Here is a 55,331-nt window from a genome sequence, read left to right on the forward strand (position 1 = left end):
CGACCTGATCAAGCGCACCGCCAGCATCGGCCCGGATCAATGGCCGCCGGCCGTGCCCGAACCCCTGCCGATCGAAGCCGCGGCCCTGCTCAAGCGCCTCAAGGCCGTGGGCCAGGCCCAGGCCGAGCGCCTGGGGATCGCCCCGGAAGTGATGCTGCGCAAGAAAACCCTGGAGAGCCTGCTCAAGAGCGGCTACCCCAACGGGCCTTACCAATTGCCTGATTCGCTGCGTGGCTGGCGCCGCGAATTGATGGGCCAGGCGCTGCTGGACAGCCTGGCCACCGCCGGAGAACAGCCTTGAAACGTATCTGCTCCATCTACAAAAGCCCGCGCAAGAACGAGATGTACCTCTACGTGCTCAAAAGCGAGGCTCTGGAACGCGTGCCGGAAAACCTGCTGCTGGCCTTCGGCAAGCCGCAACATGCCTTCGACCTGGTGCTGAGCCCGGAGCGCAAGCTGTCCCGCGAGGACATCCACCAGGTGCTGGAAAACCTCGACAAGCAGGGCTATCACCTGCAGATGCCACCGGCAGAAGACGAGTACATCGAGCACTTGCCCGAAGAGCTGCTGCGTCGCAATGATCCGGTCTGACCTGTAGGCGCCCGGTCCCGGGCGTCCTTGTAAGTGCAACTGACTGACCTGGTAGCCGCCTTGATCGATGGAGCGATTCTCCGTCGGCGGCTGCCTGCACCGTTTTTTAAGGTTTGAGCCATGCGCGTTCTGATTGCCGAACACGATCACGCTGTTTACGCCCGCCTGTTGCGTCAGGCGGCCCCGGAGCTGGAAGTGCTGACCAGTGGCGACTCCGCCGAGCTGGCACGGTTGGCGGCGGATTGCCCGGTCTGGCTGGGGCAGCCGGACCTGCTGGCCACCCTGCTGCGCCAGGGGCACCAGCCCCAGTGGCTGCAATCCACCTGGGCCGGCATTACCCCGCTGCTGGCCGACGGCCTGCCGCGGCACTACCGCCTGACTCGGGCCGTGGGCATCTTCGGCCAGGTGATGGCCGAGTACGTGCTGACCTACATCTTGGGTCATGAGCGCGAAGTGCTGGCGCGCCTGGTGAGCCAGGTCGAGCGCAAGTGGGACAACCGCCTGGGCCAGAGCCTGGTGGGGCGCAAGGTGCTGATCGTCGGTACCGGCGACATCGGCCAGAGCGTGGCGCAATTTCTGTTGCCCTTTGGCGTGAAGCTGTACGGCATCGCCAGCCAGGCCCGGGAGCAGGCGCCCTTTGTCGAAGTGGCCGGCCTGCAAGACCTGGGGCGCCTGGTGGGGGAGGTGGACTACGTGGTCAACCTGCTGCCCAACACCCCGAGCACCCACGACCTGTACGACGCGGCGCTGTTCAAGCGGTTCAAGCCCACGGGGTTGTTCATCAATGTTGGCCGGGGCGTGGCGGTGGTCGATGCAGACCTGGTGCAGGCCCTCAAGGATGGGCATCTGGCGGGGGCGGTGATCGATGTCTGCCGCCAGGAGCCCTTGCCGCAACGGCATCCGTTCTGGACCGCCTGGGGCTTGCTGCTGACGGGCCACAGTTCGGCGCCGACCTCGCCGGAATTGATGGTGCAGCTGTTCGTCGACAACCTGCGGGCTTATCAGGCTGGGCAGGCCCTGCGCGGCGAAGTGGATTTCGCTCGCGGCTACTGAAACGTGCCTGCTCGCGAAAGCCGCGCTTGCCAGGCATGCGCGGCAGCCTTCAGGGCTTCGCGAGCAAGCTCGCTCCTACAGAGGCGATCGCGGCTTTAGAGGCTGAAATCGCCTTCGGCCACGGTTTCGCTCAGGGGGCGACGCGGGCTTGGCTCTTCCCGGGCCTGGAGGTAGTCGGCCAGGGTCGACTTGTCTCCCAGTTTGCCCACGGCCACGGCGGCGTGCACGGCATAGCCTTCGGGGATCTTCAGTTCCTTGCGGGTCAGTTCCTGGTCGAAACCGGCCATGCCGTGGGTGTGCCAGCCACTGAGGCTGGCCTGCAGCGCCAGGTGGCCCCAGGCCGAACCGGTGTCGAAGGTGTGCCACAGGGCCGGGGTTTCCTCGCTGGCGCCAGGCACGGTGAAGGTGGTCTTGGAAATCACGATCACCAGGGCCGAGGCGTGTTGCGCCCAGCCACGGTTGAATTCGTTGAGCAGGCCGAGGAAGCGTTCCCAGTTCGGCGTGTCGCGGCGGGCATAGAGGAAGCGCCAGGGCTGCGAGTTGTAGGCCGAAGGCGCCCAGCGTGCGGCTTCGAAGAAGCTCAGCAGGGTTTCTTCGGGGATGCTTTCGCCGGTGAAGGCCCGGGGCGACCAGCGCTGGGTGAACTGCGGGTGGATGGCGTAGTCGGCAACGCGAGTATTGGCGCTCATGGAAAAACTCCTGGCAGCATGTGAGATGAGTGGAATAAACCGGCAAGCGCAGATGAGCTGAGCGAAGGGGTATTCCTGACCCCGTGCGGTTTGCCGGGTGCAACGCGGTCAAGCGTTCATGGCACACGGACGCGGGTCGGTCCGAGGGGCAAAGCTACTGTGCCCATGGGCCGCTGACAAGTCCCGGCCTACCGACAGTCGCCAGCGCTTGGCCCGCCGGTTCTTCGGCACTAGACTGGCGGCCTTTTCACCCTCGGATATTGATGCTTGAGCCATGGCCGCCAAAGTCGAACCTTTCTGGATACGCAAAACCCTCGAACAACTCGACCAGGACGAATGGGAGTCGTTGTGCGATGGCTGCGGTCTGTGCTGCCTGCAAAAGCTTGAAGACGAGGACGACAACAGCGTCTATTACACGCGCATCGCCTGCAAGCTGTTGGACCTCAAGACCTGCCAGTGCAGCGATTACCCCAACCGCCGCGACTCGGTGCCCGACTGCATCCAGCTGACCCCGGGCAAGGCCGACGAATTCAAGTGGCTGCCCCCCACCTGCGGCTACCGCCTGGTGAGCGAGGGCAAGGACCTGCCCCTGTGGCACCACCTGGTGTGCGGCGACCGCGATGCGGTGCACCACGAACGTATTTCCCAGTCCGGCCGCATGCTCGCCGAAGGCAGCGTGGCGGAAGAGGATTGGGAGGATCATCTGATTTTCCGCGCGGGCTGAGGATTCGCCGCGCCGGCTTCAAGGTTTCAATAGCAAGGAGAGGGTATGAGGGTGGGGGCGAAGCTGGCGCTGGCCGCTGCGATGCTGGCATTGAGTGCATCGGCGTTTGCGGCGAAGAAAGTCGATCTGGATTATCACGTGCGTTTCCTGCCCCAGAGCGATCAGGCCGAAGTGCGCCTGACCCTGGCCGATGGCGCGGCGGTGCGCAGCCTGGATTTCGATCTGGGCTCGGCGGGCGACTACAGCGACTTCAAGGCCGACGGCCAATGGCAGGCCGCCCCCGCCGGTGCCGGCGGTCAGCGTGGCGTCTGGCGCCCGGCCAGCGGCAAGGCCAGCCTGAGCTACCGGGTACGCCTGAGCCACAGCATCAAGAAGGGCAGCTATGACAGCCGCAGCACTGCCAACTGGGCCTTGCTGCGCGGCGAATCCCTGGTGCCGCCGGCGCACCTGGACCAGCAGGACGGCATCGAGCTGGTGGCGCGCCTGGATTTCGAACTGCCCGCCGGCTGGAAGAGCATCGAGACCGCCTGGCCGCGGATCGGCAAGCACCGTTTTCGCATCGACAACCCCTCGCGGCTGTTCGACCGTCCCGCCGGCTGGATGCTCGCCGGCACCCTGGGCAGCCGCCGTACCCGCCTGGGGGACACCGACGTCAGTGTGGTTTCGCCACTGGGCCAGGGCATGCGGCGCATGGATGTGCTGACCCTGCTGACCTTTGTCTGGCCGCAGGTGCAGGCGGTGTTTCCCCGCCAGCCGAGCAAGCTGTTGATCGTCGGCGCGGCCGATCCGATGTGGCGCGGCAGCCTGGCCGGGCGCGACTCGCTGTTCCTTCACAGCCGCCTGCCGCTGATCAGCGAGAGCGGCGCCAGCCCCTTGCTGCGGGAGCTGGTGCAATCTCTGGCACGGATCAACGACAGCCAGCGCAGCGACTGGATCAGTGAAGGGCTGGCGCAGTACTACGCCATCGAGCTGCTGCGCCGTGCCGGGGGCATCAGCGAGGAACGTTACCAGGTGCTGGAGAAGCGCCTGGCCCGGGACGGCCACAAGGTCACCAGCCTGCGCGGCGAACAGGTGGACAGCGCCACAGTGGCCAAGGCGGTGTTGCTATTGCAGGAGCTGGATCGGGAGATTCGCCTCAAGACCCGCAACAAGCGCTCCCTGGATGATGTCCTGCAAGCGGCGATGCGCCTGGAAAGCGTCAGCACTGCTGAATTCATCCAGCTCAGTGAAAGCGTGCTGGGCGAGCCCTCCAGGGTGCTCGACACCAGCCTGCTGCGCTGACTTGGCACGGCTGGGCCCAGGCGTCCATGAGGACGCCCCGGCCTCAGGCCTTGGGCACCTTCACTTCATCATTGCTGGCGGCCTTGGCGTTGCGGCCGGCGGCTTCGGCATCGGCTTTCAGATTGCGCAGCTCTTCTGCAGCGCGTTCGATCTTGCTGCGCACGTTGTTCATGTCCTGGCGGCTTTTCTCCAGCAGGCTTTTCGCCGAGCTGTGCCCGGTGATGCCCCGGGCCAGGGCCACGCCGCCGATGGCTACCTGGATCAGGCCGAATACGCCGCCACGGCGCAGGCCCTTGCCCATCATCACCACGCCGCCGGCCAATGAGCCGATGCGCTCCCAGCCCTGGACATTCTGGGTGGGCTGGCTCTGGAACGGGGTCGATTCGATGGTTTGCAGCTGTTTGCGCTCGCTCATGATCTGTCTCCAAGGGCGGTAAGGGATACAAGGCTGACTGCACGAAGGCGTCACAGGTTCCCGGGCAATGACCGGCGTGTGTTCAGAACTTGGGGCCGGAGCGGGTGTTGTTGCCCTTGGCCAGGCGATCGTAGAGCACCACGTTGACGGTCGCTGCCAGGTTCATGCAACCGGTGGTGGGGATGTAGACCACGTCCTCGCACCAGTCGCGGATCTCCTTGTCGAGGGAGCCGTCTTCCGGGCCGAAGATGTACAGGGCGCGATCCGGGTGGGTGTATTCGGGCAGCGGGCGGGCACCCTCTACCAGTTCCACGGCCACCGGAATGCAACCCAGGGGGAGGATTTTCTTCAGGTCGTCGATGCCGATCAGCGGAATGTCCTGGTGGACCTTCTTGGTGTCGGTGACGAAGTCGCGGGCCCGCTCATAGCGCTTGCCGGTGTAGAACACCGAGGCGACGCCATAGCAGCCGGCGGCGCGCATCACCGAACCGACGTTCTCCGGTGACTTGGGGTTATACAAACCGATGCAACTGTACCTTTTGTTTGCCACGAACAAAGCGCCTTGGGGGAAAAGAGCGCGATTATACGGGGATTGCCCACGGCTCGGTGGCTTGTTGTGGCGTGGGGGGCTTGCTCGCGCTGGAGTGCGCAGCACGCCCGACAGTGGCCAATGTGCTGTAGCAGGCCGGCCGGGGACACAGGGTTTACGGCTGCCTTGGCGCCGAACGGGAGCACGCTCGCTCGCCACAATGTGCCCGGCCGCTGGTGCTTACTCCGGGTCTTTCTTCATCAACCCGGCCAGGGCGGCGAACGGGTTGTGGGTCGCCTTGGCGACTTTCGGCGTGCTCAGGGAGCCTTCGCCGAAGTACTGCTGGTCGGTGTAGCGCGAGTGCTCGTTGTCGTGGCAGTACAGGCACAAGAGTTCCCAGTTGGAACCGTCCTGGGGGTTGTTGTCGTGGTTGTGATCGCGGTGGTGCACGGTCAACTCGCTCAGGCGCTTGCCGGAGAACTCCCGGGCGCAGCGGCCGCAGACATGGGGGTACATTTTCAGTGCCTTGTCGCGGTAGCCCATTTCCCGGTCGCGCTGGGCGTCGGCAAGGATACGGTCCAGCTTGGCGGTGTTGGACGGGGGAGTGGACGAACTCATGGGTTCACCTTTGTAGAAGGACTAATGACGGTAATGAACAAAGTTTAGCTCAGGCCTTGAGCTTCTCGGCAATCCAGATGGTGTGCCGGGTGCCGCGATTGCCATGGGCGAAGACCTGTACTTCCTCGGCCTTGAAGCCGGCCTTGCGCAGGCGCTCGGAGAACTGCCGGTCGGCGCTGGCCGACCACACCGCAAGAATGCCCTTGGGCCGCAGGGCCCGGGCGCAGGCGGCCAGGCCGGCGCTGGAGTAGAGCCAGCTGTTGGCTTTCTGGGTCAGGCCTTCGGGGCCGTTGTCGACGTCGAGCATGATCGCGTCGAAGCCCTGGGGCTCGGCCTGCAGGACCTTGGCCACGTCTTCCAGGCGGATCACCGTGCGCGGGTCCAGCAGCGGCCGGCCGGACTTTTCGCCGAGCGGGCCACGGTTCCATTCCACCACCCCGGGCACCAGCTCGGCGACCACCACCTCGGCGTTCTTGCCCAGGTGCTTGAGAGCCGCGGCCAGGGTGAAGCCCATGCCCAGGCCGCCGATCAGCACCCGCGAGTTCGGGCGCCCGGCGACCTTGCTGCAGGGGATCTGCGCCAGGGCATCCTCGGAACCGTGCATGCGCGTGTTCATCAACTGGCCGCCGTCGCCGCCCTGGATCTTGATGACGAAATCCTCACCGTATTCGAACAGGCACAAGGCACCGCCGTTTTCAGGAATCGCAGTAGTGTCCAGCAGTACGAAACGTTTCATGGAGATCTCATTGAGGAAGGCAAAACGCCCCGGTTGGGAGTAGCCTGACGCCAGACAATAGCAATGGAGCCATTGATGAAGCGCACTATTCTAACGGTGATTGCCCAAGCGGCGCTCGCCCTCACCGCAGCCCTGGCGCTTGGTGCCGGCCCGGCTTTGGCCGATGAGCCGCAAAGCGCCCCGGTGGTGACCCCGGCGCCGACCCTCGGCACCCCAGGCACCGCGACCCCTACGCCTTATCCGCAAGTTACCCCGCCCAGCACGCCGAAAGCCGGCAGCAGTGGCAGTGCGCCCCTGCTGCCGCCGATCGACATGCCCAAGCCGCCCAAGGACCAGACCCTGCCGGGGCTGGAGCAGAACGACAACAAGGCCAAGGCGCAGGGTTGATGTAGCGGCGGGTGTGGCGAGGGCTCAGATCTGCTGCGCGAGCAACTGGCCGTCGGCCATGCGCAGCCGCCTGGACAGCGACACGGCCAGGGCGCGAATGATCTTGGCGGCGATCTTTGGCGCATCGTTGAGCATCTTCTCCAGGGAGTCCTTGCCCAGGTTGAGCAACTGGCAATGGCTGGCGGCCACGCAGGTAGCCGAACGTCGCTCGCCATCGAGCACCGCCATTTCGCCAAAGGCCCGGCCGCTGCGCAGGGTCGCGATGGTCAGGGGCTGGCCGTCGTGGTTGCGCTTTTGCACCGCCACCTGGCCGCTGTGGATGATGCACATGAAACTGCCGGCATCGCCCTCATGAAAGATCGCTTCGCCCTCGGCGATGCTGCTGATGCTGAAGTAGCCGGCCGCAGCATTGAAGTCGGCGGGCAACAACTGGTCGAACAGGCCGCAGTCCATCAGCCAGTCGCGGATCTCGTTGTTCAGTAAGGTGGGTTCGGACATGGGATCACGGTCTTTTTCTTGTGTCTGTTGCACGGGCGCAGGCCCGGTCCGGCGGTTGCCGGCGGCGTTCTGGGTTAAGACAGGAACGCCGCCGGGAGTTCCTCAGGCCAGGCCCAGAATGTTCAGGATAAAGGCGTATTCGAGGGCTACGTCACGTAATCCCTGGTAACGCCCGCTCATGCCGCCATGGCCGGCCCCCAGTTCGGTCTTGAGCAGCAGCGGGTTGCCGTCGGTCTTGGTGGCCCGCAACCTGGCCACCCATTTGGCCGCTTCCCAGTACTGCACGCGGCTGTCGTTGTAGCCAGCGATGACCAGGAGCGCAGGGTAGGCCTGGGCGCGCACGTTCTCGTAGGGCGCGTAGGCCTTGATCCGTGCGTAGACCTCGGGGTCTTCGGGATTGCCCCATTCGTCGTATTCGGTGACGGTCAGCGGCAGCTCCGGGTCGAGCATGGTGTTGAGCACATCGACGAAGGGCACTTCGGCGATAGCGACCTTGAACAGTTCGGGGCGCTGGTTGAGTACCGCGCCGATCAGCAGGCCGCCGGCGCTGCCGCCACTGATGGCCAACTGCTGGGCGCTGGTCAGGCCCTGGGCGATCAGGTGTTCGGCGCAGGCGATGAAGTCGCTGAAGGTGTTCTGCTTGTGTTCCTGCTTGCCGGCGCGGTACCAGGCCTCACCCAGCTCGCCGCCGCCACGCACGTGGGCAATGGCAAAGGCCACGCCGCGATCGAGCAGGCTCAGGCGGGCGTGGGAGAACCAGGGATCGAGGCTTTCGCCGTAGGCACCGTAGCCGTAGAGGTACAGCGGCGTGGGCTGGCCCAGGCAGTCGCGCCTGACCACCAGGCTGATGGGCACTTGGGTGCCGTCGGCGGCGGTGGCCCAGAGGCGCTGGCTGACGTAGGCATCGGGGTCGAACGGGCCCAGTACCGGGGTTTCCTTCAGCACCTGCTGCTGGCCGTCGGCCAGTTGCAACTGGCGCACCTGGGCCGGGCGGTTCAGGGCCTCGTAGCGCAGGCGGATGCGCTCGCTGGAAAACTCCAGGCTGTTCTGCACGTGCAGGCTGTAGGCCGCATCCGGCAGTTGCACGCGGTATACCGGCAGGTCCCGGGGGTGCACTTCGATGATCGGCAGGCCGCCTTCGCGCAGGCTCAGGGTCATGGCGCCGGCGTTGAGGGTCACGCCGTCGAGCATCACTTCGGGGTTGTGCGGCACCAGCAGTTGCCAGTCGTCCTGCTCGGGGATCGCGCCGTTGTCTTCTGCCTGGTAGAGGGCGAAGTTGATGCCGTCGCGGTTGCTGCGGATGAACCAGGTCCACTGGCCGTCCAGCAGGCCGTGGTCGACATCGTATTCATGGCCTTCGACCCGCGGCGCCAGGCAAGTGAACGGCAGATGTGGCTGCGTGGCGTCCAGGGCCCAGGTCTCGCCGGTGGTCTTGCTGCCCAGGGACAGCAGCAGTTGGCGTTCGGAGCTGGAACGGTAGCAATGCAGGAAGAAGCGTCCGTCCGGCTCGTGGAACACTTCTTCGGCGGCGGTGCCATCCAGCCGGTAGCGCAACAGCTTGTGTGGGCGGTGGGTATCGTCCAGCTCGCCGAAGAACAGGGTCAGGCTGTCGTTGGCCCAGGTCATGCTGCCGTCGCAGTTGTCGAAGGACAGCTCGCTGACTTTATCGCTGGCCAGTTCCTTGACGAACAGGGTGTAGATTTCCTCCCCAGTGGTGTCGAGGCTGTAGGCCAGGCGCTGGTGGTCGGGGCTGATGCTGAAGGCCCCGAGGGAGAAGAAGCCGCCATTGGCCAGGGCATTGGGGTCCAGCAGCAGTTGCTCGCGGCTTTCGTCCACCGTCAGGCTGTCGTCCGCCGGGCGTGGGCAGCGGTAGTGGCGGGCGTATTCGTCGCCGGCGGTGGTGCGGGTGTAGTACAGGTACGGGCCCCAGGGCGAGGGCAGGGACAGGTCGGTTTCGAGGATCCGCCCCTTGATCTCCTGGAACAGCATTTCACGCAGGGGCCCCTGATGCGCCAACTGGGCGTCCAGGTAGCTGTTTTCAGCCTTCAGGTAATCGAGCACCGCGTCGGTGTCGCGTTCCTGCAGCCAGGCATACGGGTCAGCGCCTTCGGCCTTGTGGGCAATCGGGGCGCTGCTGTCGTTGGCGGTTAAGGGCATGGGTGGCTCTCGGGCGATGACAAATGAGGGCTGGGCAGACGGCGGTGCAGCCTGACACGGCAAAAGTCGTTATCATAAGCGCCTCTTTGCCTGCCTTGCCATGGACACCATGACCGAGAACGACTATCTGATCGCCTGGGGGCTCTATGCCTTCGCCGCCTTGGGCTGCCTGCTGGTGTGGATGCGCCTGACCCGCTGGATGTGGCGCTGGTTGCGCGAGCCGCTGCGAGTGCTGGTGGCGGTGCTGCTGTTCAGCCCGACCATCATCGACCCGGTCAAGGAAAAATTTGCCCCGGCCGTGGCCATCACCGCCCTGGATATAGCCTTCAAGGTCGGCAACAACGCCTGGCGTGCGGTATCCGACCTGTTCATGTACGGCATGATCGCCTTTGGCGTCTACCTGCTGTTCGTGCTGATCCGCTGGCCGATCGAGCGCGCCGCCAGGGAGCGCCGCGAGCGTAGCGAAGCCGCGAAAGCCGCGGCCAAGGCCGCCGAATTGGAGGATGACCAGCCCTTTGGCGGTGCCGGCAACGACCGTTATGGTCGGCCTGGCGCGGGCACTCCCCTGAATACGCGGGTCGAGCCGCGTCTGTAACCTGGCCCCGGCATTGAAGCGAGAGTCCGAGCATGTGTGAGTTATTGGGCATGAGCGCCAATGTACCGACCGATATCGTCTTCAGCTTTACCGGGCTGATGCAGCGCGGCGGCCGCACCGGCCCCCATCGCGACGGCTGGGGCATCGCTTTCTATGAAGGCCGCGGCCTGCGCCTGTTCCAGGACCCGGCGGCCAGCAGCGAGTCGGAAGTGGCCAACCTGGTTCAGCGTTACCCGATCAAGAGCGAAGTGGTGATCGGCCATATCCGCCAGGCCAACGTCGGCAAGGTCTGCCTGGCCAATACTCATCCTTTTGTCCGTGAGCTGTGGGGCCGCAACTGGTGCTTTGCGCACAATGGCCAGTTGGCGGATTTCCAGCCTCAGGCCAGCTTCTACCGCCCAGTGGGCGATACCGACAGCGAAGCGGCTTTCTGTGACCTGCTGAACCGGGTGCGGGCCGCCTTTCCCGAGCCGGTGGAAATCGAGGAGCTGCTGCCGACCCTGATCCAGGCCTGCAGCGAATACCGCAGCAAGGGCGTGTTCAATGGCCTGCTCAGCGACGGTGACTGGCTGTTCTGCTATTGCTCGACCAAACTGGCGCAGATCACCCGGCGCGCCCCGTTCGGCCCGGCGCGGCTGAAGGATGTGGACGTGATCGTCGACTTCCAGGCCGAAACCACGCCCAACGACGTGGTCACGGTGATCGCCACTGAACCCTTGACCGAAAACGAAACCTGGACCCGCTACCAGCCGGGCCAGTGGAGCCTGTGGCGGCGCGGTGAATGCGTCAGCCATGGCCAGACCGAATAAGGACATCCCTATGTTGCTCAGTTATCTGCGGCTGGTGCTGTTCGCCGCCGGCCTGTTGATCGGTGTGCAAGTGCCGGGTTTCATCAGTGATTACGCCAAGCGCGTCGAGGCGCATCTGATCGAGTCGCAGCACAGCCTGCAAGGCTTCCAGGGCACCGCGCAGCAGTTCTTCAAGGGCGACATGAACGCCTTGGTGGCCCATTACCGGGCCAGCGACGACCCGGTGTTTCGCAGCGATGCCGAGAGCCTGAGCGGCTTGCTCAGCCGCCAGCTGGCCCTGGACAAGCAATACCAGGCGATGCAGGGGCCCTGGTACATCCGCCTGCTGCAAGTGGCCCTGGCCCCCGACCCGGAAATCCGCAAGGAAACCTGGGACGGCTACAGCTACCAGATCCTGCTGACCCCGGAAGCCATGATCTGGGGTATCAGCGGTGCCTTGCTGCTGTCCTTCGGCCTGGAATGCCTGTACCGGTTGATCGACTGGGTAGTGCTGGGCGGCAAGCGCCTGCGCCAGAGCCGCCCGATTGAAGAGCGCGACCTCAAAGGCCTCTGACCCCTGTAGGAGCCGGCTTGCCGGCGAAGAGGCCCGCGTGGCTTGTGCCTGGCTGAAGATCGCCTTCGCTGGCAAGCCAGCTCCTACGGGAGCCGTATTGATTTTCTTATCTGTGTAGGAGCCGGCTTGCCGGCGAAAGCGGCGTGCCTGACACACCGCAGTGCGGTTCGCTGGCAAGCCAGCTCCTACAAGGGATGGCGATGTTCACTGGGGTTCGATCAGCACCAGATAATCCGCGCCGACCTTCTGCCCATAGCGCTGCACCACGCGCTGGCACAGCTCGACTATGTCCTCCACCAATTCCACTCCCACCCGCCACGACACCACCACTTGCAGGTTTGGCGGGCGCTGTTCGATGGCCAGCAGGATCAGTTCGCCCCGGGCCAGTTCCTCGCGCACCAGCACCGGTGGCAGGGCGCCGATGCCGAAGCCGTCCCGCAGCAGGCGGGTGATGGCCGACACCGAGTTGACGCAGTTGAGCCGCGGCGCCAGCACGCCGTTGGCCTGCATCAGGCTCAGCACCTGCTGGTGGGGCAGGGAGTTCTTCGAGTAGGTGACGATCCGTTCCCGGGCCAGCTCGGCGACGCTGGCGTAGTCGCGGTTGTAGATCGAGTTGCTGGCGGCGATCCAGCCCATGGGATAGCTGGCCAGTTCCAGGCTGCGGATGCTTTCCTGGCGCAGCAGGTCGGTTTGCAGCACCAGGTCCAGAAAGCCCTTTTGCAACTGTTCGCACAGGTTCAGCGAGGTGTCGGCCACCAGCTCGATTTCCACCTGCGGGTAGTGGTCCATCATCTCCGCCACCAAGGGGCTGAGCCAGGTGTGGATCACTGTATCCATGACGCCGATGCGAACCCGCCCGACCTTGCTCGACGGTGCTTGGATGGACTGTTTCAGCACCTGCAGGGTGTCGAGCATCTGCTCGGCGTGCTCCAGCACCTTGACGCCTTCCGGGGTCAGGCTGACGCCCCGTGAGTCGCGCAGGAACAGCTTCACGCCCAGCTCGCCCTCCAGCACCGCGATGCGGCTGGAGATCGCCGCCTGGGTGGTAAAGAGTTTTTCCGCGGTGTGGCTGAAGCTCTTCAACCGTGCGACCCAGACGAAGGTTTCGAGGAACTTGAGGTTCATGGGATCAACTTTTCTTATGCATAAGGGCAGTTTTTATTAGTTGGACGCAGTTGGCGCTCGAGCCGAAGAATGCGCCAACCCACGATATGCGTCGTAGGGACCCAGAACAACACCAATAAATTACCCTGGAGATCGCCATGAGTGCGCCCGAAACACTGGCCGCCAAGGCCCCGCGCCGCGCCGGCCCGTTTGACTGGTACCGGGACATCAACCAGCAGGAGCGCCGGACATTCTGGAGCTGCAAGCTCGGTTATGGTCTGGATGGCATGGACACGCAGATGCTCAGTTTCGTGATCCCGACCCTGATCGCACTGTGGGGCATCACCTCCGCCGAAGCCGGGCTGATCCATACCAGTACCTTGCTGGCCTCCGCCCTGGGTGGCTGGATCGCCGGGATCCTCTCCGACCGCATTGGCCGGGTACGCACTTTGCAACTGACCGTGCTGTGGTTCGCATTCTTCACCTTTTTGTGTGGCCTGGCGCAGAACTACGAGCAATTGCTGATCGCCCGGACCCTGATGGGCTTCGGCTTCGGTGGCGAGTGGACCGCCGGGGCGGTGCTGATCGGCGAGGTGATCCGTGCCAAGAACCGTGGCAAGGCGGTGGGCATGGTGCAGTCCGGCTGGGCCCTGGGCTGGGGCATAACGGCGTTGCTATATGCGCTGCTGTTCTCCCTGCTGCCACCGGAAGACGCTTGGCGCGGGCTGTTCCTGCTGGGCATCCTGCCGGCGATCTTCGTGATTTTCGTCCGTCGCCTGGTCAAGGACCCTGAGGTCTATCGCCAAACCCGGGCCCGGGAAGAACCCAGCAACCCGGCCCGGTTCTACGAGATCTTCGCCCCGGGGATCCTCAGCACCACCCTGCGCGCATCGCTGTTGGCGGCGGGGGCCCAGGGCGGCTACTACGCCATCACTTTCTGGCTGCCGACCTTTCTCAAGACCGAGCGCGGCCTGAGCGTGCTAAGCACCGGCGGCTACCTGGCCATGGTGATCTTCGGCTCCTACATGGGCTATGTGATCAGCGCCTACCTGACCGATATTCTCGGGCGCAAGAAGAACTTCGTACTGTTCGCCGCCGGCTCTTTCAGCATCGTTTTGCTTTATACGCAAATGCCGGTGAGCAACGCGGTGATGCTCTGGCTGGGCTTTCCCCTGGGCTTTTTCGCCTCGGGCATCTTCAGCGGCATGGGAGCCTTCCTCACCGAACTGTTCCCCACCCGCATCCGCGGTTCTGGCCAGGGTTTCTGCTACAACAGCGGCCGGGCGCTGGCGGCGCTGTTCCCCCTGCTGATCGGCCTGCTCAGCCAGCATGTGCCGCTGGGCGTGGCCATCGGCACCTTTGCCGCGGTGTCCTACGGCGTGGTGGTGCTGGCAGCGCTGAGCCTGCCGGAAACCCGCGGCAAGGAACTTGAGGCACGCTAACTGATAATCTGCCGGGCATTGCCAGCGCTGCCCCGCAGCGGACCCCTTATAAAAAACACAGGAACACTGACCATGAGCCGCCTGTTATTGAATTGCGACATCGGCGAAAGCTTTGGCAACTGGACCCTGGGCCTGGATGCCGAAGTCATGCCCTTTATCGATTGCGCCAACATCGCCTGCGGTTTCCACGCCGGCGACCCGGGCATCATGCGCAAGACCGTGGCCCTGGCCCTGGCCAATGGCGTGCGCATCGGTGCGCACCCGGCCTACCAGGACCTGGCCGGCTTTGGCCGCCGCTCCATGAGCTACTCGCCCGAGGAGATCCAGGACCTGCTGCACTACCAGGTCGGTGCACTGGATGGCATCTGCCGGGCCCAGGGCACGCGGGTCAGCTACGTCAAACCCCATGGCGCGATGTACAACGACATGATGGCCAAGCCTGCGCAACTGCGGGCGGTAATCCAGGCCGTGGCAGCCTACGACCCGCAACTGCCGCTGATGCTCATGGCCACCCGCGACAACAGCGCGGCCCAGGCCCTGGGCGATGAGTACGGCGTGACCCTGTGGTTCGAAGCCTTTGCCGACCGCGCCTACGACAACGCCGGGCATCTGGTGTCGCGGCAGTTGCCGGGGGCGGTGCACCATGACGCGCAAACCATCCTCCAGCAGGCCCTGACCATCGCCCGCGGCGAGCCCCTGGTCGCCAGCGACGGCAGCGCCTTGCTGCTGCACGCCAACACCCTGTGCGTGCATGGAGACAACGCCAGTTCGGTGGCGGCGGTGCAGCGCATTCGCGAGGCCCTGAACCAGCAGTCCGGCCTATGAAGCCACAGGTTGAAGTAGTTGCCATCGACTGTCTGATGGTGCGGCTGTTCGAGGTGATCGCCGAGGACAACATGCCCTGGATGCTGGCCGCCGCCCAAGGGCTGCGGCGGGCCTTCGGCGAGTCTCTGGTCGATCTGGTGCCGTCCTATACCACGCTGATGGTGCATTACGATTTGCTGGCCCTGAGCCCGTCCGAGGCCCGGCAGCGGATCGAGGCCGCCTTGACCGACCTGGCGCCCGGCACCACCCAGGCCGGGCGCGAGCACGTGCTGCCGGTGTGGTACGACCTCAGTGTCGGGCCGGAACTGATGCTGTTGTCCCGGCGCAGCGGGCTGTCGGTGGCCGAGGTGATCGAGCGTCACAGCCAGCGTGAATATCAAGTGTTTGCCCTGGGCTTCGCTCCCGGGTTTGCCTTCATGGGGCTGGTGGAAGAGGCACTCGCGGCGCCGCGGCTGAACACCCCGCGCAAGCGGGTGGCGGCGGGCAGTGTGGGGATCGCCGAACGGCAGACCGCGGCCTACCCGGTGGTATCGCCGGGGGGCTGGAACCTGATCGGCCGCACCCCGAGCCGGCTGTTCGACCGCGAGCGCGATGGCTACAGCCTGATGCAACCGGGGGACCGGGTGCGCTTTGCCCCGGTGGAGCGGGCCGAGTTCCTGCGCCTGGGGGGCGATGACACGCCACTGGAGGTGCCGGCATGAGCCGACTGACGATCGAGGCCAGCACCCCGCTGTGCCTGCTGCAGGATGCCGGGCGCTTTGGCGTGCGCCACCTGGGGGTGACCCAGGGCGGGGCGCTGGACTGGGTGTCGATGTCCTGGGCCAACTGGCTGCTGGGCAATGCCCTGGATGCGCCGGTGGTGGAAATCACCCTGGGCGGTTTTACCCTCCAGGCCGAGGACTATTGCCTGCTGGCGTTGGCCGGCGCTGATCTTGGGGCCTATGTGGATGAGCGGCCTTTGACCCCGGGGCGCAGTTTCATCCTGCAAAAGGGCCAGCGGCTGCGCTTCACCCAGCCATTTTTTGGGGCCCGGGCCTATCTGGCCGCCCCTGGCGGTTTCGACGCGCCCAAGGTGTTGGGCAGTTGCGCCAGTGTGTTGCGTGAAGCCCTGGGTGGCCCCGATGGTTATGGCCGCGCCCTGAGCGAGGGTGGGGTGTTGAGTTATTCGGGAGCTGGCGGTGCGCTCAAGAGCCTGTCGGCGGAGCAGCTGCCGGATTGGCAATCCGCTGCACCGCTGGAGGTGATCCTGGGGGCGCAGATCGGCCAGTTCAGCGGTTTGAGCCTGTTCGATGCCTTCAATAGCAGTTGGAGCCTGGACAGCCGGGCCGACCGCATGGGCGCGCGCTTGCTCGGGCCGGTCTTGCAGTACCAGGGCCGGCCGATGATTTCCGAGGGCATTCCCCTGGGGGCGATCCAGGTGCCGCCGGACGGCCAGCCGATCATCCTGCTCAATGATCGGCAGACCATTGGCGGCTATCCACGGCTGGGGGCGTTGACCCCGCTGTCCCTGGCGCGGTTGGCCCAGTGCCTGCCGGGCAGCGAAGTGCGCCTGGCGCCGGTGGTGCAGGAGACGGCGCATCGGCAGCAGGTGGCGTTCCTGCGCCGGTTCGGGTGAGGGGCTGAAAGCTTCGCCGGCAAGCCGGCTCCTACATCGCCCTGTAGGAACCAGCTTGCTGGCGAACGGGTTTATTTGGACAGGAAGCGCATGCCTTCTTCCAGGCCACGCAGGGTCAGTGGGTACATCTGGTCTTCGATCAACTCGCGAACGATATTGGTCGAAGCGGTGTAGCCCCAGGTGTCCTTGGGATAGGGGTTGATCCAGATGAGCTTTTTGTACTTCTCCATGAAGCGCTGCATCCACACGTAGCCGGCTTCTTCGTTCCAGTGCTCCACGCTGCCGCCGGCCTGGGTGATTTCATAGGGCGCCATGGCGGCATCCCCGACGAAGATCACTTTGTAGTCGGCGCCGTACTTGTGCAGCAGGTCCTGGGTCGAGGTGCGCTCGGAGCCGCGGCGCATGTTGTTCTTCCACACCGACTCATAGATGAAGTTGTGGAAGTAGTAGTACTCCAGGTGCTTGAACTCGGTCTTGCAGGCCGAGAACAGTTCCTCGCAGATCTTCACGTGGGCATCCATGGAACCGCCGATGTCGAACAGCAACAGCAACTTGATGCTGTTGCGCCGTTCCGGGCGCATCTGGATGTTCAGCAGCCCGGCATCCCGGGCGGTGTGGTCGATGGTGCCGTCGATGTCCAGCTCCTCCGCCGCACCCTGGCGTGCGAACTTGCGCAGCCGGCGCAGGGCCACCTTGATGTTGCGGGTGCCTAGTTCCACCGAGTCGTCGAGATTCTTGTACTCGCGCTGGTCCCAGACTTTCACCGCCTTGCCCTGGCGCTTGCCGGCATCGCCGACGCGGATGCCTTCCGGGTTGAAGCCGCCGGAGCCGAATGGGCTGGTGCCGCCGGTGCCGATCCACTTGTTGCCGCCGGCATGGCGTTCCTTCTGTTCTTCCAGGCGTTTCTTGAACTCTTCGATGAGCTTGTCCAGGCCGCCCAGGGACTGGATCTGCGCCCGCTCTTCATCCGTCAGCGAGCGCTCGAACTCCTTGCGCAGCCAGTCCTCGGGGATCAGCGCCTGCAGATGGTCGTCGAGTTTTTCCAGGCCGTTGAAGTAGGCGCCGAAGGCCCGGTCGAACTTGTCGAAATGCCGTTCGTCCTTCACCAGGATCGCCCGGGCAAGGTAGTAGAACTCGTCCATGTCGGCGAAGGTCACGCGCTGCTTGAGCGCGTTGATCAGGTCCAGCAGCTCGCGCACCGACACTGGCACCTTGGCCGCGCGCATTTCATTGAACAGGTTGAGCAACATGGCATCAGCCTCTTAACGACTACCACGACGGCTCATGAAGGCCAGGCGTTCGAGCAATTGCACATCCTGCTCGTTCTTCACCAGGGCGCCGGCCAGGGGCGGGATGGCCTTGGTCGGATCGCGCTCGCGCAGCACCGCTTCGCCGATGTTGTCGGCCATCAGCAGCTTGAGCCAGTCCACCAGTTCCGAGGTCGAGGGCTTTTTCTTCAGGCCTGGCACTTTACGCACATCGAAGAACACATCCAGGGCTTCGCTGACCAGGTCCTTCTTGATGTCCGGGTAGTGCACATCGACGATCTTCTGCAGGGTGGCGCGGTCGGGGAAGGCGATGTAGTGGAAGAAGCAGCGACGCAGGAAGGCGTCCGGCAGCTCTTTCTCGTTGTTGGAGGTAATGATGATGATCGGCCGCTGCTTGGCCTTGATGGTTTCGTCGATCTCGTAGACGTAGAACTCCATCTTGTCGAGTTCCTGCAGCAGGTCGTTGGGGAACTCGATATCGGCCTTGTCGATCTCGTCGATCAGCAGGATCACCCGCTCCTCGGATTCGAAGGCTTCCCACAGCTTGCCCTTCTTCAGGTAGTTGCGGATGTCGTGCACCTTGTCCACGCCCAGTTGCGAATCGCGCAGGCGGCTGACCGCGTCGTACTCGTAGAGGCCCTGGTGGGCCTTGGTGGTGGACTTGATGTGCCAGGTGATCAGCTTGGCGCCGAAGGATTCGGCCAGTTGTTCGGCAAGCATGGTCTTGCCGGTGCCGGGTTCGCCCTTGACCAGCAGCGGACGCTCCAGGGTGATGGCGGCATTGACTGCCAGCTTCAGGTCATCGGTGGCGACATATGCGCTGGTGCCTTCGAACTTCATCTGCAATTCCTCGAACGGTGACGGCGAGCTGCCCGGGGCAGGTCGATTGAATGGGGAGTGATGGCGCGACTATAACGCGCTGCCCGGTCGACTGTGAACGTGGACGCCCCATTCAGTCTCTGAATGGAGCGTCACGGGGTGACTCAGTCAGTCGAGGGCTTGGGCTGTTCATAGCGGGCATTGAAGGCCTGGATGAAACCGTTGCGCAAGATCTGCAAAAACGCCTGGAACGCGCTGATATCTTGCTGGTGCACGCTGCCACTGAGCTCGACCCGAGTGGCGAACTGGTTCTTGCGCTGGTTCTTCAGCAGGGTTTCGCTGGCGCCCACCAGGGCCTCCCACACCGAGCGGAAAATGCTCTTGTTGCGGTTCTCCACGTCCTGCTGCCAGTTGAAGACTTCCACGTCCCGCAACAGCGGCTTGATATAGCCCTGCAACTGGCCCTTCTCGGCCTGGGCTTCGATCACCACGTCACCGTGCCCGGCATTGAAGTCGAACTTGCCGTAGGCCGAGGCGAAGTCGTTGAAGCGCTTGAGCTCGATATCCCGGGCCCGCAGGCGGAACTCGAAGTCCTCGAAGTTGCTCAAGGGGTCGAAGGTGGCGGTGCTTTCCATGGGCGCCTGGCCCTGGAGCAGGGCCTTGCCGTCGAAGCGCGCATCGCGCTTGCCCTGGGTGTCCACCACGTTGGTCAGGTTGTAGAAGCTGGCATTGACCTGGGTCGCGCCGATGTTCACTGGCGGCTTGGAGCTGAAGTTGCGAAAGTGGATCTTGCCGTCCTCGATCCGTACTTCGTCGAGGGTGATGGGCAGCAGCTTGCCCAGTTGGGCCCGCCAGTCGGTGCCCTCACCGGTCTGCGATGCCTGCTTGTCGGCCCCGCCGTCGACGAAGTTCAGCTCCGGCTGGACAAACAACGCCTTGGCTACCACCGCGTGGTCGTACCACAGCGAATGCCAGCTCACCGAGAGGTCGATCAGCGGAGCCTTGACGAAGGGCACCGGCACCTTGCCGCTGACCTTGACGATCTCCAGGCCGTTGATGCGGTAGGCGCCGCGCCACAGGGCCAGGTCGATGTCGCTGATGCGTCCGCGGTAGTCGCCCATGTCCGCCAGCTTGTCGTTCAAGTAGTCGCGCACCAGGTAGGGCAGGGCGACGTGCAGGGCTACCAGCAGAACCACCAGGCTTGCCAGGATCCACAGGGGCCAACGGTAACGAGCTTTCATGATCAGCAGCCTCCAGCCGTATACAGGCATTGACTGCGTCCGTTGGCAGACGTTCGAGTCAATGTTCCTGGGGCGCCGGTTCAGGGAAAGCAGGAGCCGGGCCATGAGCTCGGCGTCGCTGATCTGTCTCCTGCCCAGGCGCGACCGGCCGGGCTGGCCCTGCTGTTGCGCGACTGGACGCTCAAGGGCGCCAGGCATACCCTTGAGGACTTCTTCACTGCTGCATAAGGACCCAGCCATGAGCCGAATTTTTGCTGATAACGCCCATTCCATCGGCAATACGCCCTTGGTGCAGATCAACCGCATCGCCCCGCGCGGGGTGACCATCCTGGCCAAGATCGAAGGGCGCAACCCGGGCTATTCGGTGAAGTGCCGGATCGGCGCGAACATGATCTGGGACGCCGAAAGCAGCGGCAAGCTCAAGCCGGGCATGACCATCGTCGAGCCCACGTCGGGCAACACCGGGATCGGTCTGGCCTTCGTCGCCGCCGCCCGTGGCTACAAGCTGATGCTGACCATGCCGGCGTCCATGAGCATCGAGCGGCGCAAGGTGCTCAAGGCCCTGGGCGCCGAGCTGGTGCTCACCGAGCCGGCCAAGGGCATGAAGGGGGCGATCGAAAAGGCGGCGGAAATCGTTGCCAGCGACCCGGCCAGGTACTTCATGCCGCAGCAGTTCGACAACCCGGCCAACCCGGCGATCCACGAAAAGACCACCGGTCCGGAAATCTGGAACGACACCGACGGCGCGGTGGACGTGCTAGTGGCCGGGGTTGGCACTGGGGGCACCATCAGCGGTGTGTCGCGCTACATCAAGAAGACCCAGGGCAAGCCGATCCTCTCGGTGGCGGTGGAGCCGGTGACTTCGCCGGTGATCACCCAGAAACTCGCCGGTCAAGAGATCAAGCCCAGCCCCCACAAGATCCAGGGCATCGGCGCCGGTTTCGTGCCCAAGAACCTGGACCTGGCGATGGTCGACCGAGTGGAACTGGTGACCGATGAAGAGTCCAAGGCCATGGCCCTGCGGCTGATGCAGGAAGAGGGCATCCTCTGCGGCATCTCCTGCGGCGCGGCGATGGCGGTGGCGGTACGCCTGGCGGAAACCCCGGAAATGCAGGGCAAGACCATCGTGGTGATCCTGCCGGACTCTGGTGAGCGCTACCTGTCGAGCATGCTCTTCAGCGACCTGTTCACCGAGCAGGAAAACCAACAGTAAGCACGGATCAGGCATTCGCCCGCAGGAGCCGGCTTGCCGGCGAATGCTGATCCACATCAGTCGATCTTCAGCCGGTTTATGCTACTTAACGCCTTTGTTGCACTGCCGTTAACGCTGAATGTTGGGTTGTGCGGGTTTTTCCAGGGCCCAGGAGTGTTTATCATTGCCGGCTGCCAGGTCGGGTGAACGCTCCCCCACAGGTGCCTATTTCCAAGGAGTCGTTGCATGAGCTTTTCCTTTACCGCCAAGGTCGCGGTGTTGTCGCTGTTCGTCGGCAGCATTCTCTACGTGCACCTGCGCGGCAAGGCGCGTCTGCCGGTACTGCGCCAGTTCGTCAACCATTCGGCGCTGTTTGCCCCCTATAACGCCCTGATGTACCTGTTCTCCGGGGTGCCTTCCAAGCCGTACCTGGACCGCAGCAAGTTTCCCGAGCTGGACATCCTGCGGGACAACTGGGAAGTGATCCGCGAAGAGGCCATGCACCTGTTCGACGAGGGTTACATCCGCGCCGCCGAGAAGAACAACGATGCCGGTTTCGGCTCGTTCTTCAAGAAGGGCTGGAAGCGCTTCTACCTCAAGTGGTACGACAAGCCGCTGCCCTCGGCCGAGGCCCTGTGCCCGAAGACCGTCGAGCTGGTGAGCGCGATTCCCAACGTCAAGGGCGCGATGTTCGCGCTGTTGCCCGGTGGCAGCCACCTCAACCCGCACCGCGATCCCTTCGCCGGTTCGCTGCGTTATCACCTGGGCCTGTCGACCCCCAACTCCGACGCCTGCCGGATCTTCGTCGATGGCCAGGAGTACGCCTGGCGCGACGGTGAAGACGTGATGTTCGACGAGACCTACGTGCATTGGGTGAAGAACGAAACCGAGATCACCCGGGTGATCCTGTTCTGCGACATCGAGCGTCCGCTGAGCAGCCGCCTGATGACCCGCATCAATCGCTGGGTCAGCGCCCAACTGGGCCGCGCCACCGCGCCGCAGAACCTGGACGACGAGCGTGTCGGCGGGATCAACCAGGCCTACGCCTGGAGCAAGCGCTTCAGCGACAGCTTCAGTGGCGTGGTCAAGCAGTGGAAGCGCCGCCATCCCAAGCTGTACCGCATCCTGCGACCGGTGCTGGCCGTGGTGGTGCTGGTAGTCCTGTGGAAGTGGCTGTTCGGATAAATCTTGCAATGAAGATCGGGCGCTGGTTATATTCGGCGTCCGATGAGTCCACAGCGGCTCAGGTTTTTCCTCTCTCGAGAACCATCAGTACATGGCCTTTTCCCTCCTCAACGCGGTAGTGGTTTCAGCGGTCAACGCTGGCGTCGTGCCGTGCGGGAATCAGCAGCCTGTGCAGATCGGTCAGTACCCCCCACCTGTCAGTAGCACGCCGGTGTACGCAGTCGTATCACCGCCGGGCGTTGGCTTCTCGGGCTGATCAGCAACCGCTGCTGTTCCCTGCGCCCGCCTGAAAAAAACACTACTGAACTTCAGCCTCGGCTGAATTGGCTTCTTGCCTGATTACAGGTGGTTTTCATGTTGCTCATTTCAAAAAAGTCCGCGCTCGCGGCCGCTTCCACGAGCCTGTTCGTCCTGCTGTGGAGCAGTGGCGCCATCTTCTCCAAATGGGGCCTGGCCCACGCTTCACCCTTTGCCTTCCTGCTGCTGCGCTTTGTCGTTGCCCTGATCGGCCTGATGCTGCTGGCGCCCCTGCTCAAGCTCAGGTTGCCCCGTGGGCGCCGGGCCATGGGCTTTGCCGTGGCCACCGGCCTGGTGCTGCTGGGGGCCTACCAGATCTTCTACATCCTGGCCCTGGACCTGAAGGTGACCCCCGGGGTCATGGCCACCATCATGGGGGTGCAGCCGATCCTCACGGTGGTGCTGATGGAGCGCCAGCGCTCCTGGAGCCGGCTGTTTGGCCTGAGCCTGGGCCTGGCCGGGCTGGTGATGGTGGTCTACCAGAGCATCGGCCTGGCGGGAATGTCCATCACCGGCATGCTGTGCGGGTTGCTGGCCCTGGTCAGCATGACCGCCGGCTCGATCATGCAGAAACGTATCACCGACAACCCTTTGGGCACGCTGCCGGTGCAGTACCTGGCAGGGCTGCTGCTGTGCGCGCTGTTCGTGCCGTTCCAGCCGTTTCACTTCGAGCCCAGTGCAGGTTTCGTGATTCCACTGCTGTGGATGGGGCTGGTGGTGTCGGTGCTGGCCACGCTGTTGCTGTATCGGCTGATTGCCCAGGGCAACCTGGTGAATGTCACCAGCCTGTTCTACCTGGTGCCTGCGGTGACCGCGCTGATGGACTACCTGTTCTTCGGCAACCGCCTGGGGCTGCTGAGCCTGGTGGGCATGGGCCTGATCATCGTCGGGCTGGTGTTCGTGTTCCGCAAGCAACCCTGAGCGCCCTGGGCGGCGTGAGCTCCGCGCGCCGTCGCTGACGACACCGGCCGGGTGCAATGCCCGGTCGGTTGTTTTGCCTTTTTATGGCATGAAGGGTCGACTTTTATGTCGAATGGTGGCCATATGGCATCATTGTCTAGAAGGTACTCGCCGACTGCATTGGGACAAGACTTCAGCCCCGAGTGGGGTAGCGCGAAGAGTGGCCTGAGCAATGCTGCCAAGGGGTTTTGATAACCCGTTGGTTGGACTTTTTTTCTAGTGATTCCAAACAGTCCATCAGACTTTTCTCAAAAGCTAAAGCCCGTACCTAGACTGACGATACAGTCCTTATACACAAGGAGAGTCAGGATGAACGTAGCGCTTGCTTCCACTGCTTTGAGTCTGTTCCTTGGGCTATCGGGCAGTTGCCTTGCCGCCACTCCCGCGGGGCAAGGCATCATCCGGTTTTACGGCAAGATCGTAGAGTCCAACTGCACCTCCAATGCTGCCAGCGATGGGCTGAACTTGCGTCAGTGCCCTCAGGGCTCGCGCGGGGGATCCATTGACGTTCGGCGGATCGGCCCGCAGGCCAGCGCCAGCGGCCCGGGAGGCTCCGTAGTCAAGGTCAAGCTCCTGGCCGACAGCGGGCGCGAGGGGCGCTATTACGACCAGCACTATGCCGTTATCGACCAGGCAGGCAAGGCCGTGACCTCGGGCGCCTACCTGATCACCCTGAACGTTCCCTGAGCCCCTTGGCGGGATTCAGTCTCGGCTCAGCCCGTGTTCCTTGCGAACCGAGTTCATGAAGGCCTGCATCGCCGATGACTGGATGCGGTGCCGCCGGGTGATCAACCCGAAGGGCGGCAAGCGCGCCTCGAACTGGATCGGCAGCACCGCCAACAGGTGACGCCCGGGATAGTCTTCGACTACCGAAACCGGTGTAACACCAATCATGTCGGTCTGCTGCACCAGAGACAGCAAGGTCATGATCGAGGTGGTCTCGACGATGCTGCTGGGGATATCGACCCGGGCGTTGTGAAACACCTGGTTGATGATCGAGCGCATGGGGCTGGGATGCTGTTGCAAGACCCAGGTCTCGTTCTGCAATTGTGCCCAGCTCAGGTGCGTGGCTTGCGCCAGTGGATTCTGCACCCCGGCGATCACGCACAGGGCCTCTTCACCCAGGCTGTCGAAGAGCAGTTCCTCGGCCCGTGCGCCGCCGGGAATCCTGCCCAGGACGATGTCCAGTTGATCCTGGAGCAAGGCCTGTACCAGCACGTCGCTGGTGTCGACCTGGATGCTCATGGACAACCGTGGATGGCTTTGCTTGAGAGTGGCGATGGTCCGCGTAAGCAGTCCCGAGGCCAGGGCCGGAATGGCCCCGACGGCGACCCGCCCGAGGTTGCCGGATTCCAGTGCCACCAGTTCCTCACGCATGCCGCTGAGCTCGGCGAAGACCATCTGTGCGTAGTAGATCACTGTCTCGCCGAAGGGCGTGGGACGCATGCCCCGAGGCAGGCGTTCGAACAGCTCCACACCCAGCAGGTCCTCCGCTTCGTGGAGCATCTTGGTGGCTGCTGGTTGGGTCATGCCAATGTTGTCTGCAGCGCGGCGTAGCGAGCCGAACTCCTGCAAGGCCAGCATCAGCCGCAGTTGTCGCAGGCGCAGGCGGCTGTGGATCACATTGGCATCAGGAATCTTGGTCATGGGCCGGGCTCGCAGTAAAAGGCAGCGGCAAGCCTGACAATAAATGCCAAGCCTTGCCAGGGGCTACGTCAAGGGTAGGGGCTCATTGGGCCGGGGGATGTTCGTTCAGCTTTCTGCACGGCGCTGAAGCAGCCGCTGCAGGTCGGCAGACAGCAGCGGCCAGAACAGCATCAGCACCACGTCGAAGAAGGCGTTGTGCACCGAGTAGGCACCCATGGCGCAGACCATGATGATCGGCGCAATGATCGAGAACGGAATCCGCAGAATCGAGGCGAACAGCGGCACGGTGACCAGCACCATGATCAGGCTGACCACGTTGCCCAGGTACATACTGGCGATGAGCCCCCAGACGAAATCGTGCTGCTCGACGAACAGTGTCGGCCCCGGGTGCAGCCCCCAGATCATCAGGCTGCCAAGCATTACCGCAGCGGTGGCAGAGCCGGGAATGCCCAGGGTCAGCATCGGCAGCAGGGCGCTGGTGCCGGCAGCCTGGTCGGCGGTTTCCGGGGCGATCACGCCTTCGATTTCGCCCTTGCCGAAGTTCTCTCGGTGCTTGGAGAAGGGCCGCGCCAGGCTGTAGCTCATGAACGAGGCCGCAGTCGGGCCAGCGGGCGTGATGCCCATCCAGCAGCCCACCAGAGTGCTGCGCAGCAGGGTCAGCCAATAGCGCGCCAAGGTACACAGGATGATCATCGGCCCGGCGGTGAAGGCCGCCCAGGCTCTGGGCATCGCCACCGACGGGCCTTACCCGGGCGACACCATCTTCCTCAAGGTTCAGGGCGACGCCAGGCCTTCGAGATCGCTTGCCGCATGGGCGCCCACCGCCACTGATCGGAGCATTTCCTGGTTCCCGCATTCCCATGCCTTGGCATGGGAATGCTTTCTGGCATCCGCCGTTTGCTAGAGCGCCTTGGCCGGCATGGCTGCAGGCGTCGGCTTGCCCGCGAAAGGAACGAGATATCTCCGATAACCCTAAAAGGCAATAAAAGCCCTCCGGCGATCACCTGTGGTTATCGTTGGATGCCCATAAGTGATTAGCCGCTGCTGTCGGCGCTGGCTAAAGTCGCCTCATCGATTGAGCGGCTGCCAGCCACTCGCTCAGCGATCGAACAACTACAAAAAGCCCGCCTTGTCCCTTGCGCAAGGCCTGACCGGCACTCAAGGAACCTCCACATGACCCGTCCAGATTCTGCGCTGGCGCTCGCCAGCGCCATCTCCAAAAGCCGGCTGCGTCTGCTGCCCTTCCTGATCCTGATGTACATCCTGGCCTTTATCGACCGTTCCAACGTCGGCTTCGCCAAGGCGGCGCTGCAAGCCGACACCGGCCTCGGCGATGCAGCCTTCGCTTTTGGCGCGAGCATTTTCTTCATTGGCTACGCCTTCTTCGAAGTGCCCAGCAACTACATGCTGCATCGCCTCGGTGCGCGGGTCTGGTTGTGCCGGATCATGGTCACCTGGGGTCTGGTGTCGGCGGCGATGATGTTCGCTCACAACGCCCAGACGTTTTATGTGCTGCGTTTTCTTCTGGGCGTGGCCGAGGCCGGCTTCTTCCCGGGGATCATTCTCTACCTCACCTACTGGTTCCCGGCCCAGAGCCGGGGCCAGGCCCTGGGGCTGTTCTACTTCGGCCTACCCCTGGCGCTGGTCCTCGGCAGCCCGCTGTCGGGCTGGTTGCTGGAATTCCATGGGGTGTTCGGCCTGACCAACTGGCAATGGCTGTTCGTGGTCGAGGGCCTGATGGCGTCGGTGGTCGGCATCGCCGCCTACTTCTACCTGGTGGATCGTCCCGGCGATGCGCGCTGGTTGAGCGTCGAGCAGAAGCAGGCGCTGCATGACGCCCTGGCCGCAGAGGACGCAAGGAAAAAGGACAGCAGCCCCCACGGCTTCCTCAGTGCCCTGCGCAATCCCCGGGTCCTGCAATTCTGCCTGGCCTACTTCACCATCCAGATGAGCGTCTACGGCGTGGTGTTCTACCTGCCGACACGCATCGCCGGGCTGCTGGACGGCCACGTGGGCCTCAGCGTCGGGCTGATCACCGCGATTCCGTGGATCTGTGCCCTGCTGGTGACCCGCCTGGTGACCCGCTATGCCGACCGCAGTGGTCAGCATCAGCGCCTGGCGGTGGTGATGCTGACCATGGCCGCCCTGGGCATCGCTTCCTCCGCACTGGGTAGCAGCATGGTCCCGGTGGTCCTGGCCTTCTGTTTCGCCGCCGCCGGCTTCGTCGCGGTGCAGCCGCTGTTCTGGACCATCCCCACCGGCTATCTCAGCGGTGCCGCGGCGGCCGGCGGCATCGCCCTGATCAACTCCATCGGCAACCTCGGCGGCTTTGTCGCGCCGAACCTCAAGACCCTGATGGAAACCCAGTTTGCCGATCCACGTGCGGGGATGTTCGCCCTGGCTCTGGTAGGCATCCTCGGCGCCATCCTGTTGTCACGCCTGAATACTCGGCACACCCCGACAGCTCCCAAACAGCTCACACCGTCCCAGGTCGGCTGATCACTACCCACGCCTTGCAAGGAAACCCCCTGATGAAAATCACCGCGATCCGTACCCGTGTATTCGAATGGAAAGGCAAAGTCGTGCCACCTCAGGCGCACTTCTGCACCAATGCCACGGACATCCTCTTCGAGCGTGGCGATGCCATGGGCTCGTTCCGTTTCCACGGCTGGCTGGTGGTGGAAGTGGAAACCGACAACGGCCTGGTGGGCATCGGCAATTGCGCCCTGGCGCCGCGGGTGGCCAAGGAAATCATCGACACCTATCTGGCTCCGATCGCCATCGGTGAGGACCCTTTCGACAACGAATACATCTGGCAGAAAATGTACCGTCAGAGTCACGCGTGGGGGCGCAAGGGCATCGGCATGGCGGCCATCTCGGCGATCGACATCGCCCTCTGGGACATCATGGGCAAAGCGGTGAACAAGCCGGTGTTCAAGCTCCTCGGCGGGCGCACCAAGGACAAGATCTGGACCTACGCCTCCAAGCTCTACGCCAATGACAATCTCGACCTGTTCCTCGAAGAGGCCCAGGGCTACCTCAACCAGGGTTTCACTGCGCTGAAGATGCGCTTCGGCTACGGTCCCAAGGACGGCCCGGCCGGCATGCGCCGCAACATCGAGCAGGTACGCGCTCTGCGCGAACTGGCCGGCCCGGATGTGGACATCATGCTCGAGTGCTATATGGGCTGGACCCTGGAATACGCCCGGCGCATGTTGCCCAAGCTGGCGGAGTTCGAGCCGCGCTGGTTGGAGGAGCCGGTGATCGCCGACGACCTTGAAGGCTACGTCGAACTGAAGAAGATGGGCATCATGCCGATCTCCGGCGGTGAGCACGAGTTCACCTCCTATGGCTTCAAGGACTTGCTGGAACGCCGCGCCGTCGACGTGATCCAGTACGACACCAACCGCGTCGGCGGCATCACCGCCGCGCGCAAGATCAACGCCATGGCCGAAGCCTGGTCGGTGCCTGTGATTCCCCATGCCGGGCAGATGCACAACTACCACTTGACCCTGTCCACCACGGCCTCGCCGATGGCCGAGTTCTTCCCGGTGTTCGACGTCGAGGTCGGCAACGAACTCTTCTACTACGTGTTCAAGGGCGAGCCGCAGCCAGTCAAGGGCTACATCCAGCTCGATGACCACAAGCCGGGCCTGGGCCTGGAAATCTGCGAAGACTACCTGAGCGAATTCAACATCATCGAATAAGCCTCGGGCGCCGCTTGCGGGCGGCGCCGTACACACCTATGGGAGAGCGAACATGCGCTTGATTCAATTTGCCAGCAGCACCGGTCAGCGTCAGGTCGGAGTGATCGAAGAGCAGCAAGTGCGAGTATTGCGCAACACCTCCAGCACCCGTGAACTGGCCCTGGAGGCGATCCGCAACCAGCGCAGCTTGCAGCAGGAAGCGCAGCTGCGCGGCAGTGATCCGGGACCGGACTATGCACAGCTGTTGCAGCAGGGCCGGGTGCTGCCGCCCCTGGACCATGAGGACCCGGCCCATTGCCTGATCAGCGGCACCGGCCTGACCCACCTGGGCAGCGCCTCGACCCGGGACAAGATGCACCAGCATGACGGCGAGGTCGAAGCGGGCATGACCGACACCATGCGCATCTTCAAATGGGGCCTGGAAGGCGGCAAGCCCGAGGCCGGGCAAGTGGGGGCCCAGCCGGAATGGTTCTACAAGGGCGACGGCAGCATTGTCGTGCGTCCCGGCGGCGATTTTCCGCTGCCGCCGTTTGCCGAGGATGGGGGGGAGGAACCGGAGCTCACCGGCCTTTATGTGATCGGTGATGATGGACTGCCGTACCGCGTTGGTTATGCCCTGGGCAACGAGTTCTCCGACCATGTGATGGAGCGGCGCAACTACCTGTACCTGGCCCACTCGAAGCTGCGCTACTGCGCCTACGGCCCGGAATTGCGGGTCGGCGAACTGCCCCGGCACCTGGTGGGCCGCAGCCGCATTATCCGCAACGCTGAAGTGCTCTGGGAAAGGGAGTTTCTCAGCGGTGAGGACAACATGTGCCATAGCCTGGCCAACCTCGAATACCACCACTTCAAGTACGCGCAGTTCCTGCGTCCCGGCGACGTCCATGTGCACTACTTCGGCACCGCCACCCTGTCCTTTGCCGACGGTGTACGCACGCGCCCCGGCGACCGCTTCCAGATCAGCCTCGAAGCCTTCGGCGCGCCCCTGGAAAACACCATCGGTGCAAGCGTCCAGCCCTTGGCCATCGGCCAGGTACGGGCCCTGTAAATCTTCAACCACCGGCCTCTGGCGCCGGTCAAGGAATTCTCATGACTCGCTTGTCTGGACACAACTACATTGGTGGCGCCCGCAGCGCTCTGGGCGAGGTGCAGTTGCACAGCCTGGATGCCAGCAGTGGCCAAGCCCTGCCGGGAAGCTTCTTTCAGGCGACCGCGGCGGAAGTGGATGCCGCGGCCCGGGCCGCGGCGCTGGCCTACCCGCTGTACCGCAACCTCAGCGCCGAGCGGCGTGCGCAGTTTCTCGATGCCATTGCCGATGAACTGGACGGCCTCGGGGATGACTTCATCGCCACTATCTGCCGGGAAACTGCCTTGCCCGCCGGGCGCATTCAGGGCGAGCGAGGGCGTACCAGCGGCCAGTTGCGTTTGTTCGCCAGGGTCCTGCGTCGGGGCGACTTCTATGCTGCACGCATCGATCGCGCCTTGCCCCAGCGCCAGCCGCTGCCGCGCCCGGACCTGCGCCAGTACCACATCGGCCTGGGCCCGGTGGCGGTGTTTGGTGCCAGCAACTTCCCCCTGGCGTTCTCCACCGCCGGTGGCGACACCGCTGCGGCCCTGGCCGCCGGTTGCCCGGTGGTGTTCAAGGCCCACAGCGGGCACATGGCGACCGCCGAGTGGGTGGCGGACGCGATCATCCGCGCGGCGCAGCGCAGCGGGATGCCCGCCGGAGTGTTCAACATGATCTACGGAGCCGGGGTCGGGGAGTGGCTGGTCAAGCACCCGGCGATCCAGGCGGTGGGCTTTACCGGCTCCCTCAAAGGTGGCAATGCCTTGTGCCAGATGGCCGCGACCCGGCCGCAGCCGATCCCGGTGTTCGCCGAGATGTCGAGCATCAACCCGGTGATCCTGCTGCCCGAGGCTCTCAGGGTCCGGGGTTCGCAGATCGCCGCCGAACTGGCGGGTTCGGTGACCTTGGGTGCGGGTCAGTTCTGTACCAATCCTGGCCTGATCATCGGCCTGCGCTCGCCGCAGTTCAGCGCCTTTCTCCAGCAGTTCAGCACGCAGATGGACCAGCAGGCGCCGCAGACCATGCTCAACAGCGGCACGCTGGTCAGCTATTGCCAGGGGCTTGCAGCCTTGCACCAGCATCCACGTCTGCGGCACCTGGCGGGGCGGCCACAGCAGGGCGCCCAGGCACAGGCTCAGCTATTTCAGGCCGATGTCAGCCTGTTGCTGGAGGGCGATGAACTGCTTCAGGAGGAAGTCTTCGGCCCGGCCAGCATCGTCATCGAAGTGGCGGATCAGCGTGAACTGGCGGCGGCCTTGCAGGGGCTGCGTGGGCAACTGACCGCGACCTTGATCGGCGAGGAACAGGAACTGCTGGAGCATCGCTGGCTCAGTGAGGTCTTGCAGGAAAAGGTCGGCCGGCTATTGCTCAATGGCTATCCGACCGGGGTCGAAGTCTGCGATGCGATGGTTCACGGCGGGCCTTATCCGGCAACGTCGGATGCCCGTGGCACCTCGGTGGGCAGCCTGGCGATCGCGCGCTTCCTGCGCCCGGTATGTTTCCAGAACTACCCGGACGCGCTGCTGCCTGAAGCCCTGCGCAATGCCAACCCGCTGGGTATACGACGCCTGGTGGACGGAGAAATGAGCAACGCCGCGCTTTGACCCTGGGCGGCCGCAACAGGCCTTGAGCAGATGCCGGCAGCCTGTTTCAGGCTGCGGCCTTTGCCGCCGGTCTGAGCACCAGCCACAGCGCGGCGGCAATCAGCGCGCCGCCATACAGGTGGGCCATGGACAGCGGCTCGTCCAGCAGCAACGCGCCCCACAGCACGCCGAATGGCGGGATCATGAAGGTCACGGTCATCGAACGTACCGGGCCGATGGCGCTGAGCAGGCGGAAATACAGCACGTAGGCAAACGCGGTGCAGCCCAGCCCCAACCCCAAAAGCGATAGCCACACGCTCCAGCCACCCCAGCTGGGGGGCGGCTGGCTGATGGCGTTGTAGGCGAACAGCGGCAACAGCAGCAGGGTCGCTCCCAGCATGCTGCCCAGGGCCGACAGGCGGCTGTCCAGGCCGCCGGCCTGGTCCAGCCAGCGTCGGGCGAGGAACCCGGCGAAGCCGTAGCAGGTGGTGGCCATCAAGCAGGACAGGGCACCCAGCAGCAGGTCTTGGTCGAAGGCCACGGGGCCGGCGCGGGTCAGGATGCCGACGCCGAGCAGGCCCAGGCAGACCCCGGCGAATTTGCTCGGGGTCAGGCGTTCATGGAAAAACAGGCCGCCGATCAACACCCCCATCAACGGCGTGGTGGCATTGAAGATCGCCGAGTAGCCGGCGGGCAGCACCTGGGCCGCCACCGAGTACATCGTCGCGGGTATCCCGGAGTTGATCACCCCGAGCAGCAGCACGGTCTTGAGCTTGCCGCGAAAGTTCCAGTCGACCCGCATCAACGCCAGCATCACCAGCAGCCCGAGCGCGGCGATGGACACCCGGAAGAAGGCCGTGGGCACGCTGCCCAGCACCGGGGCGATGATGCGCATGAACAAGAAGCTCGCGCCCCAGATGGCGGCCAGCGACAGCAGGCGCAGCAGATCGACAGGTTTCACAGGAGGTTCCTTGGGTTCGGGGCGAGGGATCTTGCCCAGCGTGGCCGGGCATGGCAAACCTTATTGGCGCACGGGGCGAAGAAAACCCGCACCCCGATTGTTGCGTTCAATCCTGCGTTGCAGAGGCCTGGAGACAGAGCGACCGCCGGGTCATTTTTCGGCGTACGTCCCATCACAAAAATACGCTTCTCTTCACCTCGTTTCACTGGCTAAGCTCTGGCATCGTAAATTCCCGCAGAGGTCTCTTTATGTCGCAGTCATGGCCCGCCGCCGATATCGCTCGCATGATCCTCGATGGCTTCGACGACTACCGCGAGCACTTTCGCCAGATCACCGACGGCGCCCGGCAACGCTTCGAGCAGGCGCAGTGGCAGCAAGCGCAAAAGGCCTCGGCAGCGCGGATCAACCTGTATGAAGAGAAGGTGGGCGAGACCGTGGCCCGCCTGCACCAGGCCTTCAGCACCGAGGCGTTGATGGAGGTCAGCCAGTGGCCATTGGTGAAAAGCGCCTACATCAGCCTGATCGACCTGCGCTTTGACGATGAGCTGTCCGAGACCTGGTACAACTCGATCTTCTGCGGCCTGTTCAGCCACGACCTGATCAGCGACGGCTGCATGTTCATCCACACCACCCGGCCCAGCCTGCGCCGGGCCCGGGCCGCGCAGACCCGCAGCTACCACCCCAAGGGCAACCTGGCGACGATGCTCGAACAGGTATTCGCCGACTACCGCTTCAGCGAGGACTACGCCGACCTGCCGGGGGACCTGCGGCGCCTGGAGGCGCAATTGCGGGAGAACCTGCCGGACTGGGTGTGCAAGGACCCGGAACTGACCCTCGAGCTGTTCTCCTCGGTGCTCTACCGCAACAAGGGCGCCTACCTGGTGGGGCGCATCTTCACCCATGAAGAGCAGTGGCCGCTGGTGATCCCGCTGCTGCACCGCGAAGGCCGGGGGATCCAGATCGACGCGCTGATCACCGACGAGGCGGACGTCTCGATCATCTTTTCCTTCACCCGTTCCTACTTCATGGTGGACGTGCCGGTGCCGGCGGAATTCATCGGCTTTCTCAAGCGCATCCTGCCGGGCAAGCACATCGCCGAGCTGTACACCTCCATCGGTTTCTACAAGCACGGCAAGTCGGAGTTCTACCGTGCCCTGATCAACCACCTGGCCAGCACCGACGATCGCTTCATCATGGCCCCCGGGGTGCGCGGCATGGTCATGAGCGTGTTCACCCTGCCGGGCTTCAACACCGTGTTCAAGATCATCAAGGACCGCTTCTCACCGTCGAAGAACGTCGACCGGGCCACGGTGATCGAAAAATACCGGCTGGTGAAAAGCGTGGATCGGGTGGGCCGCATGGCCGATACCCAGGAGTTCGCCGACTTCCGCTTCCCCCTGAGCAAGTTCGACCCGGCGTGCCTTGAGGAACTGCTGGAGGTGGCGCCCTCCACGGTGGCGGTCGAAGGCCAGACGGTACTGATCCGCCACTGCTGGACCGAGCGGCGCATGACCCCGCTCAACCTCTACCTGGAGCATGCCAACGAAGCCCAGGTGCGCGAGGCCCTGGAGGACTACGGCCTGGCGATCAAGCAGCTGGCGGCGGCCAACATCTTCCCCGGCGACATGCTGCTGAAGAACTTCGGCGTCACCCGCCATGGCCGGGTGGTGTTCTATGACTACGACGAAATCTGCTTCCTCACCGAAGCCAACTTCCGCCATATTCCGGCCCCCCGTACCCCGGAAGATGAAATGGCTTCCGAGCCCTGGTACTCCATCGGCCCCCACGACGTGTTCCCCGAGGAGTTCCCGCCGTTCCTGTTCGCCGATGCCGGCCAGCGCAAGCTGTTCGACCAGTTGCACGGCGAGCTGTACAACGCCGATTACTGGAAGGGCCTGCAAGAGGCCATCCGCGCCGGCAAGGTGATCGATGTCTTCCCTTACCGGCGCCAAGGCCTGGAAGACGAATAAATAGAAGCGCAGGAGCCGGCCTGCCGGCGAAGGCGTCCTCACTGGCCCCTTCGCCGGCAAGCCGGCGCCTACGTATTGCATGGACTTTTCTGCGACAATCGCGCCCTGCCCAAATAGACGACCCTTGCGTACCTGATGACTGACGAATCGCCTGCAATCGACCAACTGCTGAAAAACCTCGATCACGCCATGCTCGGCGACCGTCACCGGTTGCGCCGGCAGTTGCTCGAACTGCGCAAGAAGCCCGACGAGGCCAAGCTCGCCCAGTGGCTGGAGCGCATGCAGGCTTCTTGCAACCTGGTGACGGCGCGTCGCCAGAGCGTGCCGCAGATCCGCTATGACGACAGCCTGCCCATTGCCGCCAAGCGCGACGAGATCAAGGAGGCGCTGCTCAAGCATCAGGTGCTGATCATTGCCGGCGAGACCGGCTCGGGCAAGACCACCCAGTTGCCGAAGATCTGCCTGGAAATCGGTCGTGGCCAACATGGCCTGATCGGCCATACCCAGCCCCGGCGGATTGCCGCCCGCAGCGTGGCCAGCCGGGTCGCCGAAGAGCTGGCCACGCCCCTGGGCTCGCTGGTGGGCTACCAGGTGCGCTTCGAGGACCAGAGCGATGCCAGCACCCTGATCAAACTGATGACCGACGGCATCCTGCTGGCGGAAACCCAGAACGATCGCTACCTGGAACGCTACGACACGATCATCGTCGACGAGGCCCACGAGCGCAGCCTGAACATCGACTTCCTCCTCGGCTACCTCAAGACCCTGCTGCCGCGGCGCCCGGACCTGAAGGTCATCATCACCTCGGCGACCATTGACCTGGAGCGCTTCTCCAAGCACTTCGATAACGCACCGATCGTCGAGGTGTCCGGCCGTACCTTCCCGGTGGAAACCTGGTATCGCCCCTTGACCCTGGAACAGGACGAGGAGGGCAACCGGGTCGAGGACGACCTCACGGTGGACCAGGCGATCCTCGCCACCCTGGATGAAATCGCCGCCCATGAACGCAGTGAAAGGCGCAGCCCCGGGGACGTGCTGGTGTTCCTGCCCGGCGAGCGGGAGATCCGCGACGCCGCGGAGATGCTGCGCAAGGCCCAGCTCAAGCACACCGAGATCCTGCCGCTGTACGCGCGCCTGTCGCCGGCGGAACAGCAGCGCATCTTCCAGTCCCACCCGGGCCGCCGCGTGGTGCTGGCCACCAACGTCGCCGAAACCTCGCTGACCGTGCCGGGCATCCGCTACGTGATCGACAGCGGCACCGCGCGCATCAGCCGCTACAGCTACCGGGCCAAGGTCCAGCGCCTGCCCATCGAGGCGATTTCCCAGGCCAGCGCCAACCAGCGCAAGGGCCGTTGCGGCCGGGTCGAACCGGGGATCTGCGTGCGCCTGTACAGCGAGGAAGATTTCCTCGGCCGGCCGGAATTCACCGACCCGGAGATCCTGCGTACCAACCTGGCGGCGGTGATCCTGCAGATGCTGCACCTGCGCCTGGGGGAAATCACCGCCTTCCCGTTTATCGAACCGCCGGATGGCAAGGCCATCAGTGACGGTTTCAACCTGCTGCAGGAACTCTCGGCAGTCGACCGCAACAGCCAGCTGACGCCACTGGGCCGGCAACTGGCGCGCCTGCCGGTGGATCCGCGCATGGGCCGCATGCTGCTGGAAGCGGCCAAGCTCGGCAGCCTCCAGGAAGTGCTGATCGTCGCCAGCGCCATGTCGATTCAGGACCCCCGCGAGCGTCCGCCGGAGCGTCAGCAGGCCGCTGACCAGGCCCACGCCCAGTGGAAGGACGTGGACTCGGACTTCGCCGGGCTGGTGAACCTGTGGCGCGGCTTCGAAGAACAGCGCCAGGCCCTGACCGCCAGCCCGCTGCGCAACTGGTGCCGCAAGAACTTCCTGAACTACCTGCGCCTGCGTGAGTGGCGTGATTCGCACCGGCAATTGAGCCTGATCTGCCGCGACCTGCAACTGAGCCTGAACAAGGAGCCGGCGGACTACCCGAAACTGCACAAGGCGGTGCTGGTGGGGCTGCTGAGCCAGATCGGCCAGAAGACCGAAGACGGCGACTACCTGGGGGCCCGCCAGCGGCGCTTCTGGATCCACCCGTCCTCGGGCCTGGGCAAGAAGCGCCCGCAATGGCTGATGACCGCCGAGCTGGTGGAAACCACCAAGCTCTATGCGCGCATGGTGGCCAAGATCGAGCCGGACTGGATCGAGCCCCTGGCCGGCCATCTGGTGAAGAAGAACCACTTCGAGCCCCATTGGGAGAAGAAGCGCGGCCAGGTAGTGGCCTACGAGCAGATCACCCTGTTCGGCCTGATCGTGGTCGGCCGCCGGCCGGTGCATTACGGCCCGGTGGACCCGGTGGTGTCCCGCGAGCTGTTTATCCGCGAGGCCCTGGTGCGTGGCGAAATCCAGTCCAAGGCCAAGTGCCTGAGCGCCAACACCCAGTTGCTGGAGCAGCTCGATGCCCTGGAAGCCAAGGCCCGGCGCCGCGACATCCTGGCCGACGAGGAAACCCTGTTCGCCTTCTACGACGCGCGCCTGCCAGCGGAGATCCACCAGACCGCGACCTTCGACAGCTGGTACCGGGTGCACAGCCAGAAGAACCCGCAGTTGTTGATCATGCGCGAGGAAGACGTGCTGGCCCGCGAGGCCAGCGAGGTCACCGCCAAACAGTACCCGGACACCCTGCATATCGGTGACCTGGAACTGGCCCTGAGTTACCACTTCGAACCCAACCACCCCCGGGACGGCGTGACCCTGCGGGTGCCGGCGCCGCTGCTGCCGGCACTGCCCGCCGAACGCCTGGAATGGCTGGTGCCGGGGCTGATCGAGGCCAAGTGCATCGCCTTGGTGCGCAACCTGCCCAAGGCCCTGCGCAAGAACTTCGTGCCGGTGCCGGACTTCGTCAAGGCGGCCCTGCAGCGCATGGTCTTCGCCGAGGGTTCGCTGCCCCAGGCTTTGGGCCGCGAGTTGCTGCGCATGACCGGGGCGCGGGTCAGCGACGAAGCCTGGAGCGAAGCCGAACAACAGGTGGAAAGCCACCTTCGGATGAACCTGGAAATTGTCGACGCCCAAGGCAAGTTCCTTGGCGAAGGCCGCGACCTGGCCGAACTGACCGCGCGTTTCGCCGAAGCCAGCCAGGCCGCCCTGGCGGTGCCGCAGACCGCCAAGAGCCAGCAACCGGTGCAAGCCAAGGTATTTGCCGCGGTGGCGGAAAAGACCCAGCAGAAGATCGCCGGGCTGTCGATGACGGTGTACCCGGCCCTGGTGGAGGAGGCGGGTACGGTCAAGGAAGGGCGCTTCTCCACTGCGGCCGAAGCCGAGTTCCAGCATCGCCGGGCCTTGCAGCGCCTGCTGTTGCAGCAACTGGCCGAGCCGGCCAAGTTCCTGCGGGGCAAGTTGCCGGGCCTTACCGAGCTGGGCCTGCTGTACCGCGAACTGGGCCGGGTCGATGCGCTGGTGGAGGACATTCTCCTGGCCAGCCTCGACAGTTGCATTCTTGAAGGCGAGGCCGTGCTGCCTCGGGACGGCGCGGGCCTGGCGTCCCTGGCCGAGCGCAAGCGTGGTGCCTGGACCGAGCACGCCGAGCGCCTGGCACGCCTGACCCTGGAAATCCTCAAGCTCTGGCACGGCCTGCAAAAGCGCTTCAAGGGCAAGATCGACCTGGCCCAGGCCGTGGCCCTCAACGACATCAAGGCCCAGCTGGCGAACCTGGTGTACCCGGGCTTTGTCCGGGAAACCCCGGCCCTGTGGCTCAAGGAACTGCCGCGTTACCTCAAGGCCGTGGAACTGCGCTTCGAGAAACTCGGCAGCCAGGTGCAGAAGGACCGGGTCTGGAGCAGCGAGCTCACGGGCCTGTGGAACCAGTACCAGACCCGGGCCCAGAAGCATGCCCAGGAAGGCAAGCGCGACCCGCAACTGGAGCTGTACCGCTGGTGGCTGGAGGAGTACCGGGTATCCCTGTTCGCCCAGCAGTTGGGGACCAAGGTGCCGATTTCCGACAAGCGCCTGAGCAAGCAGTGGAGCCTGGTCGACGCCTGATCTAAAGCCCTTTTTAGGCGCTGGCGTGCCAGCGAAAGCGCCGCCAGGGTCGATACAGGGTTGGCTCCGTCGATCTTGCAGTTGCGGCGAAATGACGGAGGTTATGGCAAACTCCGCCGTCATAAATGCCGGCCCCGGCTATCTGCATTGCAGGCAGCCCGGGCGAATCGGAATAAAGCGATGCCAGAAACGGCTCCCTTGGCGGGAGTCGTCCCTTTACGGTTTGGTACGTGAGTGCCAATACCTTCTGCCTCAACACATTAGAGGAACGACCGTGCACAACGTCGTCATCAGCGGCACCGGCCTGTTTACCCCGGCCAACAGCATCTCCAACGAAGAGCTGGTGGAATCGTTCAATACCTACGTCCACCAGTTCAACAGTGACAACGCTGCCGCCATTGAGCGCGGCGAAGTGCAGGCCCTGACTGAATCCAACGCTGCCTTCATCGAAAAGGCCTCGGGCATCAAGAGCCGCTTCGTCATGGACAAGGACGGCATCCTCGACCCGCAGCGCATGGCTCCACGCCTGCCGGAACGCTCCAACGACGAATGGTCGGTACTCTGCCAGATGGCCGTGGCTGCCGCCGAGCAAGCCCTGCAGCGGGCCGGCAAGACTGCCGCCGACATCGACGGGGTGATCGTCGCCTGCTCCAACCTGCAGCGTGCCTACCCGGCCATCGCCATCGAAGTCCAGGCCGCACTGGGCATCCAGGGTTTTGGCTTCGACATGAACGTGGCCTGCTCCTCGGCGACCTTCGGTATCCAGGCGGCCTGCAACAGCGTGCAACTGGGCCAGGCCCGGGCAATTCTGATGGTCAACCCGGAAGTCTGCACCGGGCACCTGAACTTCCGTGACCGCGACAGCCACTTCATCTTCGGCGACGCCGCCACCGCGGTGGTCATCGAACGCGCCGACCTGGCCACCTCCGAGCACCAGTTCGACATCGTCAGCACCAAGCTGCTGACCCAGTTCTCCAACAACATCCGCAACAATTTCGGCTTCCTCAACCGCGCCGCGGAAGAGGGTATCGGCGCCCGCGACAAGCTGTTCGTCCAGGAAGGCCGCAAGGTATTCCGCGATGTATGCCCGATGGTGGCCGAGCTGATTGCCGCGCACCTGGAAGAAAACCAGCTCAATGTCAGCGACGTGAAGCGCTTCTGGCTGCACCAGGCCAACCTCAGCATGAACCACCTGATCGTCAAGAAACTCCTGGGCCGCGAAGCCTCGGTGGAAGAGGCGCCGGTGATTCTCGACACCTACGCCAACACCAGCTCGGCGGGTTCGGTGATTGCCTTCCACAAGTACCAGGATGACCTGGCCAGCGGTTCCCTGGCCGTGCTCAGCTCCTTTGGCGCCGGTTACTCGATCGGTAGCGTCCTGTTGCGCAAGCGTTGATCTAGGCTGATGGGGGTGTGGCGCCGGGCGGCATTGGCGCGTCACACCCTCTCGAACCTGCATGATTGAACGAGGCACGAATGGCTGCTGCTGATGACACGCAACTGCTAGAACGCCTGCTGGCGGGCGAACAGAAGGCTTACAAGGAACTGGTCGGCACCTACCAGAGCGCCATGCGCGCGGTGGCCTACGCCATTGTCGGCAACCGCCACGCCGACGAAGTGGTACAGGACGCCTGGCTGTCGGTGGTGCGCAACCTGGCGGGTTTCCAGGGGCGTTCCAGCCTCAAGACCTGGCTGCTGACCATCACCGCCAACGCGGCCAAGAGCCGCTACAAGCAAAATCGCCGGGAAGTGTTGCTCGATGACCTGCCGGCGCCCCATGGCACGGTAGGCGATGAGCGCTTTTCTTCCTCGGACGGCCACTGGCTGGTGGCGCCTTTCGCCTGGCATGAAGATACCCCCGAAGCCCTGCTGACCGAGTCCGAGCTGCGCGAGTGCCTGGAGCACACCCTGCTCAGCCTTTCCGAGTTGCAAAGCAGTGTCCTGTTATTGCGCGAACGCCAGGGCCTGGAGCTGGAAGAGATCTGTAACCTTTTGGGGCTCACGCTCTCCAATGTCCGGGTACTGCTGCACCGGGCGCGTCTGAAGGTCTTCGCCACCGTGGAGCATTTTGAGGAGACCGGCCAATGCTGACCTGTAAGGAACAAGTGGCACGATCCAGCGATTATCTCGATGGCCAGTTGAGCTTTCGCGAGCGCTTGATGGTGCGCCATCACCTGTTGTTCTGCCCCAATTGCCGGCGTTTCATTCGCCAGATGCGCCTGCTCCAGGCCACCTTGCGGGTGCTTCCGGAGCCGCCTCTGGAAGGCCTCGACGAACTGGCCGAGCGCCTGGCTTCCGAGCGCCACAACGACCGCTGATCCTGCCTCCCCCCATGACTCTGTAGCCGCAGCCAAGCCCCGGCGAGGCTGCGAAAAGGCCCCCAGGGCCTTGCTTGACGGTTGCCCGCCTAACCTCCAGCGCCCTCAGGATCGCGGCGTCTCCTACGGAGCCGTTCGCCGCCTCGCCGGGGCTCTGCGGCGGCTACAGACGCCACATGAAACTGTCATCCGATCAAAGGTGACAGTGTTCTTGTGTCCCCCTATTCCCCCGCAAAACCCAGAGCAAGGGCTCTAGTACAGGCTTTTTGCCTTATTTCAATTCGAAGTAAAAAAGTTCCCCTGTAATCAAATCTTTATCTATCAGCAACCCGGCTGAAATAACCCCTCGCCAAGATTCCCACCCAACACCAGCGGGCCAACCCCGCGTGTTTTCCAACGCTACAGACCACCAATTAGGGGAACTCTTCGATGATCCGTAAGCACTTCGCCGGTTTTGCCGCCAGCGCCCTGGCCCTGGCAGTAACCGCCCAGGCTTTCGCTGGCACCGTCACCACCGACGGCGCCGATATCGTAGTCAAAACCAAGGGCGGCCTTGAGGTTGCTACCACCGACTCCGCATTCAGCTTCAAGCTGGGCGGTCGTCTGCAAGCCGACTATGGCCGTTTCGACGGGTTCTACACCAAGAATGGTGACAGCGGCGACGGCGCGTACTTCCGCCGCGCCTATCTGGAATTGGGCGGCACCGCCTACAAGGATTGGAAATACCAGATCAACTACGACTTCTCCCACAACTCGGGCACCGCCGATGACGGTTACTTCGACGAGGCGTCCATCTCCTACGTCGGCTTCAAGCCGGTGACCATCCGCGCCGGTCGCTTCGACGAAGACTTCGGCCTGGAGAAGGCCACCAGCTCCAAGTGGGTTACTGCCATGGAGCGTAACGCCGCCTACGAACTGGCCGACTGGGTCAACTCCCACGAGAACGGCATGGGCCTGCAGGTCAGCTCGGTGGTTGCCGACATGGCCTATCTGTCCGGCAGCGTGGCGGCCAAGGACATCAACGACAAGGACGGCGACAGCGTCAAGCAGTTCAACGCCCGTGCCGTGTTCGCCCCGATGCACGAAACCGGCAACGTCCTGCACTTCGGTCTGGACTTTGCCAGCCGTGATGTGAGCGACACCGCTTTCGACTCGCGGATTCGCCCACGCCTTGGCGTGCGTGGTATCGCCACCAACGGCGGCAACGATGCTGGCACCAACGGCAACCGTGCCACCTTCGGCGGCGGTGCCGGCCTCAATGCTTCGAACCAGACGGCCGTGGGCGCCTATGACAACGACCGGGTGTTCGGCGGTGAATTCGCCTTCGCCACCGGCCCGTTCTCGGCCCAGGCGGAATACCTGACCCGCAAGCTGCAGGCCGACAGCAACGCCTACAAGGACGTCAAGGCCACCGGTTTCTACGGCCAACTGGCCTATACCCTGACCGGCGAGGCCCGGGTGTACAAACTCGACGGCGCCAAGTTCGACACCATCAAGCCCGAGAACAAGCAGTACGGTGCCTGGGAAGTGTTCTACCGCTACGACAACATCAAGGTCGATGACAAGAACGTCGTAGCCGCCACCGCCACCCGTGACGTCGGCGATGCCAAGGCCACCATGAACACCATCGGGGTCAACTGGTACGCCAACGAGGCGATCAAGATTTCCGCCAACTACATCAAGGTCAACACCGACAAGATCACCAACAACGTTGGCGATGACAGCGGCGATGCCCTCGTAGCCCGCGTGCAGTACGTGTTCTAAAGCTGTTGCAACACCCAGGTAGAGCTCTTTCTCATCCGTTATAGCTCCTCTCGTTTTTGACCCCGCCCCGGCGGGGTTTTTTTTGCCCGCTGAACGGGCGCCTCTCAAGGGCAGGCGGTTTCGTGCAGGTACAGCCACTGCGCCGCATCGCCCTGCACGCGAATGATCGCCAGGGACAGGCGCGCGCTTTCGACCTGGCCCAGGCGGTGGGTTTCCTTGTAGTGGATCGCCGCGCTCTGGCCTTCCTGCCACACACAGCGCACCTGGCTGATGCTGATCTCCAGACCGGGGCGTTGGCCCAGGCCTTTGCGAAACAGCTGTTCCACCTGCTGGCGGCCGACCATGGCGCCGCCGGTGGTGACCATCTGGAAGTCTTCGGCGAACAGCCCCAGCAAGGGATCGATGCAGGCCTCGGCATCCCCGCGCTGGTTGGTGAAGACGCTGTGAATCAGTTGGTGAATCCAGTGCACGCTGTATTGCGCCTGTCTAGCGATCGAGTTGGGCATGGGAGGCCTCGGGTGGTGGGAGTCGGTTCAGGGTCAGCAGGGGTAGCAGGCCGGCTGCGGCGGCCAGCAAAAGGCTCAGGTGGTAGGCGCCGGTAACGCCCCGATAACCCAGCAGCAGGTTGTAGAGCATCAGCAGCAAGGCCGCGCCGAGGCTGAAGGCCATCTGCCGGTTGATGTTCCAGATCACGCTGGCCTTGTGCGTATCGGCGCCGTCGAAGTCCAGCAAGGCGGTGGTCTGCGCGGTGTTGGCACCGGCGCCGCCGCCCAGGCCCATCAGCAAGTAGGCCAGGCTGATCAGGGGCAGATCGGCCAGCGAGTCGACCCCGTACAGGCTGGCGATGCCGACGCTGTGCAGCACCAGGGCGATGGCGAACAGCCGTGCGGCGCCCAGGCGATTGTACAAACGTGCGCAGGCGAGCATCGCCAGCAGCGCGCCGGTGGCGTACAGCAGCATGAACATGCCGCTGTGCTGGGCGCTCAGGTGCAGGCTGTCTTGAAGGAAGAACAGGCTCAGCAGATTGACCCCCGTGAAGACCCCGGGGATCGCGTGATAGATAGCCACCGACAGGCCCAGGCGCGGATTTTTCAGCAGCCGCAGTTCGACGATGGGCCGGGCGCAGGCCCGACAGTGACGCCGGTAGCACTCGGCCAATAGCAGGCCGGCAACCAGACCCGGTGCGGCTTGATGGACCGGGTAGCCGCTGCCGTACAGCGACATGCCGAGCAACAGGCCGCCCAGGCTCGCACTCACCAGCAGCAGGCCGCGCAGGTCCGGGCGCGGCGGTGGCGCCGAGCGCTCGGCGTTGATCCAGCACCAGGACAGCAACGCCGCCAGCAGCGACAGCGGCAGGCTGGCGAAGAACACCCAGCGCCAGGAACTGTGGTCGACAATGGCCCCGCCTACCGTGGGCGACAGCGCTGGCGCCAGGAGCGCCACGGCCATCACCAGGGTGGAGATCCGCGCCCGTTGCGTGCCCTGGAACAGGTTGAAGGTCAGTGCCTGCCCCAGGGGAATCAGCAGGCCGCCGGCCATGCCCTGGACCAGCCGCCAGAACACCAGCGGCATGAAGCTGTCGGCCAGCCCGCACATCAGCCCGGCAACGCTGAACAGCAGCATCGAGGCGCAGAGCACCTGGCGGTTGCCGAAACGCGCCGCCAGCCAGGTGCTGATGGCCATCACCAGGGTCAGGCCGAGGATGTAGGCATTGGCGACCCAGGCCACGGCGGCGCTGGACACTTGCAGTTGAGCGGCGATAGTGGGCAGGGCCACCGCCGACATGAAAATGTTGACGCAGTCGATGAAGAATCCGAGAAGGAATACCATCGCCACTTTGTATCTATAAGTCATGCCGTCTCCCTTTTGGCGCGCAGCTTAGGGAGCTTGGGGGCAGGGTGTCGAGGTGCCTATACTTGACGCATTGTTTAATGGGATTTGACAGTGAGCGAAACTTTTCACGGCCAGCTGCACCGGGTACAGACCTTCCTTGCGGTGGTGGACTTCGGTTCATACACCCGCGCGGCGCAGTACCTGGGCATCAGCAAGGCCATGGCCAGCCTGCACATAAAGGCCCTGGAGCAGGCGTTGGCGAGCACCTTGCTGATCCGCACCACGCGGCAGGTGACGCTGACCGAGACCGGCCAGGCCCTCTACGACGAGTTCAAGGGGATTGTCGCCAATATCGACACCGCCTTCGACAATGTGCTGCACGGGCGCGACCGGGTCAGTGGCAAGTTGCGCATCAGCTCCACCGCGGAATATGCCGAGACGTTCGTGTTGCCGATCCTGCCGTTGTTCACCGCGCGTTATCCCGAAGTGCGCCTGAGTTATCACTTCAACTCGTCGTTGAATGATCTGGTGGCGGAAAAGCTCGACTTGGTGATCCGCCTCGGGCACCTGGCGGACTCGGGGTTCAAGGGGCGCCAACTGGCGGACTACGCCATTGTCCTGGTGGCCAGCCCGGCGTTGCTCAAGGACCGGCAGGTGGCGCAGCCTGAAGAGCTCGATGCCTGGCCCTGGATTGGCAACAGCAACCTGGGCGGGCCGCCGGGCTGGACCTTCAGCCATCCGCGCCGTGGCGAGGTGGAGGTCAAGGTCAGCCCCGGGCACGAGTCCAACTCGGCGACGGCGATTCGCGCCATGGCCCTGGCCGGCCTGGGGCTGGCGGTGCTGCCGGAGTGGATGGTCCTCGATGACCTGGGCAACGGGCGGCTGTTACGGGTATTGCCTGAGTACCGGCTGGCCACGCAGCCGGTGCATGTGCTGTTTCCCAACAGCGCGCACCTGCCGCGCAAGTCCCGGGTATTCATCGACTTTCTGGCGGAGCACCTGGGGCGCTAGCGCTGTGGCGGTTTCGGTGAACCCGGGGATGGAGGATACTCCCCGGGTTGTTCGATCTGAATTCCGGGGACCCCGATGCCGCTGCAATCCTTGAACAGCCTGTCCGCCGTCGATCCTGCGCAATGGGATGGCCTGCTCAAGGACGGGCAACCCTTTGTGCGTCACGCCTTTCTCAGTGCCCTGGAAGACAGCGGCAGCCTTGGCCCGCGCTCTGGCTGGCAGGCCGAGCACCTGCTGCATGTCGAAGACGGTCGGCTGCTGGCGGCGCTGCCCAGCTATCGCAAATGGCATTCCTACGGCGAATACGTGTTCGATCATGGCTGGGCGGATGCCTGCGACCGCGCCGGAATCGACTACTACCCCAAGCTGCTGACGGCGGTGCCATTCAGCCCGGTGAGTGGCGCCCGGGTGCTGGCAGCGACCCAGGCGGATGCGCTGGAATTGCTGAAAAGCCTGCCCGGCTACCTGGAGATCGAAGGGCTTTCCAGTGCCCATATCAACTTCACCGACGATTTCAGCGATGCCGCCCTGGAGCAGCAACCGGGCTGGCTGCAGCGCCTGGGCTGCCAATTTCACTGGCAGAACCGTGGCTACCGGGACTTTCAGGATTTCCTCGATGCCTTGAGCTCGCGCAAGCGCAAGCAGATGCGCAAGGAGCGCGAGCAGGTGGCGGGGCAGGGCATTGATTTCCAGTGGCTCGAAGGCCATGAACTGGACCAGGCGCAGTGGGATTTTGTCTACGCCTGCTACGCCAACACCTATGCGGTGCGGCGTCAGTCGCCGTACCTGACCCGGGCGTTTTTCAGCCTGCTGGCCGAGCGCATGCCCGAAGCGATTCGCGTGGTCCTGGCCAAGCAGGGCGGGCGTCCGGTGGCCATGGCCTTCAGCCTGGTGGGCGGCGACAGTTTCTATGGGCGCTACTGGGGCTGCCTGGCGGAGTTCGACCGCCTGCATTTCGAGACCTGTTTCTACCAGGGCATGGAGTACGCCATTGCCCAGGGGCTGCAGCGCTTCGACGCCGGCGCCCAGGGCGAGCACAAGCTGATTCGCGGTTTCGAGCCGGTGCTCACCCGCTCCTGGCACTACCTGCGCCATCCCGGATTGAAGGCTGCGGTGAAGGATTTCCTGCAACAGGAACAGGCCGGAATCCGCGCCTATGCGCAAGAGGCGAGGGACGCCTTGCCCTATCGGCAGGCGTGACCCTCGCCGGCGTTGCTCAGCCGTCTTCCTTGCCCAGCCAGCGATAGACCACGCCGCCGATCACCGCGCCCAGGATCGGCGCCAGCCAGAACATCCATAGCTGCTGCAACGCCCAGCCGCCGACGATCAGCGCCGGGCCGGTGCTGCGGGCCGGGTTGACCGAGGTGTTGGTGACCGGGATCGAGATCAGGTGGATCAGGGTCAGGGCCAGGCCGATGGCGATGGGCGCCAGCCCCGCCGGGGCGCGCTTGTCGGTGGCGCCGAGGATGATCACCACGAACATCAGGGTCATCACCAACTCACAGACAAAACCCGCGGCCATGGAGTAGCCGCCGGGGGAGTGTGCGCCATAGCCGTTGGACGCCAGCCCCGAGGCCAGTTCGAACCCCGGCTTGCCGCTGGCGATGAAGTACAGCAGCGCCGCGGCGATCACCCCGCCGATCACCTGCGCGACGATATAGGCCGGTAGTTCCCTGGCCGGAAAGCGTCCACCCACCACCAGCCCGACGGACACCGCGGGGTTCAGGTGGCAACCGGAGATATGGCCGATGGCGAAGGCCATGGTCAGCACCGTCAGGCCGAAGGCCAGGGCGACCCCGAGCAGGCCGATACCGACGTTGGGAAAGGCCGCCGCCAGCACGGCGCTGCCGCAACCGCCCAGGACCAGCCAGAACGTACCGAGCAATTCGGTGACAGAACGTTTGAACAAAGACATGAGAGAGTCCTTGATAGGTCAACCTATCAACGCGATACAACTGTTATGCATCCCGCAGGTTAACTACAGGTTCCGCTCCGGAACCTAGGCTCAGTACAGCAGGCTTTCGGCGCAATTCCACTCGCCCATGAAAAACGCCAGAGCCCCCTGAAAACGGGGCTCTGGCGCATTGTGCGGCAACTTTCTGTAGCTGATCAGCACCCTGTAGCCGCCGCCGGTCAGTCGATGCCGACGAAGCCTCCGGTCTGGTGCTGCCACAGGCGCGCGTACAAACCGCCGTGGGCCAGTAGTTCGGCGTGGGTACCGGTCTCGGCGATGCGCCCCTGTTCCAGGACCACCAGGCGGTCCATGCGGGCGATGGTGGAGAGGCGGTGGGCGATGGCGATCACGGTCTTGCCTTGCATCAGGGTCTCCAGGCTTTCCTGGATCGCCGCTTCCACTTCCGAGTCCAGGGCCGAGGTGGCTTCGTCCATGATCAGGATCGGCGCATCCTTGAGCAGCACCCGGGCAATGGCGATGCGCTGGCGCTGGCCGCCGGACAACTTGACCCCGCGCTCGCCGACATGGGCATCGAAGCCGGTGCGGCCCTGGGCGTCGGACAACAACGGGATGAACTCGTCGGCACGGGCCTTGCGCACTGCTTCCCAGAGTTGCTCGTCGGTGGCGTCGGGGCGGCCGTAGAGCAGGTTGTCGCGGATCGAGCGGTGCAGCAGCGAGGTGTCCTGGGTGATCATGCCGATGCGTTCGCGCAGGCTTTCCTGGGTTACCCCGGCGATGTCCTGGCCGTCGATGAGGATCTTGCCGCCCTGCAGGTCGTAGAGGCGCAGCAACAGGTTGACCAGGGTCGACTTGCCCGCCCCGGACGGGCCGATCAGGCCGATCTTCTCCCCGGGGCGGATCTCCAGGTTGAGGTCACTGATGACCCGATTGGCCTTGCCATAGTGGAATTCCACATGTTCGAAACGCACGCCGCCCTGGGCCACTGCCAGCTTCGGCGCCTGCTCACGGTCGGTGAGTTGCAGGGGCTGTGCGATGGTCTTCAGGCCGTCCTCGACCATGCCGATGTTTTCGAAGATGCCGTTGATCACCCACATGATCCAGCCGGACATGTTGACGATGCGGATCACCAGCCCGGTGGCCAGGGCAATGGCCCCGGCGCTGATCAGCGACTGGCTCCACAGCCACAGGGCCAGGCCGGTGGTGCTGGCGATCAGCAGGCCGTTGAGGCTGGTGATAGTCACATCCATGGCGGTGACCACGCGCCCGGCCAGCTGGCTCTTTTCGGTCTGCTCGGCGATCGCCTCGCGCGCGTAGCTCTGCTCGAAATGGGTGTGGGCGAAGAGCTTGAGGGTGGTGATGTTGGTGTAGCCGTCGACGATCCGGCCCATCAGCTTGGAGCGGGCGTCGGAGGCGTCCACCGAGCGCTTCTGGATGCGTGGCACGAAGTAGCGCATGGCACCGATGAAGCCGGCGATCCACAGCAGCAGCGGGACCATCAGGCGCCAGTCGGCGTCGGCGAACAGCACCAGGGAGCCGATGGCGTAGATGGTCACGTGCCACAGGGCATCGATCACCTGCACCGAGGAGTCCTGCAGCGAATAGCCGGTTTGCATGATGCGCTGGGCGATGCGCCCGGCGAAGTCGTTCTGGAAGAAGTTCAGGCTCTGGCGCAGCACGTAGCTGTGGTTCTGCCAGCGGATCAGGCTGGTCATGCCAGGGTTGATGGTCTGGTGCATCAAGAGGTCGTGCAGGCCCACCATCAGGGGCCGGAACAGCAGGGTCACCACCGCCATCCAGGCCAGTTCCAGGCCGTGGTCGGTGAACACCTGGACGCTGGGGGTGCCCTGGGCCAGGTCGATGATGGTGCTCAGGTAGCTGAACAGCGACACCTCGATCAGGGCCACGAACAGGCCCACCACCAGCAGGGCGACGAAGCTCGGCCAGGCTTGCTTGATGTAGTGGAAGTAGAAGGGCAGGACCCGGTTGGGCGGGGTGGCGCTGGGGGCGTCGCGGAAGATGTCGATCAGTTGTTCAAAACGACGAAAGAGCATGGGGTCTGAAGCCCGGGGTACGGGCTCTCCTGTGCAGAAAACGGACGGGGCGCCGGGTAGGGCGCCGCCGTCGGGACAGGCTGCGAAGTATCAGTCGATACGCTTGGCCGACTTGATCAGTACCGGGTCGATCGGCACGTTCTGCATGCCCTGCTTGGTGGTGGTCTGGGAGTTGACGATCTGGTCCACCACGTCCATGCCGCTCACCACCTTGGCGAATACGGCGTAGCCGGCATCGCGGCCCGGGTCGAGGAAGGCGTTGTCGGCGACGTTGATGAAGAACTGGCTGGTGGCCGAGTTGGGGTTGGAGGTGCGGGCCATGGACAGGGTGCCACGCACGTTATGCAGGCCGTTGGAGGCTTCGTTCTTGATCGGGTCGCGGGTGTCTTTCTGCACCATCTGCGCGGTGAAGCCACCGCCCTGGACCATGAACCCCGGGATCACCCGGTGGAAGATGGTGTTGGTGTAGAAGCCGCTGTCGACGTAGTCGAGGAAGTTCTTGCTGGAGATCGGTGCCTTGACCGGGTCCAGTTCCACTTCGATCTTGCCGAAGCTGGTGTCCAGCAGGACGTGGGGCGCCTTGGCCGGTTGCGCGGCCATCAGGTTGGCCGCGAAGAGTACGGAGCCGGCGACGAGGGCGATTTTTTTCAGCATGGGTCAGTGATCCTGGGTGGTGGTGTCGACTGTGGTCATGAAGTCCAGCAGGGTTTGGTTGAAGCGCTGCGGCTGGTCCAGCGGCGTGGCGTGTCGGGAGTCCTCGATCACCACCAGCCGCGCGTCCGGCAGCAGTTTGACATAAGCCTCCTTGAGCGCCACCGGGGTGTAGTCGCGGTCGGCGCTGACGACCAGGGTTGGACAGGTGATTCGTGACAGACGTTCCTGAACCCCCCAACCGACGATGGCGTCGAAGCTGGCGAGATAAGCACGTTTGTCGTTTTTTGCCCAGCGCTCGGCCATCTTCTGCCGCAGCTCGCCCTGTTCCGGCTTGGGAAACAGCCGCGGCCCCAGGGCCTTGCCGATAGCGCTCGGGCTCAGCAACCGGGCCAGGCTCCAGCGCTTGAACCACTGCCAGTAGTCGTTGGCGCTGCGCAGCTTGACCTCGGGGCCGCTGTTGACGATGCACAGGCTCTTGAGCAACTGCGGCTGGTCCACCCCCAGCTGAAAACCGATCATGCCGCCCATGGACAGCCCGACATAGTGGGCCGGGCCCAGGTTCAGGTGCTCGATCAGCGCCACGATGTCGGCGGTGAAGCCTTTGATGCTGTAGCGCTCCCGGGGCTTGTCGGAGCGCCCGTGGCCGCGGATGTCCGGGACGATCAGCCGATAGCGGGCCGAGAGCGCGGGGATCTGTTTTTCCCAGTCCAGGGCGCTGGAGCCCAGGCCATGGACCAGCAGCAGGGGGTCGCCCCGGCCGTATTCCTCGTAGTGCAGGGTGCAACCTTCATGCTCGAAATAGGCCATGGCAGAACTCCTGTTCTGGTGGGTGGGGCGTCAGGCTTGCTCGGGGGCGGCAAAGGGCGCATCCAGGGGCGCGGTGTCGAAGGTGCGCAGCAGTTCCACGAGGATCTGCGTGGCCGGGCCCAGGGGTTTGTCCTTGTTGGAGTAAAGGTAGAAGGTCGGGTGGCGGCTGCCGCCCTGGTCCAGGGGCAGGACCTTGAGCAGGCCTTCGCGCAGCTCGCGCTCGATCAGGTGCCGGGGCAGCCAGGCAAAGCCCAGGCCGCTGCCGACGAAGGTCGCGGCGGTGGCCAGGCTGCCCACGGTCCAGCGCTGTTCGGCGCCGAGCCAGCCGACATCTCGCGGTTGCTGGCGGCCGGAGTCGCGGATCACCACTTGCAACTGGCTTTCCAGGTCCTGGAAATGCAGTTCCCGCTGCAGGCGATGCAGGGCGTGTTCCGGGTGGGCCACGGCGACGAACTCCACCGAGCTCATTTCGGTACCCAGGTAGCCGGGAATGTTGAAGCCGCTGATGGCCAGGTCGGCCACGCCTTCGAGCAGCACCTCCTCGACCCCGGACAGCACTTCCTCGCGCAGGCGCACGCGGCAGCCGCGGCTTTGCGGCATGAAGGCGGTCAGGGCGCGTACCAGGCGCGCGTTGGGGTAGGCGGCGTCCACCACCAGCCGCACTTCGGCTTCCCAGCCTTGTTCCATATGGTGGGCCAGGTCTTCCAGCTGGCTGGCCTGCTTGACCAGTTGCCGGGAGCGGCGCAGCAACACGCCGCCGGCTTCGGTGAGCACTGCCTTGCGGCCGTCGATGCGCAGCAGCGGCACGCCGAGCTGGTCCTGCATGCGGGCCACGGTGTAGCTGACCGAGGACTGGGACCGGTGCAGCGCTTCGGCGGCCTGGGCGAAACCGCCGTGGTCGACCACCGCCTGCAGGGTGCGCCATTGATCCAGGGTCACGCGGGGCGCTTTCATGAGGGGCTCCTCTTGTCCTAAGCTGGCGCTCCTTATTGGAGACTGCCGAATGAGAAAATTCTGTTGTGTGTTGCTGGCTCTGTTGCCCTTGAGCGCCTGGGCCTATCCCATCGAGGTCGAGAAGCAGCTCAACGGCCTGAGCATCGATTACACGGCCTACGACACCGATGAAGACATCGGCTCCATCCAGTTGAACAACTACGGCAAGAGCGATGCGCTGTGCTCGGTGGTGTTTCGCAATGGCCCCGAGTCGCCGCGCACCCGCAAGGTGGAAGTCGCCGCAGGGCAGAGCAAGAACGTCACCGCCAAGTTCAACCGCAAGATCATCAAGCTGCGCCTGGACCTGACCTGCCAGGCCAAATGATCGAAGTGGGCCCGGCCCGGCCGGTTGCTGCAGGGCTGGCTCCGCTTATAAACGAATTTGTTGATTGGTTATAGCAGTTATTTGCGCTTTTTCATCGATATCACTCTGTTTAATCTGCGCTCCATCGACTTACGCATACCCCGATGGAGATTTGTGCCATGTCCCGCGTCCTGATCATTGAAAGCAGTGCCCGCCAGCAGGATTCCGTATCCCGCCAGTTGACCCAGACCTTTATCCAGCAATGGCAAGCCGCCCACCCGGGTGATTCGATCACGGTACGCGACCTGGCCCGCAACCCGGTGCCGCACCTGGATGCCAACCTGCTGGGGGGCTGGATGAAACCCGCCGAGCAGCGCAGCGCCGCCGAGCAGGACTCCCTGCAACGTTCCAATGAGTTGACCGAGGAATTGCTGGCTGCCGACGTCCTGGTCATGGCCGCGCCGATGTACAACTTCGCCATTCCCAGCACCCTCAAGGCCTGGCTCGACCACGTACTGCGCGCCGGGGTGACCTTCAAGTACACCGACACCGGGCCCCAGGGCCTGCTCACCGGCAAGCGTGCCTACGTGCTCACTGCCCGCGGCGGTATCTACGCCGGCAGCGCCGCGGACCACCAGGAACCCTACCTGCGCCAGGTGATGGGCTTTATCGGCATCCACGATGTGGAGTTCATCCACGCCGAAGGCCTGAACCTGGGGGGCGATTTCCACGAGAAGGGCCTGAACCAGGCCAACGCCAAGCTGGCCCAGGTGGCCTGAGCCGCGATTCTTGAGCCCAGGCGCCGCTCAGCGAAGGGCTCTGCGGCGCCGTTAATCCGCAGATAATCCACTGATGTTCAAGTAGCGCCTGCGCATCCCCCTTCAAGCCGGTTCGCGCATCGAACCTCCCTTTGCACTGGTTGCTCCTTCAGTGCCGACGCCCGATTGCACGCCTAGCGAGATCGGGCTTTTTTTTGCCCGGGATTTCATCTGAGGGGGCAAAACCGCTATCGTCGCCGCCATTCAAGACGAGGCGAACATGGGCTATCTACTTTTTGTCACGCTGATCCAGGCGTTTTCCTTCAGCCTGATCGGCGAATACCTGGCCGGGCATGTCGACAGTTACTTCGCGGTGCTGGTGCGGGTGCTGCTGGCGGGGCTGGTGTTCATTCCACTGACCCGTTGGCGCCGGGTGGCCCCGGCCTTCATGCGCGGCATGCTGCTGATCGGCGCGCTGCAGTTCGGCATCACCTACGTGTGCCTGTACCTGAGCTTCAGGGTTTTGACGGTGCCGGAAGTGCTGCTGTTCACCATCCTCACGCCGTTGCATGTGACCCTGATCGAAGACGCCCTGAACCGGCGTTTCAACCCCTGGGGCCTGCTGGCGGCGCTGGTGGCGGTGGCAGGCGCGGTGGTGATCCGTTACGACAGCGTCAACCCGGACTTCTTCATGGGCTTCTTGCTGCTGCAACTGGCCAATTTCACCTATGCCGCGGGGCAAGTGCTGTACAAGCACCTGGTGGCGCGCTACCCCAGCGACGAGCCGCACTACCGGCGCTTCGGCTACTTCTACCTGGGGGCGCTGCTGGTGGTGTTGCCGGCGTTCCTGTTGTTCGGCAAGGCCCACTACCTGCCCGACGCGCCGCTGCAATGGGCGGTGCTGCTGTTCCTCGGCCTGGTGTCCACGGCCCTGGGCATGTACTGGTGGAACAAGGGCGCGTGCCTGGTGACGGGCGCCACCCTGGCGGTGATGAACAACCTGCATGTGCCGGTGGGGCTGTTGATCAACCTGCTGATCTGGAACCAGCACGAAGACCTGGGGCGCCTGTTGCTGGGCGGGTTGGTGATTCTGGGGGCGGTGTGGATCAGCCGCCGGGGCGCGGCGCCGCGCCTGACGCCCTAACCTGTAGGAGCCGGCTTGCCGGCGAAAGGGCCAGCAAGCGTTGCGTCTGGCCGGCCAACGCCTTCGCTGGCAAGCCAGCTCCTACCGGGTTACAGAGCCTGCTTCTCTACCGCCGGCACATGGCTGGCGCCCAGCACCGCGGGCAGCAGGCCGGCCCGCAGGTCGGTGCCGCTGGGCTGCTGGTACAGGTTCAGGCCGAACTCCGGCATCACCGCCAGCAGGTAATCGAAGATATCCCCCTGGATGCGCTCGTAATCCACCCACGCGGTGGTGCGGGTGAAGCAGTAGATCTCCAGGGGAATGCCCTGGGCCGTGGTCTGCATCTGGCGCACCATGCAGGTCATGTTCGGCTGGATTTCCGGGTGGCTCTTGAGGTACGCCAGGGCGTAGGCGCGGAAGGTGCCGATGTTGGTCATGCGCCGGCGGTTGGCCGACAGCGCGGCGACATTGCCCTGGGCTTCGTTCCAACTCTTGAGCTCGGCCTGCTTGCGCCCGATGTAGTCGGTGAGCAGGCGCACCTTGCTCAGGCGCACTTCTTCGTCGTCATGCAGGAAGCGCACGCCGCTGGCGTCGATGTACAGGCTGCGCTTGATCCGCCGACCGCCGGACTGCTGCATGCCGCGCCAGTTCTTGAACGATTCGCTCATCAACCGCCAGGTGGGGATGGAGACAATGGTCTTGTCGAAGTTCTGCACCTTGACCGTGTGCAGGGTGATGTCCACCACATCGCCGTCGGCGCCGACCTGGGGCATTTCGATCCAGTCGCCGACCCGCAGCATGTCGTTGCTGGTCAACTGCACGCTGGCCACGAAGGACAGCAGGGTGTCCTTGTAGACCAACAGGATCACCGCCGACATGGCGCCCAGGCCCGACAGCAGCAACAGCGGCGAGCGGTCGATCAGGGTGGCGACGATGATGATCGCGCCAAACACGTACAACACCATTTTCGCCAACTGCACATAGCCCTTGATCGAGCGGGTGCGGGCGTGTTCGGTGCGCGCGTAGATGTCCAGCAGGGCATTGAGCAGGGCGCTCAGGGCCAGGAGCTGGAACAGGATGGTGAAGGCCATGGCCAGGTTGCCGAGGAACAGCAGGCTGGTCTTGCTCAGCTCCGGCACCAGGTGCAGGCCGAACTGGATCACCAGGGATGGGGTCATCTGTGCCAGGCGGTGGAATACCTTGTTGTGGCGCAGGTCGTTGAGCCAGTGCAGGGCC

At 64.1% G+C, this 55,331-nt stretch carries 53 protein-coding genes and 2 pseudogenes (2 of these 55 running past the window's edge); 33 read left to right on the plus strand and 22 right to left on the minus strand.

Going from position 1 to position 55,331, the window contains the following annotated elements:
* The 3 genes from rnd to KCG88_RS15995 form a co-directional block, all read left to right on the plus strand.
* Window positions 1–301, plus strand: partial view of a ribonuclease D gene (gene rnd, locus KCG88_RS15985; protein ID WP_047284364.1) — the end only. It extends 833 nt beyond the left edge of the window; only the last 301 of its 1,134 coding nucleotides appear in the window; its start codon lies off the left edge, out of view; it ends in the stop codon at window positions 299–301.
* The gene (locus KCG88_RS15990) at window positions 298–591 is read left to right on the plus strand and encodes a YcgL domain-containing protein (RefSeq protein WP_011059834.1); all 294 of its coding nucleotides are present in this window, start codon (window positions 298–300) and stop codon (window positions 589–591) included. Before rnd ends, KCG88_RS15990 begins: the two co-directional genes overlap by 4 nt.
* A gap of 120 nt (window positions 592–711) precedes the next feature.
* Entirely contained in the window at window positions 712–1,644 is a 933-nt protein-coding gene (locus KCG88_RS15995; protein ID WP_047284365.1) for a D-2-hydroxyacid dehydrogenase, read from the plus strand.
* A gap of 95 nt (window positions 1,645–1,739) precedes the next feature.
* Here KCG88_RS15995 and KCG88_RS16000 read toward each other — a convergent pair whose 3' ends face one another.
* Window positions 1,740–2,333, minus strand: a complete 594-nt coding sequence (locus tag KCG88_RS16000) for a nitroreductase family protein (protein ID WP_011059836.1) — start codon at window positions 2,331–2,333, stop codon at window positions 1,740–1,742.
* A 274-nt stretch (window positions 2,334–2,607) separates the two neighbouring features.
* Between KCG88_RS16000 and KCG88_RS16005 the strand changes: the two genes are divergently transcribed.
* Together KCG88_RS16005 and KCG88_RS16010 are read left to right on the plus strand one after the other, a co-directional pair.
* Window positions 2,608–3,057 (plus strand): YcgN family cysteine cluster protein, encoded by a 450-nt coding sequence (locus KCG88_RS16005; protein WP_015634549.1) that lies wholly within the window; start codon window positions 2,608–2,610, stop codon window positions 3,055–3,057.
* 45 nt (window positions 3,058–3,102) lie between these two features.
* On the plus strand, window positions 3,103–4,338 hold the full coding sequence (locus KCG88_RS16010) for a hypothetical protein (protein WP_047284366.1): 1,236 nt from the start codon (window positions 3,103–3,105) through the stop codon (window positions 4,336–4,338).
* A 43-nt stretch (window positions 4,339–4,381) separates the two neighbouring features.
* Here the strand turns inward: KCG88_RS16010 and KCG88_RS16015 are convergent, their stop codons facing one another.
* The 4 genes from KCG88_RS16015 to KCG88_RS16030 all read right to left on the minus strand — a co-directional run bounded on the left by KCG88_RS16015 (window position 4,382) and on the right by KCG88_RS16030 (window position 6,636).
* Window positions 4,382–4,753 (minus strand): DUF2892 domain-containing protein, encoded by a 372-nt coding sequence (locus KCG88_RS16015; protein WP_047284367.1) that lies wholly within the window; start codon window positions 4,751–4,753, stop codon window positions 4,382–4,384.
* Window positions 4,754–4,835: 82 nt separating this feature from the next.
* Window positions 4,836–5,303, minus strand: a complete 468-nt coding sequence (locus tag KCG88_RS16020; RefSeq protein WP_011059840.1) for an RNA methyltransferase — start codon at window positions 5,301–5,303, stop codon at window positions 4,836–4,838.
* A 219-nt stretch (window positions 5,304–5,522) separates the two neighbouring features.
* Window positions 5,523–5,900, minus strand: a complete 378-nt coding sequence (locus KCG88_RS16025) for a YajD family HNH nuclease (RefSeq protein WP_011059841.1) — start codon at window positions 5,898–5,900, stop codon at window positions 5,523–5,525.
* Window positions 5,901–5,949: 49 nt separating this feature from the next.
* Window positions 5,950–6,636 carry a hypothetical protein gene (locus KCG88_RS16030; protein ID WP_210712714.1) on the minus strand — a complete coding sequence of 229 codons (687 nt, stop codon included), beginning with the start codon at window positions 6,634–6,636 and terminating at the stop codon, window positions 5,950–5,952.
* Between the two features lie 75 nt (window positions 6,637–6,711).
* On the opposite strand from KCG88_RS16030, the gene KCG88_RS16035 reads away from it, so the two are divergent.
* Window positions 6,712–7,023, plus strand: a complete 312-nt coding sequence (locus tag KCG88_RS16035; protein ID WP_047335992.1) for a hypothetical protein — start codon at window positions 6,712–6,714, stop codon at window positions 7,021–7,023.
* 24 nt (window positions 7,024–7,047) lie between these two features.
* Here the strand turns inward: KCG88_RS16035 and KCG88_RS16040 are convergent, their stop codons facing one another.
* Complete coding sequence (locus KCG88_RS16040) at window positions 7,048–7,521, minus strand: cyclic nucleotide-binding domain-containing protein (RefSeq protein ID WP_047284369.1); 474 nt, start codon at window positions 7,519–7,521, stop codon at window positions 7,048–7,050.
* Window positions 7,522–7,623: 102 nt separating this feature from the next.
* The gene (locus KCG88_RS16045) at window positions 7,624–9,678 is read right to left on the minus strand and encodes a S9 family peptidase (protein ID WP_210712715.1); all 2,055 of its coding nucleotides are present in this window, start codon (window positions 9,676–9,678) and stop codon (window positions 7,624–7,626) included.
* A 100-nt stretch (window positions 9,679–9,778) separates the two neighbouring features.
* On the opposite strand from KCG88_RS16045, the gene KCG88_RS16050 reads away from it, so the two are divergent.
* Genes KCG88_RS16050 through KCG88_RS16060 form a run of 3 tightly spaced genes read left to right on the plus strand, consistent with a single transcriptional unit; the run spans window position 9,779 to window position 11,635 of the window.
* Complete coding sequence (locus tag KCG88_RS16050; RefSeq protein ID WP_047284371.1) at window positions 9,779–10,273, plus strand: hypothetical protein; 495 nt, start codon at window positions 9,779–9,781, stop codon at window positions 10,271–10,273.
* A gap of 32 nt (window positions 10,274–10,305) precedes the next feature.
* Complete coding sequence (locus KCG88_RS16055; protein WP_011059847.1) at window positions 10,306–11,082, plus strand: class II glutamine amidotransferase; 777 nt, start codon at window positions 10,306–10,308, stop codon at window positions 11,080–11,082.
* Window positions 11,083–11,092: 10 nt separating this feature from the next.
* Window positions 11,093–11,635, plus strand: a complete 543-nt coding sequence (locus KCG88_RS16060; protein ID WP_011059848.1) for a DUF2937 family protein — start codon at window positions 11,093–11,095, stop codon at window positions 11,633–11,635.
* Window positions 11,636–11,839: 204 nt separating this feature from the next.
* Here the strand turns inward: KCG88_RS16060 and KCG88_RS16065 are convergent, their stop codons facing one another.
* Window positions 11,840–12,760 carry a LysR family transcriptional regulator gene (locus KCG88_RS16065; RefSeq protein WP_047284373.1) on the minus strand — a complete coding sequence of 307 codons (921 nt, stop codon included), beginning with the start codon at window positions 12,758–12,760 and terminating at the stop codon, window positions 11,840–11,842.
* A gap of 137 nt (window positions 12,761–12,897) precedes the next feature.
* Here KCG88_RS16065 and KCG88_RS16070 point away from each other — a divergent pair, with 137 nt between their 5' ends.
* The 4 genes from KCG88_RS16070 to KCG88_RS16085 all read left to right on the plus strand — a co-directional run bounded on the left by KCG88_RS16070 (window position 12,898) and on the right by KCG88_RS16085 (window position 16,621).
* Window positions 12,898–14,181: an MFS transporter gene (locus KCG88_RS16070; protein WP_047284374.1), complete on the plus strand. Its 1,284-nt coding sequence runs from the start codon at window positions 12,898–12,900 to the stop codon at window positions 14,179–14,181.
* A 72-nt stretch (window positions 14,182–14,253) separates the two neighbouring features.
* Window positions 14,254–15,006: a 5-oxoprolinase subunit PxpA gene (locus tag KCG88_RS16075; protein ID WP_047284375.1), complete on the plus strand. Its 753-nt coding sequence runs from the start codon at window positions 14,254–14,256 to the stop codon at window positions 15,004–15,006.
* The gene (pxpB, locus tag KCG88_RS16080; RefSeq protein WP_047284376.1) at window positions 15,003–15,707 is read left to right on the plus strand and encodes a 5-oxoprolinase subunit PxpB; all 705 of its coding nucleotides are present in this window, start codon (window positions 15,003–15,005) and stop codon (window positions 15,705–15,707) included. Before KCG88_RS16075 ends, pxpB begins: the two co-directional genes overlap by 4 nt.
* Window positions 15,704–16,621 (plus strand): biotin-dependent carboxyltransferase family protein, encoded by a 918-nt coding sequence (locus tag KCG88_RS16085; RefSeq protein WP_047335995.1) that lies wholly within the window; start codon window positions 15,704–15,706, stop codon window positions 16,619–16,621. The genes pxpB and KCG88_RS16085 overlap by 4 nt, the downstream gene beginning before the upstream one ends.
* Before the next feature lie 71 nt (window positions 16,622–16,692).
* Here the strand turns inward: KCG88_RS16085 and KCG88_RS16090 are convergent, their stop codons facing one another.
* The 3 genes from KCG88_RS16090 to KCG88_RS16100 form a co-directional block, all read right to left on the minus strand.
* The gene (locus tag KCG88_RS16090; protein WP_011059854.1) at window positions 16,693–17,871 is read right to left on the minus strand and encodes a VWA domain-containing protein; all 1,179 of its coding nucleotides are present in this window, start codon (window positions 17,869–17,871) and stop codon (window positions 16,693–16,695) included.
* 12 nt (window positions 17,872–17,883) lie between these two features.
* Window positions 17,884–18,729, minus strand: coding sequence for a MoxR family ATPase (locus tag KCG88_RS16095; RefSeq protein WP_047284378.1), 846 nt, complete (start codon window positions 18,727–18,729; stop codon window positions 17,884–17,886).
* A gap of 143 nt (window positions 18,730–18,872) precedes the next feature.
* Window positions 18,873–19,949 carry a DUF748 domain-containing protein gene (locus tag KCG88_RS16100; RefSeq protein WP_047284413.1) on the minus strand — a complete coding sequence of 359 codons (1,077 nt, stop codon included), beginning with the start codon at window positions 19,947–19,949 and terminating at the stop codon, window positions 18,873–18,875.
* 238 nt (window positions 19,950–20,187) lie between these two features.
* Between KCG88_RS16100 and cysK the strand changes: the two genes are divergently transcribed.
* The 4 genes from cysK (at window position 20,188) to KCG88_RS16120 (ending at window position 24,270) form a co-directional block, all read left to right on the plus strand.
* Entirely contained in the window at window positions 20,188–21,162 is a 975-nt protein-coding gene (gene cysK / locus KCG88_RS16105; RefSeq protein WP_047284380.1) for a cysteine synthase A, read from the plus strand.
* A 225-nt stretch (window positions 21,163–21,387) separates the two neighbouring features.
* Entirely contained in the window at window positions 21,388–22,326 is a 939-nt protein-coding gene (locus KCG88_RS16110; protein ID WP_011059858.1) for an aspartyl/asparaginyl beta-hydroxylase domain-containing protein, read from the plus strand.
* A gap of 354 nt (window positions 22,327–22,680) precedes the next feature.
* Entirely contained in the window at window positions 22,681–23,544 is an 864-nt protein-coding gene (locus tag KCG88_RS16115) for a DMT family transporter (RefSeq protein ID WP_047284381.1), read from the plus strand.
* A gap of 348 nt (window positions 23,545–23,892) precedes the next feature.
* Window positions 23,893–24,270, plus strand: coding sequence for a type 1 fimbrial protein (locus KCG88_RS16120; protein WP_210712716.1), 378 nt, complete (start codon window positions 23,893–23,895; stop codon window positions 24,268–24,270).
* Window positions 24,271–24,285: 15 nt separating this feature from the next.
* Here KCG88_RS16120 and KCG88_RS16125 read toward each other — a convergent pair whose 3' ends face one another.
* Together KCG88_RS16125 and KCG88_RS16130 are read right to left on the minus strand one after the other, a co-directional pair.
* Entirely contained in the window at window positions 24,286–25,230 is a 945-nt protein-coding gene (locus KCG88_RS16125) for a LysR family transcriptional regulator (protein WP_019093322.1), read from the minus strand.
* A gap of 150 nt (window positions 25,231–25,380) precedes the next feature.
* Window positions 25,381–25,899, minus strand: a pseudogene (locus KCG88_RS16130) (tripartite tricarboxylate transporter permease); the annotation flags it as partial.
* A 19-nt stretch (window positions 25,900–25,918) separates the two neighbouring features.
* Here KCG88_RS16130 and KCG88_RS16135 point away from each other — a divergent pair.
* The 5 genes and pseudogenes from KCG88_RS16135 to KCG88_RS16155 all read left to right on the plus strand — a co-directional run.
* Window positions 25,919–26,020 (plus strand): annotated as a pseudogene (locus tag KCG88_RS16135) (4-hydroxythreonine-4-phosphate dehydrogenase PdxA); the annotation flags it as partial.
* Between the two features lie 383 nt (window positions 26,021–26,403).
* Window positions 26,404–27,729 (plus strand): MFS transporter, encoded by a 1,326-nt coding sequence (locus tag KCG88_RS16140; RefSeq protein ID WP_065364373.1) that lies wholly within the window; start codon window positions 26,404–26,406, stop codon window positions 27,727–27,729.
* 32 nt (window positions 27,730–27,761) lie between these two features.
* On the plus strand, window positions 27,762–28,937 hold the full coding sequence (locus tag KCG88_RS16145) for an L-rhamnonate dehydratase (RefSeq protein WP_015634565.1): 1,176 nt from the start codon (window positions 27,762–27,764) through the stop codon (window positions 28,935–28,937).
* Window positions 28,938–28,989: 52 nt separating this feature from the next.
* Window positions 28,990–29,985, plus strand: coding sequence for an AraD1 family protein (araD1, locus tag KCG88_RS16150; protein ID WP_065364372.1), 996 nt, complete (start codon window positions 28,990–28,992; stop codon window positions 29,983–29,985).
* A 41-nt stretch (window positions 29,986–30,026) separates the two neighbouring features.
* Window positions 30,027–31,607: an aldehyde dehydrogenase (NADP(+)) gene (locus tag KCG88_RS16155; protein WP_210712717.1), complete on the plus strand. Its 1,581-nt coding sequence runs from the start codon at window positions 30,027–30,029 to the stop codon at window positions 31,605–31,607.
* A 46-nt stretch (window positions 31,608–31,653) separates the two neighbouring features.
* Here the strand turns inward: KCG88_RS16155 and KCG88_RS16160 are convergent, their stop codons facing one another.
* Window positions 31,654–32,547 carry a DMT family transporter gene (locus KCG88_RS16160; protein WP_210712718.1) on the minus strand — a complete coding sequence of 298 codons (894 nt, stop codon included), beginning with the start codon at window positions 32,545–32,547 and terminating at the stop codon, window positions 31,654–31,656.
* 248 nt (window positions 32,548–32,795) lie between these two features.
* Between KCG88_RS16160 and aceK the strand changes: the two genes are divergently transcribed.
* The 6 genes from aceK to KCG88_RS16190 all read left to right on the plus strand — a co-directional run bounded on the left by aceK (window position 32,796) and on the right by KCG88_RS16190 (window position 42,646).
* Window positions 32,796–34,517, plus strand: a complete 1,722-nt coding sequence (gene aceK, locus KCG88_RS16165) for a bifunctional isocitrate dehydrogenase kinase/phosphatase (RefSeq protein WP_047284384.1) — start codon at window positions 32,796–32,798, stop codon at window positions 34,515–34,517.
* Between the two features lie 135 nt (window positions 34,518–34,652).
* On the plus strand, window positions 34,653–38,564 hold the full coding sequence (hrpA, locus tag KCG88_RS16170; protein WP_210712719.1) for an ATP-dependent RNA helicase HrpA: 3,912 nt from the start codon (window positions 34,653–34,655) through the stop codon (window positions 38,562–38,564).
* A gap of 274 nt (window positions 38,565–38,838) precedes the next feature.
* On the plus strand, window positions 38,839–39,960 hold the full coding sequence (locus KCG88_RS16175) for a beta-ketoacyl-ACP synthase III (RefSeq protein WP_019093329.1): 1,122 nt from the start codon (window positions 38,839–38,841) through the stop codon (window positions 39,958–39,960).
* Between the two features lie 80 nt (window positions 39,961–40,040).
* Window positions 40,041–40,655: an RNA polymerase sigma factor gene (locus KCG88_RS16180; RefSeq protein ID WP_047284386.1), complete on the plus strand. Its 615-nt coding sequence runs from the start codon at window positions 40,041–40,043 to the stop codon at window positions 40,653–40,655.
* Entirely contained in the window at window positions 40,649–40,882 is a 234-nt protein-coding gene (locus KCG88_RS16185) for a zf-HC2 domain-containing protein (RefSeq protein ID WP_047284387.1), read from the plus strand. The genes KCG88_RS16180 and KCG88_RS16185 overlap by 7 nt, the downstream gene beginning before the upstream one ends.
* A 429-nt stretch (window positions 40,883–41,311) precedes the next feature.
* On the plus strand, window positions 41,312–42,646 hold the full coding sequence (locus KCG88_RS16190) for an OprO/OprP family phosphate-selective porin (protein WP_047284388.1): 1,335 nt from the start codon (window positions 41,312–41,314) through the stop codon (window positions 42,644–42,646).
* A 104-nt stretch (window positions 42,647–42,750) separates the two neighbouring features.
* On the opposite strand, the gene KCG88_RS16195 is transcribed toward KCG88_RS16190, so the two are convergent.
* Entirely contained in the window at window positions 42,751–43,152 is a 402-nt protein-coding gene (locus tag KCG88_RS16195; protein WP_047284389.1) for a nuclear transport factor 2 family protein, read from the minus strand.
* The gene (locus tag KCG88_RS16200; RefSeq protein ID WP_210712720.1) at window positions 43,133–44,500 is read right to left on the minus strand and encodes an MFS transporter; all 1,368 of its coding nucleotides are present in this window, start codon (window positions 44,498–44,500) and stop codon (window positions 43,133–43,135) included. Before KCG88_RS16200 ends, KCG88_RS16195 begins: the two co-directional genes overlap by 20 nt.
* 84 nt (window positions 44,501–44,584) lie before the next feature.
* Here KCG88_RS16200 and KCG88_RS16205 point away from each other — a divergent pair, with 84 nt between their 5' ends.
* Window positions 44,585–45,490 (plus strand): LysR family transcriptional regulator, encoded by a 906-nt coding sequence (locus KCG88_RS16205; RefSeq protein WP_210712721.1) that lies wholly within the window; start codon window positions 44,585–44,587, stop codon window positions 45,488–45,490.
* A 75-nt stretch (window positions 45,491–45,565) separates the two neighbouring features.
* Window positions 45,566–46,690 (plus strand): GNAT family N-acetyltransferase, encoded by a 1,125-nt coding sequence (locus tag KCG88_RS16210; protein ID WP_011059877.1) that lies wholly within the window; start codon window positions 45,566–45,568, stop codon window positions 46,688–46,690.
* A gap of 16 nt (window positions 46,691–46,706) precedes the next feature.
* On the opposite strand, the gene aqpZ is transcribed toward KCG88_RS16210, so the two are convergent.
* The 5 genes from aqpZ to KCG88_RS16235 form a co-directional block, all read right to left on the minus strand.
* The gene (gene aqpZ / locus KCG88_RS16215; RefSeq protein WP_011059878.1) at window positions 46,707–47,405 is read right to left on the minus strand and encodes an aquaporin Z; all 699 of its coding nucleotides are present in this window, start codon (window positions 47,403–47,405) and stop codon (window positions 46,707–46,709) included.
* A gap of 218 nt (window positions 47,406–47,623) precedes the next feature.
* The gene (locus KCG88_RS16220; RefSeq protein ID WP_210712722.1) at window positions 47,624–49,456 is read right to left on the minus strand and encodes an ABC transporter ATP-binding protein; all 1,833 of its coding nucleotides are present in this window, start codon (window positions 49,454–49,456) and stop codon (window positions 47,624–47,626) included.
* A 90-nt stretch (window positions 49,457–49,546) separates the two neighbouring features.
* On the minus strand, window positions 49,547–50,110 hold the full coding sequence (locus tag KCG88_RS16225) for a peptidylprolyl isomerase A (RefSeq protein WP_011059880.1): 564 nt from the start codon (window positions 50,108–50,110) through the stop codon (window positions 49,547–49,549).
* A gap of 3 nt (window positions 50,111–50,113) precedes the next feature.
* Window positions 50,114–50,917 carry an alpha/beta hydrolase gene (locus tag KCG88_RS16230; protein WP_210712723.1) on the minus strand — a complete coding sequence of 268 codons (804 nt, stop codon included), beginning with the start codon at window positions 50,915–50,917 and terminating at the stop codon, window positions 50,114–50,116.
* Window positions 50,918–50,947: 30 nt separating this feature from the next.
* On the minus strand, window positions 50,948–51,871 hold the full coding sequence (locus KCG88_RS16235; protein WP_011059882.1) for a LysR family transcriptional regulator: 924 nt from the start codon (window positions 51,869–51,871) through the stop codon (window positions 50,948–50,950).
* Window positions 51,872–51,920: 49 nt separating this feature from the next.
* Between KCG88_RS16235 and KCG88_RS16240 the strand changes: the two genes are divergently transcribed.
* The 3 genes from KCG88_RS16240 (at window position 51,921) to KCG88_RS16250 (ending at window position 54,116) form a co-directional block, all read left to right on the plus strand.
* On the plus strand, window positions 51,921–52,235 hold the full coding sequence (locus tag KCG88_RS16240; RefSeq protein WP_047336007.1) for a hypothetical protein: 315 nt from the start codon (window positions 51,921–51,923) through the stop codon (window positions 52,233–52,235).
* Between the two features lie 158 nt (window positions 52,236–52,393).
* A complete protein-coding gene (locus tag KCG88_RS16245; RefSeq protein ID WP_047284396.1) occupies window positions 52,394–52,993 on the plus strand; it encodes an FMN-dependent NADH-azoreductase in 600 nt (199 codons plus the stop codon).
* Window positions 52,994–53,252: 259 nt separating this feature from the next.
* Window positions 53,253–54,116, plus strand: a complete 864-nt coding sequence (locus KCG88_RS16250) for a carboxylate/amino acid/amine transporter (protein ID WP_011059885.1) — start codon at window positions 53,253–53,255, stop codon at window positions 54,114–54,116.
* Window positions 54,117–54,205: 89 nt separating this feature from the next.
* Here KCG88_RS16250 and KCG88_RS16255 read toward each other — a convergent pair whose 3' ends face one another.
* Window positions 54,206–55,331: the 3' portion of a mechanosensitive ion channel family protein gene (locus KCG88_RS16255; RefSeq protein ID WP_047284398.1), read on the minus strand. The gene runs 173 nt beyond the window's last position; 1,126 of the gene's 1,299 nt are visible here — the last part of the coding sequence; its start codon lies beyond the right edge, outside the window; its stop codon occupies window positions 54,206–54,208.

Source organism: Pseudomonas sp. MWU349, assembly GCF_017947325.1.
Lineage (GTDB): Bacteria > Pseudomonadota > Gammaproteobacteria > Pseudomonadales > Pseudomonadaceae > Aquipseudomonas > Aquipseudomonas protegens.

Coding starts and splice junctions, on each gene's coding strand:
- KCG88_RS16245 (WP_047284396.1), top strand. CDS start 52,394: ATGTCCCGCGTCCTGATCATTGAAAGCAGTGCCCGCCAGCAGGATTCC.
- KCG88_RS16235 (WP_011059882.1), bottom strand. CDS start 51,871: ATGAAAGCGCCCCGCGTGACCCTGGATCAATGGCGCACCCTGCAGGCG.
- KCG88_RS16225 (WP_011059880.1), bottom strand. CDS start 50,110: ATGCTGAAAAAAATCGCCCTCGTCGCCGGCTCCGTACTCTTCGCGGCC.
- KCG88_RS16180 (WP_047284386.1), top strand. CDS start 40,041: ATGGCTGCTGCTGATGACACGCAACTGCTAGAACGCCTGCTGGCGGGC.
- KCG88_RS16035 (WP_047335992.1), top strand. CDS start 6,712: ATGAAGCGCACTATTCTAACGGTGATTGCCCAAGCGGCGCTCGCCCTC.
- KCG88_RS16015 (WP_047284367.1), bottom strand. CDS start 4,753: ATGAGCGAGCGCAAACAGCTGCAAACCATCGAATCGACCCCGTTCCAG.
- KCG88_RS16210 (WP_011059877.1), top strand. CDS start 45,566: ATGCCGCTGCAATCCTTGAACAGCCTGTCCGCCGTCGATCCTGCGCAA.
- KCG88_RS16200 (WP_210712720.1), bottom strand. CDS start 44,500: ATGACTTATAGATACAAAGTGGCGATGGTATTCCTTCTCGGATTCTTC.
- KCG88_RS16250 (WP_011059885.1), top strand. CDS start 53,253: ATGGGCTATCTACTTTTTGTCACGCTGATCCAGGCGTTTTCCTTCAGC.
- KCG88_RS16155 (WP_210712717.1), top strand. CDS start 30,027: ATGACTCGCTTGTCTGGACACAACTACATTGGTGGCGCCCGCAGCGCT.
- KCG88_RS16240 (WP_047336007.1), top strand. CDS start 51,921: ATGAGAAAATTCTGTTGTGTGTTGCTGGCTCTGTTGCCCTTGAGCGCC.
- KCG88_RS16025 (WP_011059841.1), bottom strand. CDS start 5,900: ATGAGTTCGTCCACTCCCCCGTCCAACACCGCCAAGCTGGACCGTATC.
- KCG88_RS16100 (WP_047284413.1), bottom strand. CDS start 19,949: ATGAAAGCTCGTTACCGTTGGCCCCTGTGGATCCTGGCAAGCCTGGTG.
- KCG88_RS16095 (WP_047284378.1), bottom strand. CDS start 18,729: ATGAAGTTCGAAGGCACCAGCGCATATGTCGCCACCGATGACCTGAAG.
- KCG88_RS16145 (WP_015634565.1), top strand. CDS start 27,762: ATGAAAATCACCGCGATCCGTACCCGTGTATTCGAATGGAAAGGCAAA.
- KCG88_RS16005 (WP_015634549.1), top strand. CDS start 2,608: ATGGCCGCCAAAGTCGAACCTTTCTGGATACGCAAAACCCTCGAACAA.
- KCG88_RS16065 (WP_047284373.1), bottom strand. CDS start 12,760: ATGAACCTCAAGTTCCTCGAAACCTTCGTCTGGGTCGCACGGTTGAAG.
- KCG88_RS16075 (WP_047284375.1), top strand. CDS start 14,254: ATGAGCCGCCTGTTATTGAATTGCGACATCGGCGAAAGCTTTGGCAAC.
- KCG88_RS16185 (WP_047284387.1), top strand. CDS start 40,649: ATGCTGACCTGTAAGGAACAAGTGGCACGATCCAGCGATTATCTCGAT.
- KCG88_RS16230 (WP_210712723.1), bottom strand. CDS start 50,917: ATGGCCTATTTCGAGCATGAAGGTTGCACCCTGCACTACGAGGAATAC.
- KCG88_RS16085 (WP_047335995.1), top strand. CDS start 15,704: ATGAGCCGACTGACGATCGAGGCCAGCACCCCGCTGTGCCTGCTGCAG.
- KCG88_RS16055 (WP_011059847.1), top strand. CDS start 10,306: ATGTGTGAGTTATTGGGCATGAGCGCCAATGTACCGACCGATATCGTC.
- KCG88_RS16040 (WP_047284369.1), bottom strand. CDS start 7,521: ATGTCCGAACCCACCTTACTGAACAACGAGATCCGCGACTGGCTGATG.
- KCG88_RS16110 (WP_011059858.1), top strand. CDS start 21,388: ATGAGCTTTTCCTTTACCGCCAAGGTCGCGGTGTTGTCGCTGTTCGTC.
- KCG88_RS15995 (WP_047284365.1), top strand. CDS start 712: ATGCGCGTTCTGATTGCCGAACACGATCACGCTGTTTACGCCCGCCTG.
- KCG88_RS16030 (WP_210712714.1), bottom strand. CDS start 6,636: ATGAAACGTTTCGTACTGCTGGACACTACTGCGATTCCTGAAAACGGC.
- KCG88_RS16190 (WP_047284388.1), top strand. CDS start 41,312: ATGATCCGTAAGCACTTCGCCGGTTTTGCCGCCAGCGCCCTGGCCCTG.
- KCG88_RS16125 (WP_019093322.1), bottom strand. CDS start 25,230: ATGACCAAGATTCCTGATGCCAATGTGATCCACAGCCGCCTGCGCCTG.
- araD1 (WP_065364372.1), top strand. CDS start 28,990: ATGCGCTTGATTCAATTTGCCAGCAGCACCGGTCAGCGTCAGGTCGGA.
- KCG88_RS16140 (WP_065364373.1), top strand. CDS start 26,404: ATGACCCGTCCAGATTCTGCGCTGGCGCTCGCCAGCGCCATCTCCAAA.
- hrpA (WP_210712719.1), top strand. CDS start 34,653: ATGACTGACGAATCGCCTGCAATCGACCAACTGCTGAAAAACCTCGAT.
- KCG88_RS16115 (WP_047284381.1), top strand. CDS start 22,681: ATGTTGCTCATTTCAAAAAAGTCCGCGCTCGCGGCCGCTTCCACGAGC.
- KCG88_RS16060 (WP_011059848.1), top strand. CDS start 11,093: ATGTTGCTCAGTTATCTGCGGCTGGTGCTGTTCGCCGCCGGCCTGTTG.
- KCG88_RS16045 (WP_210712715.1), bottom strand. CDS start 9,678: ATGCCCTTAACCGCCAACGACAGCAGCGCCCCGATTGCCCACAAGGCC.
- KCG88_RS16000 (WP_011059836.1), bottom strand. CDS start 2,333: ATGAGCGCCAATACTCGCGTTGCCGACTACGCCATCCACCCGCAGTTC.
- pxpB (WP_047284376.1), top strand. CDS start 15,003: ATGAAGCCACAGGTTGAAGTAGTTGCCATCGACTGTCTGATGGTGCGG.
- KCG88_RS16120 (WP_210712716.1), top strand. CDS start 23,893: ATGAACGTAGCGCTTGCTTCCACTGCTTTGAGTCTGTTCCTTGGGCTA.
- cysK (WP_047284380.1), top strand. CDS start 20,188: ATGAGCCGAATTTTTGCTGATAACGCCCATTCCATCGGCAATACGCCC.
- KCG88_RS16050 (WP_047284371.1), top strand. CDS start 9,779: ATGGACACCATGACCGAGAACGACTATCTGATCGCCTGGGGGCTCTAT.
- aceK (WP_047284384.1), top strand. CDS start 32,796: ATGTCGCAGTCATGGCCCGCCGCCGATATCGCTCGCATGATCCTCGAT.
- KCG88_RS16195 (WP_047284389.1), bottom strand. CDS start 43,152: ATGCCCAACTCGATCGCTAGACAGGCGCAATACAGCGTGCACTGGATT.
- KCG88_RS16010 (WP_047284366.1), top strand. CDS start 3,103: ATGAGGGTGGGGGCGAAGCTGGCGCTGGCCGCTGCGATGCTGGCATTG.
- KCG88_RS16070 (WP_047284374.1), top strand. CDS start 12,898: ATGAGTGCGCCCGAAACACTGGCCGCCAAGGCCCCGCGCCGCGCCGGC.
- KCG88_RS16090 (WP_011059854.1), bottom strand. CDS start 17,871: ATGTTGCTCAACCTGTTCAATGAAATGCGCGCGGCCAAGGTGCCAGTG.
- KCG88_RS16220 (WP_210712722.1), bottom strand. CDS start 49,456: ATGCTCTTTCGTCGTTTTGAACAACTGATCGACATCTTCCGCGACGCC.
- aqpZ (WP_011059878.1), bottom strand. CDS start 47,405: ATGTCTTTGTTCAAACGTTCTGTCACCGAATTGCTCGGTACGTTCTGG.